The 56,154-nt window shown below is 66.1% G+C and carries 53 protein-coding genes and 5 pseudogenes (1 of these 58 cut by a window edge); 30 read left to right on the top strand and 28 right to left on the bottom strand.

All coding sequences use genetic code 11. From position 1 onward, the window contains the following. Positions 1 to 46: 46 nt before the first annotated feature. The 5 genes from ABZ552_RS22790 to ABZ552_RS22770 are packed head-to-tail and all read left to right on the top strand — an operon-like array spanning position 47 to position 3,243. Positions 47 to 487 (top strand): DUF4254 domain-containing protein, encoded by a 441-nt coding sequence (locus ABZ552_RS22790; RefSeq protein ID WP_357439566.1) that lies wholly within the window; start codon positions 47 to 49, stop codon positions 485 to 487. Position 488: 1 nt separating this feature from the next. Beyond that, entirely contained in the window at positions 489 to 812 is a 324-nt protein-coding gene (locus ABZ552_RS22785) for a hypothetical protein (RefSeq protein ID WP_281918456.1), read from the top strand. Between the two features lie 12 nt (positions 813 to 824). After that, a complete protein-coding gene (locus tag ABZ552_RS22780; protein WP_281918455.1) occupies positions 825 to 2,009 on the top strand; it encodes a radical SAM protein in 1,185 nt (394 codons plus the stop codon). Further along, positions 2,006 to 2,623: a 3'-5' exonuclease gene (locus ABZ552_RS22775; RefSeq protein ID WP_281918454.1), complete on the top strand. Its 618-nt coding sequence runs from the start codon at positions 2,006 to 2,008 to the stop codon at positions 2,621 to 2,623. The genes ABZ552_RS22780 and ABZ552_RS22775 overlap by 4 nt, the downstream gene beginning before the upstream one ends. Further along, positions 2,620 to 3,243 carry an AAA family ATPase gene (locus tag ABZ552_RS22770; protein ID WP_281918453.1) on the top strand — a complete coding sequence of 208 codons (624 nt, stop codon included), beginning with the start codon at positions 2,620 to 2,622 and terminating at the stop codon, positions 3,241 to 3,243. The genes ABZ552_RS22775 and ABZ552_RS22770 overlap by 4 nt, the downstream gene beginning before the upstream one ends. A 19-nt stretch (positions 3,244 to 3,262) precedes the next feature. Here the strand turns inward: ABZ552_RS22770 and ABZ552_RS22765 are convergent, their stop codons facing one another. Beyond that, the gene (locus ABZ552_RS22765; protein ID WP_281918452.1) at positions 3,263 to 3,391 is read right to left on the bottom strand and encodes a hypothetical protein; all 129 of its coding nucleotides are present in this window, start codon (positions 3,389 to 3,391) and stop codon (positions 3,263 to 3,265) included. 169 nt (positions 3,392 to 3,560) lie between these two features. Then, complete coding sequence (locus tag ABZ552_RS22760) at positions 3,561 to 4,274, bottom strand: hypothetical protein (RefSeq protein WP_281918451.1); 714 nt, start codon at positions 4,272 to 4,274, stop codon at positions 3,561 to 3,563. A gap of 52 nt (positions 4,275 to 4,326) precedes the next feature. On the opposite strand from ABZ552_RS22760, the gene ABZ552_RS22755 reads away from it, so the two are divergent. After that, the gene (locus ABZ552_RS22755; RefSeq protein ID WP_281918450.1) at positions 4,327 to 4,476 is read left to right on the top strand and encodes a hypothetical protein; all 150 of its coding nucleotides are present in this window, start codon (positions 4,327 to 4,329) and stop codon (positions 4,474 to 4,476) included. Between the two features lie 53 nt (positions 4,477 to 4,529). Next, a complete protein-coding gene (locus ABZ552_RS22750; protein WP_281918435.1) occupies positions 4,530 to 5,654 on the top strand; it encodes an IS630 family transposase in 1,125 nt (374 codons plus the stop codon). Between the two features lie 44 nt (positions 5,655 to 5,698). Here ABZ552_RS22750 and ABZ552_RS22745 read toward each other — a convergent pair whose 3' ends face one another. After that, complete coding sequence (locus ABZ552_RS22745) at positions 5,699 to 6,211, bottom strand: hypothetical protein (RefSeq protein ID WP_350356443.1); 513 nt, start codon at positions 6,209 to 6,211, stop codon at positions 5,699 to 5,701. A gap of 167 nt (positions 6,212 to 6,378) precedes the next feature. Here ABZ552_RS22745 and ABZ552_RS22740 point away from each other — a divergent pair, with 167 nt between their 5' ends. Further along, positions 6,379 to 6,579, top strand: coding sequence for a hypothetical protein (locus ABZ552_RS22740; RefSeq protein ID WP_281918434.1), 201 nt, complete (start codon positions 6,379 to 6,381; stop codon positions 6,577 to 6,579). 907 nt (positions 6,580 to 7,486) lie between these two features. Here ABZ552_RS22740 and ABZ552_RS22735 read toward each other — a convergent pair. Both ABZ552_RS22735 and ABZ552_RS22730 read right to left on the bottom strand, forming a co-directional pair. Beyond that, positions 7,487 to 8,239, bottom strand: a complete 753-nt coding sequence (locus ABZ552_RS22735; protein WP_281918433.1) for a helix-turn-helix domain-containing protein — start codon at positions 8,237 to 8,239, stop codon at positions 7,487 to 7,489. Positions 8,240 to 8,244: 5 nt separating this feature from the next. Continuing rightward, positions 8,245 to 8,574, bottom strand: a complete 330-nt coding sequence (locus ABZ552_RS22730; RefSeq protein WP_350356409.1) for a DUF4345 family protein — start codon at positions 8,572 to 8,574, stop codon at positions 8,245 to 8,247. A 1,042-nt stretch (positions 8,575 to 9,616) separates the two neighbouring features. Between ABZ552_RS22730 and ABZ552_RS22725 the strand changes: the two are divergent. The 3 genes and pseudogenes from ABZ552_RS22725 to ABZ552_RS22715 form a co-directional block, all read left to right on the top strand. Then, a pseudogene (locus tag ABZ552_RS22725) lies at positions 9,617 to 10,270 on the top strand (aldehyde dehydrogenase); the annotation flags it as partial. A gap of 114 nt (positions 10,271 to 10,384) precedes the next feature. Then, complete coding sequence (locus tag ABZ552_RS22720; protein ID WP_357439542.1) at positions 10,385 to 11,335, top strand: hypothetical protein; 951 nt, start codon at positions 10,385 to 10,387, stop codon at positions 11,333 to 11,335. A 383-nt stretch (positions 11,336 to 11,718) separates the two neighbouring features. Next, on the top strand, positions 11,719 to 12,096 hold the full coding sequence (locus ABZ552_RS22715) for a hypothetical protein (RefSeq protein ID WP_281880350.1): 378 nt from the start codon (positions 11,719 to 11,721) through the stop codon (positions 12,094 to 12,096). 186 nt (positions 12,097 to 12,282) lie between these two features. Here the strand turns inward: ABZ552_RS22715 and ABZ552_RS22710 are convergent, their stop codons facing one another. Together ABZ552_RS22710 and ABZ552_RS22705 are read right to left on the bottom strand one after the other, a co-directional pair. After that, the gene (locus ABZ552_RS22710) at positions 12,283 to 12,669 is read right to left on the bottom strand and encodes a hypothetical protein (RefSeq protein WP_281880348.1); all 387 of its coding nucleotides are present in this window, start codon (positions 12,667 to 12,669) and stop codon (positions 12,283 to 12,285) included. Positions 12,670 to 12,853: 184 nt separating this feature from the next. Beyond that, positions 12,854 to 13,108 carry a hypothetical protein gene (locus ABZ552_RS22705; protein WP_281880347.1) on the bottom strand — a complete coding sequence of 85 codons (255 nt, stop codon included), beginning with the start codon at positions 13,106 to 13,108 and terminating at the stop codon, positions 12,854 to 12,856. Positions 13,109 to 13,718: 610 nt separating this feature from the next. On the opposite strand from ABZ552_RS22705, the gene ABZ552_RS22700 reads away from it, so the two are divergent. Further along, entirely contained in the window at positions 13,719 to 14,135 is a 417-nt protein-coding gene (locus ABZ552_RS22700) for a hypothetical protein (protein WP_281918430.1), read from the top strand. 544 nt (positions 14,136 to 14,679) lie between these two features. Here ABZ552_RS22700 and ABZ552_RS22695 read toward each other — a convergent pair. Next, positions 14,680 to 14,781: pseudogene (locus ABZ552_RS22695) on the bottom strand (hypothetical protein); the annotation flags it as partial. A gap of 221 nt (positions 14,782 to 15,002) precedes the next feature. Here ABZ552_RS22695 and ABZ552_RS22690 point away from each other — a divergent pair. Next, positions 15,003 to 15,732 (top strand): annotated as a pseudogene (locus ABZ552_RS22690) (IS256 family transposase); the annotation flags it as partial. Positions 15,733 to 15,784: 52 nt separating this feature from the next. Further along, positions 15,785 to 16,204, top strand: coding sequence for an Imm10 family immunity protein (locus ABZ552_RS22685; RefSeq protein WP_281880344.1), 420 nt, complete (start codon positions 15,785 to 15,787; stop codon positions 16,202 to 16,204). 193 nt (positions 16,205 to 16,397) lie between these two features. Here the strand turns inward: ABZ552_RS22685 and ABZ552_RS22680 are convergent, their stop codons facing one another. The 4 genes from ABZ552_RS22680 to ABZ552_RS22665 form a co-directional block, all read right to left on the bottom strand. Beyond that, positions 16,398 to 16,739 (bottom strand): hypothetical protein, encoded by a 342-nt coding sequence (locus ABZ552_RS22680; protein ID WP_281918428.1) that lies wholly within the window; start codon positions 16,737 to 16,739, stop codon positions 16,398 to 16,400. A gap of 344 nt (positions 16,740 to 17,083) precedes the next feature. After that, entirely contained in the window at positions 17,084 to 17,569 is a 486-nt protein-coding gene (locus ABZ552_RS22675) for a nuclear transport factor 2 family protein (protein ID WP_281918427.1), read from the bottom strand. Positions 17,570 to 17,611: 42 nt separating this feature from the next. After that, entirely contained in the window at positions 17,612 to 18,406 is a 795-nt protein-coding gene (locus tag ABZ552_RS22670; RefSeq protein WP_281919585.1) for an SDR family NAD(P)-dependent oxidoreductase, read from the bottom strand. Between the two features lie 82 nt (positions 18,407 to 18,488). Continuing rightward, the gene (locus ABZ552_RS22665; RefSeq protein ID WP_357439537.1) at positions 18,489 to 19,058 is read right to left on the bottom strand and encodes a hypothetical protein; all 570 of its coding nucleotides are present in this window, start codon (positions 19,056 to 19,058) and stop codon (positions 18,489 to 18,491) included. A gap of 497 nt (positions 19,059 to 19,555) precedes the next feature. Between ABZ552_RS22665 and ABZ552_RS22660 the strand changes: the two genes are divergently transcribed. Next, complete coding sequence (locus tag ABZ552_RS22660; protein ID WP_281880338.1) at positions 19,556 to 20,065, top strand: nuclear transport factor 2 family protein; 510 nt, start codon at positions 19,556 to 19,558, stop codon at positions 20,063 to 20,065. Positions 20,066 to 20,266: 201 nt separating this feature from the next. Here the strand turns inward: ABZ552_RS22660 and ABZ552_RS22655 are convergent, their stop codons facing one another. The 4 genes from ABZ552_RS22655 to ABZ552_RS22640 all read right to left on the bottom strand — a co-directional run bounded on the left by ABZ552_RS22655 (position 20,267) and on the right by ABZ552_RS22640 (position 25,152). Continuing rightward, positions 20,267 to 20,803, bottom strand: coding sequence for a thioesterase family protein (locus ABZ552_RS22655; protein ID WP_281880336.1), 537 nt, complete (start codon positions 20,801 to 20,803; stop codon positions 20,267 to 20,269). A 128-nt stretch (positions 20,804 to 20,931) separates the two neighbouring features. Then, positions 20,932 to 22,377 carry an MFS transporter gene (locus ABZ552_RS22650; protein ID WP_357439532.1) on the bottom strand — a complete coding sequence of 482 codons (1,446 nt, stop codon included), beginning with the start codon at positions 22,375 to 22,377 and terminating at the stop codon, positions 20,932 to 20,934. Between the two features lie 615 nt (positions 22,378 to 22,992). Next, complete coding sequence (locus ABZ552_RS22645; RefSeq protein WP_281918425.1) at positions 22,993 to 23,424, bottom strand: hypothetical protein; 432 nt, start codon at positions 23,422 to 23,424, stop codon at positions 22,993 to 22,995. A gap of 246 nt (positions 23,425 to 23,670) precedes the next feature. Continuing rightward, positions 23,671 to 25,152 carry an MFS transporter gene (locus ABZ552_RS22640; protein ID WP_357439529.1) on the bottom strand — a complete coding sequence of 494 codons (1,482 nt, stop codon included), beginning with the start codon at positions 25,150 to 25,152 and terminating at the stop codon, positions 23,671 to 23,673. Positions 25,153 to 25,720: 568 nt separating this feature from the next. Here ABZ552_RS22640 and ABZ552_RS22635 point away from each other — a divergent pair. Beyond that, entirely contained in the window at positions 25,721 to 26,593 is an 873-nt protein-coding gene (locus tag ABZ552_RS22635) for an LLM class F420-dependent oxidoreductase (protein WP_281918423.1), read from the top strand. Positions 26,594 to 28,176: 1,583 nt separating this feature from the next. Beyond that, on the top strand, positions 28,177 to 28,650 hold the full coding sequence (locus ABZ552_RS22630) for a MaoC family dehydratase (RefSeq protein ID WP_281918421.1): 474 nt from the start codon (positions 28,177 to 28,179) through the stop codon (positions 28,648 to 28,650). A 101-nt stretch (positions 28,651 to 28,751) separates the two neighbouring features. On the opposite strand, the gene ABZ552_RS22625 is transcribed toward ABZ552_RS22630, so the two are convergent. Further along, positions 28,752 to 29,585, bottom strand: coding sequence for an IclR family transcriptional regulator (locus ABZ552_RS22625; protein ID WP_281918420.1), 834 nt, complete (start codon positions 29,583 to 29,585; stop codon positions 28,752 to 28,754). A gap of 385 nt (positions 29,586 to 29,970) precedes the next feature. Here ABZ552_RS22625 and ABZ552_RS22620 point away from each other — a divergent pair, with 385 nt between their 5' ends. From ABZ552_RS22620 to ABZ552_RS22600, 5 genes and pseudogenes are all read left to right on the top strand, one after another. Next, positions 29,971 to 31,194: a DegT/DnrJ/EryC1/StrS family aminotransferase gene (locus ABZ552_RS22620; RefSeq protein ID WP_281918419.1), complete on the top strand. Its 1,224-nt coding sequence runs from the start codon at positions 29,971 to 29,973 to the stop codon at positions 31,192 to 31,194. Positions 31,195 to 31,216: 22 nt separating this feature from the next. Next, positions 31,217 to 32,434, top strand: a complete 1,218-nt coding sequence (locus ABZ552_RS22615; RefSeq protein ID WP_281918418.1) for a cytochrome P450 — start codon at positions 31,217 to 31,219, stop codon at positions 32,432 to 32,434. Next, complete coding sequence (locus ABZ552_RS22610; protein ID WP_281918417.1) at positions 32,431 to 33,411, top strand: TIGR03621 family F420-dependent LLM class oxidoreductase; 981 nt, start codon at positions 32,431 to 32,433, stop codon at positions 33,409 to 33,411. Before ABZ552_RS22615 ends, ABZ552_RS22610 begins: the two co-directional genes overlap by 4 nt. Before the next feature lie 120 nt (positions 33,412 to 33,531). After that, positions 33,532 to 34,894: pseudogene (locus ABZ552_RS22605) on the top strand (MFS transporter). 253 nt (positions 34,895 to 35,147) lie between these two features. Continuing rightward, positions 35,148 to 35,768, top strand: a complete 621-nt coding sequence (locus tag ABZ552_RS22600) for a TetR/AcrR family transcriptional regulator (protein ID WP_281880321.1) — start codon at positions 35,148 to 35,150, stop codon at positions 35,766 to 35,768. A gap of 27 nt (positions 35,769 to 35,795) precedes the next feature. Here the strand turns inward: ABZ552_RS22600 and ABZ552_RS22595 are convergent, their stop codons facing one another. Together ABZ552_RS22595 and ABZ552_RS22590 are read right to left on the bottom strand one after the other, a co-directional pair. Next, the gene (locus ABZ552_RS22595; protein ID WP_281918416.1) at positions 35,796 to 36,299 is read right to left on the bottom strand and encodes a thioesterase family protein; all 504 of its coding nucleotides are present in this window, start codon (positions 36,297 to 36,299) and stop codon (positions 35,796 to 35,798) included. A gap of 144 nt (positions 36,300 to 36,443) precedes the next feature. Continuing rightward, entirely contained in the window at positions 36,444 to 37,193 is a 750-nt protein-coding gene (locus ABZ552_RS22590) for an SDR family NAD(P)-dependent oxidoreductase (protein ID WP_281880318.1), read from the bottom strand. A 228-nt stretch (positions 37,194 to 37,421) separates the two neighbouring features. On the opposite strand from ABZ552_RS22590, the gene ABZ552_RS22585 reads away from it, so the two are divergent. Beyond that, on the top strand, positions 37,422 to 38,591 hold the full coding sequence (locus ABZ552_RS22585; RefSeq protein WP_281880317.1) for a Rieske 2Fe-2S domain-containing protein: 1,170 nt from the start codon (positions 37,422 to 37,424) through the stop codon (positions 38,589 to 38,591). Next, positions 38,591 to 38,872 (top strand): ferredoxin, encoded by a 282-nt coding sequence (locus ABZ552_RS22580; protein WP_281918415.1) that lies wholly within the window; start codon positions 38,591 to 38,593, stop codon positions 38,870 to 38,872. The genes ABZ552_RS22585 and ABZ552_RS22580 overlap by 1 nt, the downstream gene beginning before the upstream one ends. A 170-nt stretch (positions 38,873 to 39,042) precedes the next feature. Here ABZ552_RS22580 and ABZ552_RS22575 read toward each other — a convergent pair whose 3' ends face one another. From ABZ552_RS22575 to ABZ552_RS22565, 3 genes and pseudogenes are all read right to left on the bottom strand, one after another. Next, positions 39,043 to 39,516: a VOC family protein gene (locus ABZ552_RS22575; protein WP_281880313.1), complete on the bottom strand. Its 474-nt coding sequence runs from the start codon at positions 39,514 to 39,516 to the stop codon at positions 39,043 to 39,045. A gap of 8 nt (positions 39,517 to 39,524) precedes the next feature. Then, entirely contained in the window at positions 39,525 to 40,688 is a 1,164-nt protein-coding gene (gene hsaA, locus ABZ552_RS22570; RefSeq protein ID WP_281918414.1) for a 3-hydroxy-9,10-secoandrosta-1,3,5(10)-triene-9,17-dione monooxygenase oxygenase subunit, read from the bottom strand. Between the two features lie 186 nt (positions 40,689 to 40,874). Then, positions 40,875 to 42,436: pseudogene (locus ABZ552_RS22565) on the bottom strand (FAD-binding protein). A 264-nt stretch (positions 42,437 to 42,700) separates the two neighbouring features. Between ABZ552_RS22565 and ABZ552_RS22560 the strand changes: the two are divergent. Beyond that, on the top strand, positions 42,701 to 43,507 hold the full coding sequence (locus ABZ552_RS22560; RefSeq protein ID WP_281880308.1) for an SDR family NAD(P)-dependent oxidoreductase: 807 nt from the start codon (positions 42,701 to 42,703) through the stop codon (positions 43,505 to 43,507). Between the two features lie 470 nt (positions 43,508 to 43,977). Here ABZ552_RS22560 and ABZ552_RS22555 read toward each other — a convergent pair whose 3' ends face one another. Beyond that, positions 43,978 to 45,675: a 3-ketosteroid-delta-1-dehydrogenase gene (locus ABZ552_RS22555; protein WP_281918413.1), complete on the bottom strand. Its 1,698-nt coding sequence runs from the start codon at positions 45,673 to 45,675 to the stop codon at positions 43,978 to 43,980. Between the two features lie 151 nt (positions 45,676 to 45,826). Between ABZ552_RS22555 and ABZ552_RS22550 the strand changes: the two genes are divergently transcribed. Continuing rightward, a complete protein-coding gene (locus tag ABZ552_RS22550) occupies positions 45,827 to 46,342 on the top strand; it encodes a nuclear transport factor 2 family protein (protein ID WP_281918412.1) in 516 nt (171 codons plus the stop codon). Positions 46,343 to 46,406: 64 nt separating this feature from the next. Here ABZ552_RS22550 and ABZ552_RS22545 read toward each other — a convergent pair whose 3' ends face one another. The 4 genes from ABZ552_RS22545 to ABZ552_RS22530 form a co-directional block, all read right to left on the bottom strand. Next, positions 46,407 to 47,138 (bottom strand): ABC transporter ATP-binding protein, encoded by a 732-nt coding sequence (locus ABZ552_RS22545; protein WP_281880305.1) that lies wholly within the window; start codon positions 47,136 to 47,138, stop codon positions 46,407 to 46,409. Then, complete coding sequence (locus tag ABZ552_RS22540) at positions 47,135 to 49,915, bottom strand: branched-chain amino acid ABC transporter permease/ATP-binding protein (protein ID WP_357439520.1); 2,781 nt, start codon at positions 49,913 to 49,915, stop codon at positions 47,135 to 47,137. The genes ABZ552_RS22545 and ABZ552_RS22540 overlap by 4 nt, the downstream gene beginning before the upstream one ends. A 37-nt stretch (positions 49,916 to 49,952) precedes the next feature. Continuing rightward, complete coding sequence (locus ABZ552_RS22535; protein WP_281880302.1) at positions 49,953 to 51,197, bottom strand: ABC transporter substrate-binding protein; 1,245 nt, start codon at positions 51,195 to 51,197, stop codon at positions 49,953 to 49,955. Between the two features lie 185 nt (positions 51,198 to 51,382). Beyond that, positions 51,383 to 52,234, bottom strand: coding sequence for an SDR family oxidoreductase (locus tag ABZ552_RS22530; protein WP_281918410.1), 852 nt, complete (start codon positions 52,232 to 52,234; stop codon positions 51,383 to 51,385). A gap of 88 nt (positions 52,235 to 52,322) precedes the next feature. Between ABZ552_RS22530 and ABZ552_RS22525 the strand changes: the two genes are divergently transcribed. From ABZ552_RS22525 to ABZ552_RS22515, 3 genes are all read left to right on the top strand, one after another. Further along, entirely contained in the window at positions 52,323 to 52,982 is a 660-nt protein-coding gene (locus ABZ552_RS22525; RefSeq protein ID WP_281918409.1) for a TetR/AcrR family transcriptional regulator, read from the top strand. Next, positions 52,979 to 54,214: an NADH:flavin oxidoreductase gene (locus tag ABZ552_RS22520; protein WP_281918408.1), complete on the top strand. Its 1,236-nt coding sequence runs from the start codon at positions 52,979 to 52,981 to the stop codon at positions 54,212 to 54,214. The genes ABZ552_RS22525 and ABZ552_RS22520 overlap by 4 nt, the downstream gene beginning before the upstream one ends. 91 nt (positions 54,215 to 54,305) lie before the next feature. After that, positions 54,306 to 55,082 (top strand): IclR family transcriptional regulator, encoded by a 777-nt coding sequence (locus ABZ552_RS22515; protein ID WP_281918407.1) that lies wholly within the window; start codon positions 54,306 to 54,308, stop codon positions 55,080 to 55,082. Positions 55,083 to 55,114: 32 nt separating this feature from the next. Here ABZ552_RS22515 and ABZ552_RS22510 read toward each other — a convergent pair whose 3' ends face one another. Further along, positions 55,115 to 55,720: a helix-turn-helix transcriptional regulator gene (locus ABZ552_RS22510; protein WP_281880976.1), complete on the bottom strand. Its 606-nt coding sequence runs from the start codon at positions 55,718 to 55,720 to the stop codon at positions 55,115 to 55,117. Between the two features lie 164 nt (positions 55,721 to 55,884). Between ABZ552_RS22510 and ABZ552_RS22505 the strand changes: the two genes are divergently transcribed. Beyond that, positions 55,885 to 56,154, top strand: partial view of a hypothetical protein gene (locus tag ABZ552_RS22505; protein WP_039798577.1) — the 5' portion only. 78 nt of this gene lie beyond the right edge of the window; only the first 270 of its 348 coding nucleotides appear in the window; the start codon lies at positions 55,885 to 55,887; its stop codon lies off the right edge, out of view.

Below are 56,154 nucleotides of genomic sequence, written 5' to 3'. Positions count from 1 at the left end.
CATGCGGACAGACAACACGGCAGACTAAACAACCACCAAGTGGCCGATCTTCAACGAGCGCCACCGGCCTACATTTCGAAGAGCGTCGACACGCGACAGACCGTCCGACACGTTCATCATCCGGCAGGCGCGCGCCCTCGGACAGCTTCACCTGAATCGGACGCTCTTTCCCGCACGAAGCGACAAAATTGACCGTCGCCGTGCAGAAGTGGCGTCGATGGTCGACAACTGGATTGCGATCGCCATAACCCCGCGGCCTGGCACCAGCACCCCGCGCGAATCGCTCGGCGCCCTGCTCGACGAGATGGCCGCAGCCGAAGTCGAAGCCGACCGGCTGCGGCTGACCACGGAACCGGTCGACGCCGACACCGTGCACCGAGCGTGGACCGTGCTCGGCGAGCTTGCCAACCGTTGGACCGACCTCGTCGAGCAGATCACCAAATCTCGGCCATGGCGCACCAGCGTGGATCTGCGGCACGAACACTGACATGTTCCCAATTGCCACGGCGATCTACGCGATGCTCACGGCCAGTTTCATAGGTATCGGCGCCTGGCTACTGGTGCGCTCATCCTCACGACGCACCAGCAAGCTCACCGTCGCCGCCATCAAGGACCGGCTCTCCCACGACGCACCACACCGACAGCTGTCGCTGTCGCAAGCCCGCGAACAACTGCCCTACCACCGCAGATGCGACCACCACCACTGCGCCCGACGTTGGGCAATCGACCAAGCCCTCAACGCCGCAACACGTCATCAACTGCGTGCCATTTCATCCGACATCACAAAACCACTGCCTCGAATCACCGATTGAAAGGCGCTAACCATGCGCGAAAACGACCAGACATCGAGCCCACCGCCCGCGGGCCGGCGACTGCCGCTTCTCACCAACGCACAGCAGGAACAGCTACGACCAGACCTGCGCGAAGTCATCGAGTACCGGAAATCCGGACTGAGCGTCAACCACATCATCGGCTGCCCGCTCGACTGCGGATACTGCATTCGGCACGTCTTCGACAACTTCGAGATGAAGACACCACGCGCACTCATGACCGACGCCGACGCCGCGGCCACGCTGCTCGCACACCCATACTTCCGGCCCCACATCACCCCGATTCAGCTGTTCAACCGGGCCACCGACCCCATGCTCCCGCCGGTCAAGCCGCACACGTTCGAGATGCTCAGACTGCTGGACCAGCAAGCGCTGACCAACCACGTCCTGGTCATCACCCGCTGGCGCATCGAACCCGCCGACTGCGAGGTCCTCAACTCGATCAGCAACCTTCGACTCACCGTCCTTGTCACACACTCCGGCATCGACGACGAACGCATCGAGCCCGTCGACTCGAACATCGCCGCCACATCCCTGCGCACCGCCTATCAGCACGCCGACAATTACCGGGTCGTGTTGTACTGGCGACCCATCGTCCCGGCGCTCAACGACACCGACGACCACCTCCAACACGCGTTCGAACTGAGCCACTACGCGCATGCGACCGTCTTCACCGGCCTGTTCTTCAAAGACGAAATCCGGGACTACTACCAGTCGCACGGACTGCCCGAACCGTACCTCGAAGGCGCACGCCGCAAAGTGTTCCCCGCAGACCTCGAACACCGCATCCTCAACGCGGCAACCGAATACGGCACCGGATCGCCGCTGTTCCGCAAGACTAGCTGCGCCGTTGCCTACGCCCATTGCGCCGCCGACTACAACGGCCACTACGGTATCCGCGAGCTGTGCGACATATGCCCCACCGCCCAGATCCAGCGCTGCGCCGATGACTGGCACCGCCCCGACAGCCAGCAAGCAGCCACATTCGCCGAGCAACTCGGCGGCAGTCTGGTGGAGGTCAACGACCGCGCCATCGTGGTCAGCGGCCTGTCCGAGCAGCCGCGCTACCTCATGCAACACAACCTGCGCTACCAGGTCCACGACGTCACCAAACCGCACCACCCCCACCGCCACGGCCGCGCCGACCTCGGGTGGCCCAAGAGCAAGGAGAAGCAGTGATCGCCATCCCGAACGCGCTGCGTGGCATTAACATCGCCGTTGTCGACGTCGAGGGCAACGGGCAGACACCCCCCGAAATCATCGAGATCGCCATCCTCCCCGTCTCCGGCGACACCGCCAGCCATACCGACATCCGGTCATGGCTGATCCGCCCAAAACACCCGATCACCCCAATCGTCACCCGCAAAATCCACGGCATCACCAACAACGACGTCGACAATTGCCCCCGATGGGCAGACGTCGCACCGGAGATCGATGCCGCACTGGCACAACGCACCCTCGTAGCCCACAACGCCGGCGTCGAACAACGTGTCCTCGCCGCACACCTGCCGTACTGGACCCCACCCATGGTGCTGGACACCCTCCGACTCGCGAAGAAAGTCTGGCCCGGCCTGCCCGGCTACAGCCTCGACAAACTCATCGACCACGCCCACCTCGACGTCTCCGCACTCGCCGAACACGGATACCACCGCGCAGGCTACGACACGTGGGCCGCATGGCTGCTGCTGTGCAAACTCATCGACGACACCCACTTGGACTGGATCGGTCTTGTCAACGCGGCAGCACCCAAGGAGTTCGTGCCGACACCCGAGCCTGAAGGAGGACTCTGGTGAGCCAACCACGACCCGAAGTGGTGCGACCAGTCACCGTCGCGATCACCGGAACACATTCCACCGGGAAAACGACCTTCCTGACTCGACTCGCCGACAGGCTCAGAAGCGACCGAGTCAGCGTCGCCGTGGTCAGCGACCTCGGCGCCCAAGCCCAGCAACTCGGTCTGCCAATCTTGTATAGCCACACCTGGGCATCGACGCTGTGGATCGTCACCCGCGGTATCAGCAACGAGATTCAATCATGGGCGACTGCCGATGTTGTGCTTATCGACCGCGCCGTACCCGATGCTCTCGGCTACTACGAGGCAGCCCTCGACTACCGCGACCACCGCGCCGATCCTCACCGCATCCACCATCTCGAAGATCTCATCGCCAACCACAGCCAGAACTACGATCTCGTCCTGCGCACAGTGCTGGACAACCGATTACCGCTGGGCCTGGCGAAACCGCGCGACACCGACATGGAATTCCGCGCTCTCGCCGACCAGCATGTCGAGAAGGTGCTTACCCGACTCGACATCGAGCACGACCTCTTGCCTGCCGAAGGGCACGACCGTGCCCTCGTAAAGGCTTTGACGTTCATCAGACAACGACTGGACGAATACGAGGCTTCCGTTTAGAGGCGACAGCGGCGCCCGGCTATTCGACACCGAGCGCCGCCTCGGTCGACTTGCCGGGGCGCGCCTTCGGTAGGGGCGAGTCTTCGACCGCGTCGCGGCTGATCGAGAAGATGATCACGTCACCGCGGGCGAGCCGGACATGACCCACGGCCCCGCCGCGAGCGATAGCCTCCGTCGCCGCGTACGTTGGTTTGGAACCTCGGTGGTTCAAGCAGATTCGCGATGCCGGACTGGTGGAACTGGAGCCTAGAGCCGTCATGACAGTTCCCAACCGACGGACATGATTCCGCGAGGCACGAGTTCATCGCTTGCCGGGGCTAAAGGCGTTCCACCTGTTCCTCCAGCCAAATGGCCAGGCTCCCAACCTCGAACAGAGTGTCGGACATCGTTTCACCATCGAACTTCGTATGGGGTCGACAAGTGCCACCGGTCTGTGCTGGCGGCCACGGGGAGCCGGTGAGGGCATGGGCGTAGTCGTTGCGACGATCACGAAGTATCTTCACTGCAGACTCGACGTCGGCCCGAATCTCTGGTGGCGGCCCAATTCGGTCGAGTAGCCGTGTCATCTTCTGATTGAGGCCGCCAGAGCTCTTCGCAAGCGGTGCCACGCCAGACAGTATGTCGTCGACGAGCGATTCGAGCGCCGCGACTGCCGTCATCGTCGCCGCACCACAGGCGATCGCGCGTGCCTCGTCCAGTGCATAGAGATTCTCGTCGACGTTGTCAACAGCCGCTCCCTCATCCCAAAAGACGCTGTCGTGACGCGCACCGACGATGCTCTTACGTCCCTGCGTCAACACCTCCTGGGTGCGCTGGGCCGTTGCCTCAGTTGACCGGGCCAGGAAGACTGCAGCACTCAAGCGCGATTGAAAGACCAGAAACTCGACTCGTGAGAAAACGTGGAAATCTACGTAAAGGTCGGCTAGCGCTTCGGGCCACTCTGTCCCACTCGCCCAGTAGTCAGCGACCATCTCATCATGGGAAAGGGGAACGAGCTCTTCCGAGCCGTCTGGGTCCTCCCTGTAGTACACCTATGGAGCTTATCGCTGACCGCCAGCCACCACGTAGGTAGTCGGACTCCGCTTGGACATCAACACTGGGGTAAGCGGCGACCTCGTCGCCGCATCGGTCGTGATCGCCGCGAACCTGGCATGGATTCGCAATCCTACAGCCGCGACCGTGGAAGGCCCGGCCATCGACACGGCCGCGATGTCCTCAACCTCATACAACTAGTGCCTCGTCCAAGTAGGTTGCCTCGGTAACCGGGTGTCGGGTTGATCGGGGGCATGTGGTCGGTGATGCTGTCGGTGGAGGTGGTGCCGGTGGCCCGGAAGCCGGAAGTGTTTGTGCGGGCGGTGACCCCGGAGGAGGGGCGCCGGTTGCAGAAGATCACCAAGACGAGCAGGCAGCCGATCAGGACGCGACGAGCGATCGTGGTGATGGCCTCGGCGCAGCGGCAGCCGGTGCCCGCGATCGCTCGGTTGATGCAGGTCAGCGAGGCGTATGTGCGGCAGGTGATCCACGAGTTCAACGAGCGGGGGTTCGAAGCGCTGGACCCAAAATGGAGCGCGGGCAGGCCGAGGAAGGTGGATCGGGCGACGCGTGAACGCATCGCCTGCATCGCCCGGTGCTGTCCGCGTGACCTGGGCTGGCCGTTCTCGGTGTGGAGTCTGTCGAAGCTGCGAGAAGTGTTGCTCACCAATAGGATCGCTGCGATCAGCCGCGAAACTCTGCGCAAGATCCTTAACGCCGAGGGGGTGTCGTGGCAGGCGGTCAAAACCTGGAAAGCGGGCACCGACCCCGAGTTCACCGCGAAGATGAACCGCGTCCTGGACCTCTACGACCATCCACCCACCGATGGACGGGTGGTCTGCGTGGACGAGTTCGGGCCGCTGAACTTGCAACCCCGCGCTGGTCGCGGCTGGTTCCCGCGACGAACCCCGAAACGGCTGCCAGCGACCTACCGGCGCACCCATGGCGTGCGGCATCTACTCGGCGCTCTGGACCTGGCGACCGGCAAGATCCACTACCGGATCCGGGATCGTAAACGGTGGCAGGAGTTCCTGTCATTGCTGAAGTCGCTGCGGGCGCGCTGGCGCGGACAGAAGCTCTACGTCATCGTCGACAACTTCTCCCCGCACAAACGAGCCGAGGTCCGTACCTGGGCTGGGGCCAACGACGTGGAACTGGTCTTCCTACCGACCTATTCATCGTGGTTGAACTGGATCGAGTCCGAATTCGCGGCTCTACGGTACTTCGCCTTGAACGGCACCGATCACCGCAGCCACGACGAGCAGGACGCCGCGATCGGCGCCTACATCCGCTGGTACAACCAGCACGCCCGACCCAAACGCGACTTCGCCGTCAACTCCAAGATCCGGCACCCTGATTACCTACCGAAGGTTGCTTGACGGGGCACTAGTTGAGCTAGTTGTCTCAACCATCCTTCGCCAGGTCAGGGACCCGTCGGCCTCTCACTACACCTTGTGCGTGAGCTGTCCAGTTCAGATCGACTGCCGATGTCCAGCGGCGTTGTGCTGGGGAAGGTCACCGGCAGTTGCTGCAGTGCGCGGTGGAATGGACCCGGTCGCCACGTCAACTGTTGTACGGACACGGCCAGTCGCACGTCGGCGAGAACGTCGAGGAGTTGGTTGATGGCGTGCTCGGCGACGACGTAGGCCACGTCCTTGGCTGGACAGAGGTGTGGTCCGGCGCCGAACGCCAGATGGGAGCGGTTGCCGGTGAGGTCACCGCCGGCGACCTCGGGGTCGCGATGGCAGGCGCTGATGCTGATGAGGACGAGGTGGTCGGCGGGTATCCAGGTTCGGTCGACCATGGTCGGCTGACGGGGGTAGGTGGCGCAGAAGTTCGCCATCGGCGGGTCGGTGAACAGCACTTCGTCTAGTGCGTCTCGGGTCATCAGGGCGCCGCTGAGCAGGCCGCCGCCGAACCGGTCGTCGGTGAGCATCAGGAGCAGGGTGTTGATGATGAGGTTGCGTATCGGTTCGATCCCCGCGCCCGCAAGGAGCTACTCGACACCTACGAGCCGCAGCATCCGGCAAAACCATCTCGATCAGCCACAGGAGGATCAAGAACGACCGCCTGGCGGCGGTCGGATGGGTCTGGGGCACCACCATGGTCGTGTTGCCCGGGCCCGGCCAACAGCACTACCGGCGTCGCCGCGAGCACGGCGACCGCCACGCACCCGCAATCCGGCACCTGTTCAACAAGATGCTCGGACAGCTCTACTACTGCCTGCAAACCCACCAGCCCTACGACGCGGTGAAGGCCTTCGGCGATCCAGTTCCTGACCCCCAAAATACTGCCGCTGCTTGACAGTTAGCAGAATCGGAGGTATCCCGGTAGCTCATCCGCCAAATACAGCGGCCAAGCGACCAGACACCCCGCATGCCACGCCGGTGGTCCCACAACTGGCAAAACCACTAGTCAGGCGGTCCCATCCGTGGCAAAAGGGGTGGTCCCATGCTCATGGCAAAACGGCTCCGAAGTGGTCCCTTCCTCCTGGCAGCCGACACCTGTGTTCAGGCGCTGCCAGCGTTTCACCCGCTTTGTCCACCTCGCGCCCACCGAGCTGATCGGCCTGCACCTTCACATCGACATCGTGCCTGACAAAACGAGCTGCGCCTCTGGGCATGTCCGCAACACCCTCAGCTCCCCTCCTTGTCATGCGTTTCAGATCTTCCACAATTCTGCCCAGGACCTTGGTCAGGCCGTGGCTCAATCAGGCCTCACTACTCCGATAGGTGAACGCTGAGACACCGGACAGCGGCGCTGCGCCGACCCGAGTGATGCTGCCGCCAAGCCGGCAACCGGGGAGAAGGACCCGCGACACGAGCATCACGCCGAATGGCAGCAAACAACTCCACCCGACACTCCATCCCGGACCCCTTCCACCAGCTCGGAAACGACCATGTCGAAATCGAGCCTGAGGTGGGGCCGGATCAAACCATCACAACCCGCCCGGCGCGTCGCAAGCGGGGCCGACTCAGACCGTCACACCGGGGGCCAAATCAGGCTGTCACAGCCAGGCGGTGCGAGATCCGGAATGGTCTGGTCTGCGACAGCTGTGCCAGCATGGCCGACGATCTACACGGCCCGCACCGTTGCGCCACTGAACCGACGGGGCCGGCGCCGAGTCGGATCCATGCCATTGGGGCGAGGTCCTTGCCGCAAAGCCTCCTGCGGGTCAACCCCCTGCGGTGAAACCATGCGGAGGGGATGTTTACTTGCGAATCACGACGATTTCGGTTCCCTGTTTCAACACGGTCGTCGCGGTGAGGCCGAACATGGCCCGGAATGTGTCACTGAAATGGCTGGCGGAAGCGAACCCAGCGTCGGCCGCCGCGTCCGTGAGGCAGGCATCCTCGGCCAAGGCAGCAGCCAGATGCAGCAGCCGCGCCCACAGGCGGAAACGTCGAAAACTGGTTCCCGCGTTGGTCGAAAACAAATGTAGGAACCGTGAAGTAGAGAGCCCGGCCGCAGCCGCGAGCGTCGCCGCGTCCAGATCTCGTGCTGGTTCGGCGAGAATCGACTCCATCGCCGTGCGAATCCTCGGATCGGGAAAGCCGCTGCGGCTGTCCCCTACGACGATCCGTCGCAGTTGGTCGGCCTCGATTGTGTCCGCGTGGTGAATGTAGTCGAGTAACGCAGGCTCGTCACGGTGAGTGGTGGTGATCGTACCCAAATCTTCGTTCATGCGAACCCGTACGTCGACAGCGTCGCGGGAGCGCGGGTCGAGGTAGTAGAACAGCATGCGACCGACGCCTGCCTCGACCTTGTGCACCGTACGCGCAGGTATCAGGGCGCTACGCCGCTGCCAGGAGCCTTCTGCGGTCGACACCGTGAACGGTGCGTCGACTCCGAGAGCCAGACAGTGAACCGGTGTTGCATGCCTGTCCAGGTGAAACGGCGGCCCTAGGTAAGCCGCCTGCGCAGGCCACAGGTACACGATGCGACGTTCGGCGCCGATGGTCACAACTGTCATTCTCGCACTCGCTCACACGACACCGAGTATGACCGCGGCACCGACAGCCTCGACCAGACAGTAGAACCAAATCGGATAGAACGCCGTTGGCGTGTGTCGGCCAGCCGTGAGATCACACGACCGGCGGCCATGCCCGCCAATGCAACACCCACCGTCAATGCCGCCCCGTTACGCGGTCTGTCGTCGCCGAATGCCGACCCGCACAGCACGCCTGCGACCGCCAGACCGAAGCCGCCATACACCGCGCGGATCTCGGAACGCGCTTGCGGTAGCGTCTCTGTCAGAGCGAACGGCCCAGCCAACGCTGCGAGCGCGTAGAGACCCATCCCTGCGAAGAAGACAGCCGCCAGCGCGAGCACTAGCTCTCTCATCGGCTGTACTCCTGACCCCATCCGGCCTTCGAAAACGCTGGACCCGCGGCATCCGAGCGATGACGTACAACAACCTCCGCGACCGGAACGCTGTTACACGCTCTCATCAGGACGAGCGGGCTTCGCCGACTCTGACGGATCCTCATATTCCTCCTGAGATCGATCTCTCTGTCGAGAGTTGACGATCCCTTCGCCCGCCGCTTCCGAAAACATGCTGCGCGTTTGCCGGTTATGGCTCTCCTGCTCACCGTCGTGGAGGACAACGCCAAACCGCGGCCGCGAGCAACTCCGCATCCGTCCATGCCCGCCGCCGCAATGACGCCCTATGACCCGCTAGTTCCTACAGCAGGTTCTCGGAAGCGCGGGGTGTCGGCCAGGGCGAGGATCGCAGGACACCGACCCGAGGAGAATCATGCGACGCAATGCCGGACGAGCCCTGTTGGTTTTCGCGGGCCTACTCCAAACCGCGCCTGCTCTTGGTGCGGTGGCACCGCGGGGAATGTACACCGCCTACGGGCTCGCTCCTGCGGGCCGCGATCTCGATGTCGTCTTGCGGCATCGGGCCGTCCTATTCGCCGTGCTCGGAGTCCTCCTGCTGCTGGCGGTGTTTCGTTCCGGGCGACGCCCGGTGGCCGTAGGCGCCAATGCGGTCAGTTTCGGATGCTTTCTCATTCTCGTGCTCGCCGGAGGACCCGTTGGCCCGGGATTGGCGCGCGTGGCGGCATTCGACGTAGCAGGTTTGGCAGCGCTGGGTGCTGGAGCAGTTCTTCTCCGGAAACAGCGCCCGACGGCGCAAGCCAGCGCGCCCGCGGCAAGGTGAAGGATGCGACTCCGAATCGGATATACCAGCACATAGCGTGTCCCGTCAAGTCGGTCAGGCCCTCCGCTCTCGGGACAACATCGCTGGCGGCGACGTGTGCCAAAGCCACCACCGACCCTGAACTCGTCGTCATCAACGCGGATCTCCGCTCGAATTCTCACCAGGGAGTGTGCCCACGTGCAGACAGAACATTCCGCCGCCGCAGACGCGGTCATCGATTCCGCCCTCGCAGCCCTCGCCGAGGGGGAGAAGAAATGGTCACGTCAGTCGTTGACCGGCAGAAGAGCCCTGCTCGACCGGGTGCGCGCGCTCACCGGACAGCACGCGCAGGACTGGGTCGACGCGGCGGTGGGTATCAAAGCACTGGATCCCTCCTCCCCGCTCGTCGGTGAGGAATGGATGTCCGGCCCCTACGTCTTCGCAGCGAGTCTGGCGGCGGTTTCATGCACTCTCGAGTCGCTCGAACAGGGGACCAGCCCACTCGCGAAGGCGAAGTTTCGGATTCGCCAGGGGCAGGGTGACCGTGCAGGCGCTGCCCTCGAACCTGTACGACGAACTTCTACTCAGAGGATTCCGCGCCGAGGTGTGGTTGCAGCCCCGCATCACCGAGGCTTCTGCGAAGGCGTCTGCGGGACTTGCCCAGCTCGGCCCCACACGCACCGGAGGGATAGCAGCGGTGCTCGGGGCGGGCATATCAGCTCGATCGCGCCTCTCGACACGATCTACGAGCTGATCGCGCACAACCGGGTGGTGGCGCTCAAATTGAACCCGGTCACCGACCCGCTGCTCCCGGTGTTCGAGAGGATCTTCGCGCCTCTGATCGAACTCGGCTGACTGGATGCTTGATGTGGCAAGTTCACCCCCTCGGCCGACGGTGATCGTCGGTTCGTCGACTGATTGGATCATATCGCGTTGACCGGTTGCGACCTTTGTCTGTATCGGTCGGTGACGCCGGGGCTGCCCGGGCCTGGTGTGAGTTTCGAGCAGCAGATGCTGGCGGGAATCGAGCGGCGCGAAGACAGCGACGGCTCGGACCATCGGATGCTGCGGCGCACGCTGCGCGCTACGGCCGCGGTCAGCCTCTCGGAGGTCGAATGGACACGCCGGATGCGGGCGACCGGATCCGTCCTGCAACCCCGGGTCAGTGTCGTCGACGGTTATGTCGCCGGCTACATCGTCCAATGGCGTGATCCCCGCAGCGCACGCCTCGGTCCTGCGATCACCGACCTCGAGGTCGGGGCAGGCCTTAGCCTGCCCGACCTGCGCGACGGGTGGGAACCCCACGCGCACGCGGTGGCCGACGCACAAACCGAATGGAAACATCCGCGTTCGGTGGCGCCGTCGGCCAGAGAAACGGTGGTGTCGGGCGACACCGAGTTCTGGACACACGCCCTCGCTGATGTTCGTAGTTTTACCGAAACGCTGGCACGTGTTCCGAGTACCGATCGCGCGGCATGGCGGTGGGCGGCAAGCCGGGTCTCCGGAGTGCTGGCGATCTGGTCATGGCGGGTCGAACCGGACGCGAGAGGACCATTTGCCGACGCCGCGCACGAAGTCGGGATGTCGGCACTCGCGGCCGGCAGCCGCATACGACCGCCCAGCTTCGGATCACACGTGCCGGATCTGGGACAAGCAGCGTTCGTCCTCGCGCAGCTGTGCAGGGAAGTGCACGATCCATCCACCGAATCGAATTTGGTCGGCGCACTGATCACCAGTATCGCCGCGATAATAAAAGCGCATCGCGAACGCGGGGAAATGGCGCGAGCGTCGAGCATCTACGCCACCGCCGTGGGTCCTCTGAAGTGGATAGAACACGACATCCGCACCACAGTTCCGACCTCGGTGATCGGCTGCCAACTCCGGCTCGGGCACGTCTCACCGTCCCCTCCGGGTTAGCGCCGCGCCAACCATCACGGGATTCGCCGATCAGGCCCAGGCACCAGGGTCCGGACCGGGCCGCGACGACATGGCGAACCCGCAGTTTACCGACATCGACACCCTGCCATGTTGTCGCGGAGTGAGCAGTCGAGCTGGCCTGCCGAACTGCTGCAAAATGGTGGCGCGTCGCGACTGCTGAAGAAATTCGCAACGATGACGGCCTTTCGGAGAAGCAGAAGAAGGCACTGATTGACGCTGTCGGAGGTAACGACAAGAACGCGTTTCTCAGGGCCACAGGCGTCTTCGAATTGCTAGTAGAGGAGGACAGGACCGCGATTATCCCTGTCACGGACGCCACCGACGTCCGGGGGAACGTCACCTTTCCCGTCCTCGGCATCGACATGCGGAAGGTGCACGAGGGCTTCGGGCTCGAAATAGTCGAGGTCCTCAACAGCGTCGTCTTCGACTTCGGCTCCATGCATCGATGGAGGGACGCGGTTGCCGACTACGTGGAAGCGTCATTCGACTCGATGCATCAGGGGATGCTCGCGCAATCCGGGGACCAGGACGCCGAAGTGATGGCCGGGCTGTCGATCAACTGGGCCGCTCGTGTCAGCGAATCACTGACCGAGCTGGCCAGCTATCTGGTCTTCCTCGAACAGATGCTCAACGACTTCATCGGCGCAGACCTGCGGAAAGTCGAGCTCGCAGGCGTGCCGCTCGAAGGGCTGCGGTGGTCGGAGCAGACCACCCAATGGCCCGACCGCTGGCGCGAATAGATCAAGGAGGACTCCGTACACATTGAAAACGATGTGTACGAGATCCACTACGGCACCCACACTCGAGGCCGAAACACGTTGGTGTGAGCCAAGGCCGGGTTCGCCCGGGAAGCGTCCGCCACCCTGAGCGGCGGACGCTTCCAAGGTCGAGGATCGTCGGCTTGAGCTTGGCGTGAAAGCTTGGGATCAGCGCGGGAGCCAGCCTAGTTTCTTGAGGTCTTCGCGCAGCCATCGCAGCGCGAAGTTCGTGGCGGGCCGCGGGTCGAGGATGCCGAAGCGACCGCCCTGCAAGGAGAAGGAGGGTTTGAACGGTTCCAGGGCCGGCTGGGCCTTGAAGTAGTCGACGTAGCCGCGATAGAGAGTGTCGCGGTCGTCGCGGATTTCGCTTACACGGTTGTCGTTATTGAGGGTGAGCGAGACGCTGTCGCTGCCGCGGCGGCGGCCATCTCTGGTGATCGTGCCAGTGGGTTTGAGCATCCAGCTGAGTCCGGGCTCGGGAGGGCCTGGGTAGTCGAAGGGGCCCTTCTTGCGGTCGGGGTGGTAGCCGATGTTGCCGTAGAACTGCACGGGCATGAGCGCACGATGACCGAGAGTGTCTCCGAACCGTGGGGCGAGGGTCTCGCACAGCTGCCGGTAGCAGCGCAACGCTGCTTCGATGACCTGTTGAACGCGTATCCCCGGAGCACTCGGTGACGCGCTACCCGCCGGTGGGCTACCACGCGGATCACTGATTGCGTGCACCGGACGCCTCGGCCCCCTACTCGGGTTGCTCGCCGCGGCCACCGCCGCCGGAGAATGGACCGCCGTCCTCGGATCCCCACGGCTCGGATTGCTCGCGGTCGCGGAAATGGGCGGAAATCTTGCCCGCCTGGCCCACATCGCCGACCCCGGTGACGACCCCCTCGACGTCGCCGCCGTCCTGCTCGACGGCCTGCCCGTCGTCGTGCTCGACCGTCCCATCACCCCGGCAGCCAGCCGCACGCGAGCTGTGCTCGCTCGGATCCGAAGTCACGAGGCCATCCTGGTGACAACGCAGACAGGCTGGGCCCGACCCGACCTGGAAATCCATACCGAACTGGTCGAGTACGAGGGTATCGGCCGCGGACGCGGCCGGCTGCGATCCATGACCTACACGATTCATGTCTCCGGCCGCGCGGCGTGTCGCCCCCGCAGCACAGCGCTGCGGCTGGGCCCCGCCGGAACGCAACGGTCATGCTGGACACGTCCACCAGCGGACTCACACACTTCCGTTACTGTGATCAGCCGGATCGGATGACCGATGAGTCGATCCGGATCATCTCGCCACGCCACCACCAGGCTGCTCACGCCTCCACGCAGGGGCCTCGTCGTTCTCTGAACTACGTGGCCTGACGATTCGATTACTTCGGCACCACGTGGGCACCTACCGATCCGATCAGCTGCGCATCGACGTCAGCATCGTCGATGGTCAACTCGAGGAGCGGATGACCTAGGACCGGCGTTTGATCGAAAAGAGGGACCCGAATCCGAGACCGGTCACCCGAAACGATGGGCGGACAGCCCGCAACATGTCGAGATCCGCACAGCTGACGGCAACGAAGTAGTGAATTCCGACTGGAGCGCGGGGAAAGGAGCGATTGGCCATGACGGTCGAGAATGGCCTGGAGGACAACCCATTATCCAACCGGTGGAGGTCGACGATCGACGTCCTCGCCGCCAGCCTCGCCACTCACCTCGGTGAGCAGGTGACCGTAGTCAACGCGAGCGAGGCCGAGGACGGGTTCTCCTGTCTCGTCCGAGGTCCTGAGCCGTCCGGTCCGTCCCTCCAGGTGTCGTGGGAGGGAGTACTCGGTATGCAGTACATCGATGGACAGCCGGACATCAGCGTGTCGGTGTTCCTGTACAGCCGAGGCCGCCGCCTGCGGCTCGACGACCAGCCTGGCAGCTACCTGGAGATCGTTTACGCGGGCCCTCTCGACGGCACGGGGACCTGGCGCGACCTGGGCTGGCTACAGGACGACTTCGGCGAGTTCGAGACACACGATCATTACGGCGACTGACCGCCCACCGCGATCGGAGCGATCGTTCAAGTCGCGGCAAAGATCCGGATGACCAAGGATCGCTTTGAGACGGCCGAGCAACCGGTAACTCTATACCATCCAGCCTGTCCATCGCGTTGCCGAGACCGAAAAATGCGGCGTATCGGATTCGGGTTCGGCGAGGACCTTGCCGACGCGACATAGCCCAGAACAGGCCTGCGCCGAGCTCGACGAGACCGCCTGAAGGACACGCCCGCCGTGTGGACGATCGCGACCCGGGTCCTGGGCGAAGGATCCACCCGCGCCACCAAGACCGAGTCCTGGCCGAACGGCAGGCCACCGAACCGCACACCGACGCAGGCAGCGACCGGACCCCGGTCACGGCCCAGGCGGTTCCCCGGTGCCGGCGGCTGCTGAAGCCACGAACCCGCTGAACGGCTCCCGACCTCGATCGTCGCGGGGAGCGGAAAGACTCCAGAGCCTTAGTCAGTCGCTTCGGGCGAGTTGCGCCGCCCGCGGTGGTGACGCTGACACCCACCGGACCGGCCGCCGCGCCCGCGGGCACGGTCACCGTCAACGTGCCGTCGTTGACCACCGTCGGGGTCGCGGAGTTGGCGCCGAACGCCACCGCGGTGGCCGTGGACAGGCCGGTCCCGGTGATGGTCACCGTGTCACCGCCCGCGGTGACACCGAAAACCGGAGACAAAGCGGCCTTGAACGGCGCCCCCACGTAGAAGAATGACAGCGGGTTGCTCGTCCCGCCCGGGGTGGTCACGGTCACCGGGACCGTGCCTGCCCGGACGGAGAGATCACGGTGACCGACGTGGCCGTGTTGGCGGTGATACCCGCCATGCGCGAAGCTTTTGCCGCGGTGGCGGGCGCGGAGGTGAAAAGCTGTGCCTGCTGGTGATGATCGGCGTGCGCGCGGACGGCCGCAAGGAACTCGTCGCGGTCACCGACGGCTACCGCGAGTCCACCGAATCCTGGGCCGATCTGCTGCGGGACTGCCGCCGCCGCGGCATGACCGCCCCGGTTCTGGCCGTCGGCGACGGCGCACTCGGATTCTGGAAAGCGTTGCGTGAGGTGTTCCCCGCCACCCGCGAGCAGCGTTGCTGGTTCCATAAACCAGCGAATGTGCTTGCCGCGCTACCGAAAACGGCACACCCGGGCGCGACCGCGGCCTTGAAGGACATCTACATGGCCGAAGACATCGACAAGGCCCAACTCGCGGTGAAAGCGTTCGACTTCGACTACGGCCAAAGTATCCCAAAGCCGTCGCGAAGATCGTCGACGATCTCGACGTGCTGCTCGAGTTCTTCAAATACCCGGCCGAGCACTGGATCCACCTGCGCACCACCAACCCGATCGAATCGACCTTCGCCACGGTCCGCCTTCGCACCAAGGTCACCAAAGGCCCTGGTGCGCGCACGGCGGGAATTGCCGTGGCCTACAAGCTGTCGAGGCTGCACAAGCCCGCTGGCGCAAGGTCAACGCCCCCGAACTCGTCGCCCTCGTCCGCGCCGGCGCTCTGTTCCATAAAGGCAAGCTGCTCGAACGTCCCGTCGACATCACCCCGCCGTCAGCCGAACCAAACAACACCGTCACCGACGTTGCCTGAGCCCGCCCGACATAATCGCTTCGAAACGGCCCACAGCCAATAGGAGAACCACATGGACCTGGTAGCCAGAGCAGCGGGCTGCGAGGACGACGAATACGACGATTACCTGGGCGCAGGGTTCGCCGAAGGCGCCGACGGCTCGGGGATCGCCGTGATGTTCCAACGCACCCGCTCGGACCCCGACCCGTGGCAGGGCGACCCGAACGAAACCGAACTGTTCGACAACACCTACTGCATCACCGTCGGGTCGGGCCAGACCGTCTACGGCGGGTTGAAAAAGGTCGAGTTCACCGACGACTCCACCGCAGTCATCGAGATCGATCCCGAGGACGCCCAGATCCTCGGTCTGGGCGCACACCTCCTTGTTCGATTCGAGGTACCCGACACCGATCTAGCGAAATTCAAGGCAATGCTGCCACGCATAGTCACCTGGGGAATACCTGCCCAAGTTCCCACACTCGCAGGAATCTGACCTCAGGCTCGGGCGAACTCACCGATCCACAGGTCTTGACATTATCTCGTGATCTATGTAGACGGGTCGGGATCACCGACTGGGTGCGCCCGCAGGCTCAGGGTGGGAGTGGGAGTGTCGTCGAGGATGACCACTCGATCTGTGCCCGGGCGAAGGTCGGCAGGGACGCCGGCGTCATTCACGGGCATGTCTGTCAGCGGCATGGCGAGTTGACCTTTGAGGTCGGTCTGGTCACTCGGATGGGGACCGCTTCGGGTGCGGGGCGCGTCTTCGCCGTGTGGATGGCCGGCAGATCAGCTCTGCTCAGTTGCCGCAGGTGAGTGCCGGGGTATTCTGCCCGGATTCTGGCCGACAGTGCCTTCGACTCGTCCATCGGGTAGATCGGATTCAAGGGGCTGTGGATTGCGAAATAGCGTTCGACATCCATCTTGTGCTCGCCCTCGCTGAAGACGACCTTCATGACATGGGCACCCTCGTCGGTCCGGTAGAGGGTGAAATCCCATGAGCTCATGGCGATCTGGTGTAGGTCCATCATCGTCCCCCGGGATGGTTCACCTCGTGACGTGGTGAGCGTCAGGATTCATTCAGCTGTGAATATACCGACGCAGCTGCGGCGGCTTGATCCACCGGGGAGGACACCGTCTCGGCGCGCCCCGCAGCCGCTTGGCCTCCGCCAGCGCCGACGGCACTATCCCGGCTAAGAAATCCCGCCACCGGCCGGCCAGCCGGTGAACCCCGCTCCGGCCACAAGGACACGTATTGAGTGTGGCGTTCAGCCCGGATAGCACGCACTTGGCGTCAGCCCGGCCGACGAGTGCGTGCGACCGCTGATCTCCGGTCAGCGCAGAAGATCGAGTTCCGGTCCGGTCCGACGGGTCCTCAATCGCCGGTGACGGCCCCGATGCGCAGTAATTCCCGTGCCCGCGCGTCACCGTTCAACTCCCGGGTGATCCGATGCCTGATCTTCCATTCTCCGTCGACTCGGACGAGGGTGATGTGGTGGCTTCCGGAGAGCAGGATGCGGTAGGAATCCTGGTCGCGGAGCACGAGGATCGATTCGCACACGGCCACCGCTCGGTCGCCGTCGAGTTCGATCTGCGCCGGACCGATGAAGTGCGCGCTGCCGCCCTCGATGAGCCGGCGGTGCGCGGGCGACTGCACCATCGATCGGACAGCCTCCCGTGAGCGCATGTGCAGTCCGGGAACGTCATATTCACCGTCCTCTGCCCACAGCGCCGCGGTCGCATCCGCGTCCCCGCTGTCGACGAGGGGGCCGTAGGAGGCGAGCAGACGGCCGATCGCCAACTGGTCTTCGACATGGCTCAGGCGGCGTTCGAGCGCGGCGAGACGATCACTGTCGTTCATGGGCATCCTTCGTAATCGGTGAGAGCAGCGGCCGCGCACGCGTCACTGCGACGGGGGCGGAAGCAGCTTCTTCGCAGCCTCCCGAGCTTCCAGCAGCAGCTCGGCGCGGTTGTGGCCGCTGTTCTTGACGACGGCTGCCTCGAACTCCTTCACTACTACGACGGGACCGTTGGTGATGTTCGCGAGGCCCTGTGTGGCGACGTCGGCGGGTTCGGAAATCAGCAGTCCGGGAGTGTCCATCTTCAAACCGGCCCGGGCCATCGCCGGGGTGCGGGTGAGTCCCAGCACCAGTTCGAGGACATCGACGTCGTAGTCGCGCATCTCGAGCCACAGCCCTTCGGCGAAGGTGCGGCAGAATGATTTGACGGCGGAGTAGATGCTGATCTGTGCCGAGCCCAAGAAGCCGCTGAGCGACCCCACCAGAATGATTCCGCCGCGGCGTCGCTCGCGCATGGGAGCGCCGAAATGCTGCAGCAGTTTCAGCTGTGCGGTGATGTTCAGATCGATGACGGCCTGGAAGCGCTCGAGGTCACCGGTGACGAACTCGTGACCGTACGTGTTGGCGCCCGCGTTGTAGATGAACAAACCGACGGTGAGGTCATCGGTCAGCTGCCGGATGCGCTCGAGCGCGTCCGCGGCGAGCAGATCCACCGACAGGATCCGCACCTCAACCCCATACCCGCGACACTTCTCGGCGGTCTCCAGCAGAGGTGCCTCCTTGCGGGCGAGCAGCACCAGGTTCATGCCTCGCTCCGCGAGTTGTTCGGCGAATGCGGCGCCGACGCCCTCGGATCCTCCGGCGATAACGGCCCAGGGACCATATTTTTCGATATCCATGTGTGTTTGCTCCTCGTTGTCGATCCGAATGATCTTGTAGGTGATAGCGGTCGTCGCAAGCTGCGTCACCCCGTGCTGTGGGTCACCAGTCCTGAAAGGGAATGATCGAACGCAGCGGCCCGTGGAACAGCGTCTCGCCCACCACCGGGCATCCGCTGCCGTTCGCTGCCAGCTCCCGCTCGGCATCGGCGACAGCACGGCCGGCTTCAGCCGGATCCGCGTCCAGGTAGAGAAGCCGGATGCGCAGCGAGCCGGGCCCGAATTCACGGCGATCGTCGTGAAGGCCGGGGAGGGTCGGATGTTTTTGCAGGGCCAACAGGGAGAAGGTCCACGCACCGGCCACCCCTGGGCATTCCAGCAAGTCCGGAATACCGACGCGGTCCTCCCAGCCGAACAACTCGTGGACATCGGCGGTATGCGAGTCGCCGAAATGGGTGACCGACATGTGCAGTCCGCGGTTCGGCCGGAAGACAAGCGCGTCCGGCGAGACTCGAATTCGCGGCGCCGCGTAACCTTTGACAGGCGTGAAGAATCCGAGCAGGCGACGCCGGACACCGGGAAGCAGCGGACCTCGCCCCCACTGAAAAGAGTCCTCGCCCAGCTTGGTCCACGCCGCGACGCTTTTCTCGTATGGCGGACGGAACCAGTACATAGCTGCGTAGTCGAAGTCACCCAACTCGCCCGACGGAGGTTCGCTCAGAGCGGCGTACTCGGCAGGACGAGCCCACCGGTCTCCCCACGCAACTCCAGGGAGCAACAGATTCTCCGGCCGATGGTCGAGCTGATGCCACTCGTTGTATGCCCGGTACATGGTGGAATCAGTGAGTTCGACAAAGGAGAAGAACGCTCGCTCCGAGAACATTCGGCCTTCCGATCGGTCGGTGGACGATGACAGCGGTCACAATGCCAAGGTTGTAGGGGGTCCTCGCCGACTGCTCCCGCTGAATGGTCACCCAAAACGGTGAGAGGGCAGCCAGCTCGGTGTTCCGGAGATCGGGACGCCGCCGCTCCGGTGGAAGCGCCAGGGTGCAGACTCGCCAGATCCGGAGCGGACTACGAACTCCGGTCCCGCGTCACGCCGACGCCCACCGACGTGCTGCTGCGCTGCGATCGTTCGAATGGCAGTGGGGCGCCGACCGAGGAGGACTCATGGAACACCGCCTGGCGGAACTCGAAGCTCGACTGCGCGTCCTCGAAGACGAACACGAGATCCGGCGGTTGATCGCTTCCTACGGCCCGCTCGTCGACGACGGTGCGGCGGACGAGGTGGCCGCGCTGTGGACAGAAGACGGTGTGTACGACGTCGACAGCGGATATCTGGCCGGGCACGACCAGATATCCGCGATGGTCAGGTCGGAAATGCACCAGGGTTTCATCGCCGGGGGATGCGCCCATTTTCTCGGCCCCGCCCACATCACTGTGACCGAGGAGCGCGCCACCGCGGTGTGCCACTCCCTGATGGTGATCCACGACAGCGGCGTGTTCCGCGTCCACCGGGCCACTGCCCACCACTGGTTACTGATCCGCACCGTCGACGGGTGGCGAGTGCAGCGACGGACGAGCCGGATACTCGATGGCAGGGAATTCGCCCACCGTCTGCTGTCGGAGGGCATCCGCGGTAAGGAGACGGTGGACCGGTCGGGTGCCGCCGAGAGATAGTGCGACACTTTCCCTGGACCGTCGCACCACGTCGTTACGTCGGCTGCCCCGCCAACCCCGAGCGAACTCCTGCGCTGACGAAGTCGGCCTCCGTACCCCGGTGGCAGACATGGTTCCCGGGTCGATCATCGCGGCTCGTCGGGAGGGGCTCCCGGCTCCCGACGGCGCTTCGATGACATCGTGCGGCCCTGTTCGCAGGTGTCAGTTCTTGCCATGCGCCTCGGGCGCGTGTCCCGGGCCGCGGATGATCCGGCCGATCCCCCCCGGCAGCCCGCCCGCGGTCTGAATACGGGAGAACTGGGTCAGATAATCCCGCTGTTCGGCAGGCATCGGGCAGCTGCGCCGGGACTCGAGGTCGAAATGCAGATCCAGTTGCTCCCCCACGGCAACCCGGCGCCCGTTCCCGACGCTGAACACCTCGTGCAATACGTGGAAGCGTTTGTCATCGACCCCCAATAGCCACGAACGGACCTCGAGTTCGTCGTCGCCGCGCACCTCGTGCTCGAACCCGAGTGTCGACTGGACGATGACCTTCCCCAGCCCAGTCCGGTCGGTGTAGTCCGCGCCCATGCCGATGAACTCGCTGAACTTCTCCTGCCCCTGGTAGACGACGATGCCGTAGTACATGGCGTTCATGTGATCGTTGAAATCGATCCAGGACTCTTCGACCCGGCACCGGTAGGACGTGACGGGCCCCTGCGACAGCTGATCGAGCGGTATCGCAAATGCCGAGATCATGAGAGCCTCTCCCATATCGTTCCAGGCGGCTGCGAGACAGCCGAAACCCCGCGGTACAGCGCCGGAATGTACACGCCCCGGACGCGTGTGGTTTCCTGATGCCCAGTGAGTGGGACCAGCACCACGGGTCACCGAGCAGTCGGTGGTGCGCTGACGCCACCGACGGTCAACCGGCCACCCACCACGAGCGCCAGCGCCAGGACCGCGGCAGTCAGCGTGGTGCCCGCCGAGATCCAGAACATGGCGGTGAACGCTGTGAGCGACGGGTAGGTGTGGCCGTCGATGGTGACATTCCAGGTAGTTGCGGTGGCTGCCATGGTCGCGCTGGCGGTCGAGGTTCCCACCGATTGCAGTAGCGCGCCGATGGTGGTCGCCGACGCCGATTCGGTGATCGGTGCCATCGTCATGATCGATGTGGGAATCGCGGCGATAGTGAAGGACAAGCCGGCGCCGACCACGACGGCGCCGGCGAGCAAGTGCCATGGTTCGCTGCTGAACGGCACCCGGACAGCGAACGCCAGGGCTAGTTCGGCCGCGGCCACCAGCAGGACCGACGATGCGCCGAAGCGTGCGATGGCGCGCCCGGCCAGCGGTGCGACGATGATGCCGACAAGCGCTATCGGCATCAGCGACCACCCGGCCTGCAGCGCGCTCATCCCCGCTCCGAAGCCGGTCGCGACGGGCAGCTGGAGCATCTGGGTGGTGAGCAGGATGTTGCTGAACAGGGCGAACCCGATCAACAGCGCACACGCGTTGACGAGCAGTACTGGCGGCCGCGCGGTGACGCGCAGGTTCACCAGCGGTTTCGTGCTTCGCAACTGCAGCGACACCCACAGCCCGAACAGGAGTACGCCGGTACCGGCGAACAGCAGGGTCCTGGCTGTGGTCCATCCCCATTGGCTGCCCTTGGACAGCGGCAGCAGCAACGCGGTGAGGGCGGCGGCGAGTAGCAGCGCACCGAGGTAGTCGAAGCCACCACGGGCGCGGTGCGCCGGTGCTGGCGTGGGGACCACTGTCACGACCGCGATCGCCAGCAACGCGCCACTGAGCACCATCACCCAGAAGATGCAATGCCAGTCCAGGAAGGTGACGATCAACCCGGACAGGGGCAGACCTGCGGCTGCGCCGATTGCCAGCGAAGCGCTCATGGTCGCCACCGCACCGGGAATGCGGTGCGTCGGCAGCACGTCGCGCATAGTCGCCACCGCCACCGGGATCAGCGCCAAGCCACAACCCTGCGCAGCACGCGCGATGACGAGGACGACCAGTGAGTCACTGAGGGCGCCAACGAGCGACGCGGCCACCACGACTGCCAAGGTCACCAGAATCAGGCGCTTCTTGCCGTACATGTCGGCGAGGCGTCCGATCAGCGGAGTGACCACGGCACCGCTCACCAGAGTGGCGGTCACCAGCCAGGACGCGGTTCCTGCCGTGGTGTGCAGCAGGGCGGGCAGCGCGGGCAGCAACGGCAGAATCATGGTTTGCTGCAACGACATCAAGATCCCGCAAGCGGCGAGGACGGCGACGATTCTGGCACCCGATCCGCTTGCCCCCTGCTGCGGGCCGATGCCCACAACCGACGCCTCGGCCGCTACCACCGCGTCCCGCCGACGGAAAAGGTCCGATGATCGGTCATGGTCACAGGATCAGGCCCGCACCGGCGGTGTGGACTACGGAATGCCATTGAGTGGACAAGCGTGGACCTCGCGATGAATCGCATCGACCGATGACAGTCTCGAAGAGTTCAGGCCAGGACCGACACAAGCGACAGCATCACCGACACCGCAATTCCGGCCGTTGAGCCTCCCGCGTGCCGTCGCTGTCTCACGTTCAGCGGGATCACCGACGGGACCTGCCAAGGCGTAGTGCCAATCTTGCCCCAGGTGACACGGATTGGTTCTCTTCACCAGCGGTCGAGGAATGGCCCCCAGCGTTTCGGGGCTGCTGCCGAGCAACGAGCTTCGAATCCTTGTACGTGCCTGAGCACATATACGTCCCGGTCAAACGGGAGACGGCTCATCCGGGTACCGGCGGCGCCTGCCTGCCGGACGATCGCTGTCTACGTTCACCGAAAGCTCAGCCTGGTCCATCCACCCTGGGGGCAGGGCACGACGACGCCCGGCTACGCCGGTCGATCTGCTGGCACGTAGGAGTCTCGCTGCCCGGCGGACGCATGTCCGATCCGGCGGTCAGCAGCGAACCGGTTGGTTCAGCACCGCCCAGAGAACGGTCGAGAGATTCGGTAGCCACCGTCTCGTAGGGCTCGGGGCGATCACCCAGTAGGATGATCCATCCCGACTCTGTACCGGCGGAAGCAGGATTGGAGTCGAGGTCGGCAACAATGCGGCCCCCCGCCGAGCGAATTCCGCAGGCGCGATGAAGCTGTCGGACTCGGCCAGAAGGACATAGCGAGGCAAGGGACGATGATGCCCGACGATGGGCCCGCAACTGTCGACGATCGCAAGTCTTTCCCGAACTCGTTCACCGAGAGGCTTGGGAACGCTGACGCCGCAGATGCCCTCGGTCGTCAGCAGCGCCTCCCGTCCGTCGATTTCGACGATCGGCCAACCGTAGCTGCGCAGGACCGCGTTGCCGCCGTCACCGATGTGCTGGGAGGTCATGAATCCGGTCCTTTCCGGAAGTCGTTCACGTCGCACGCCCACGGCCGCCGAGGCAGCACCCGCCGTTTGCCGGGTCGAGCTAGCGACCCATGATCGCCGTTCACCGGCCCAATGTTCGAGGACTGGGCGGAGCGGTCGAGCTCGTAGCGTAGGCGGCGGGGCCTCGCGCCGGGCGACCTATCCCGCTGAATGACAACGAAATCGCCGCAGCGTCGCCAGAGGCCGTCGCGCGGACGGCCCTGCCGGCTATCCGGCATACGCCGCCGTACCCTTCTCGTCGGTCACGGTGTCGTCGTTCGTCGCCAGCTGCGGCCTGCCGATGAACAGGCAGATGGCTGCCACGATCAGCGAGCATCCGATGAACCAACCCACCGCGAGGTCGAACGACGGCAACGCAGGTGCGGTCGCTTCCGGAACGGTCCACAGGGAGAGCATGACCGATACGATGGCGACGCCCACGGCTGAGAACGCCTGCCGGGCGGTGCTCAGAACGCCCGTCGTCACGCTGGTGACGCCGTCGGGGACGGATTCGATCACAATTTTCGGATAGCCGGTGTAAGCGAACGCCGTGGCGAGGGCCCCGACGGCGAAAACCCCCATCATGAGCGGCAGCGACTTATGGCCCACCAAGATCATGAGGTTGGCGACGGCGAACAGGGCCGCCCCGATGAGGAAGGCCGTTCGTCCGCCCCACCGGCCTGCCACCGACCCCGCGATCGGGGAAGCGACGAAACCGATCAGAGCTCCGATACCGGCCACCAGGCCCGTGACCGTCGCCGAGATCCCCAGGCCGACCGGTAACGAGGTCGGCGACTGCAGAATCATCGGGGTGATGATCTGTATCGCCCCGACGGGACCGAGGGCGAGTACCGACACCGCGATCAGGTTGAGGGACATTCGCCTGCTCGCCAGGACACGCAAGTCGACCAGGGGTTCGCGCCGGCCCAGCTCCCAGATGGTCCACACCGCCAGGATCCCGAATCCAGCGACGATCAGCCCGACCACCTCGAGACTTGTCCACCCCCACCGCGGACCTTGCGTGATGCCGTACAAGAGCGCGGTCAGTCCGGGCGTCATCAGGGCCGCGCCCACATAGTCGAAACGAGGCGGATCCGCCGACCTCGGCGAACCGGGAAGCGCGAGTGCGGCCACAGCGGAAGCCACGACAGCGAGCACCGCGGCGAAGACGAAGATCATGTGCCAGTCGGCGACATCGAGCAGCACACCGGCGATCAGGGAGCCACCCGAACCGGCCAGCAGAGCGGCACCGCCGATGAATCCGACTGCGATCGAGAGCTTCTGAGCGGGCAACGCCTCGCGAGCCAGGCCGTAGCACAGCGGCAGGATCGCGCCCGCGGCGCCCTGCACGCCCCGACCGGCGATGATCGCAGCCATCGAGTCACCGAGTACGCTGATGAGCGAGCCGAGCGTCGATACAAGCATGACGATGATGAGGATCTTCTTGCGGCCGTATATATCCCCGAGACGGCCTCCCACCAGGGCCGTCGTCGCCGCCACGAGCATGTAGGCCGTGACCGCCCACCCGGTGGTGGAAGCGGGGGCCGCGAAGATCTCACCGAGCCGCGGCAGCGCGATGAAGATCATGCCGGCTTCGAAGGCGCTGACGGATTCGGCGAGGACCAGTGCCGTGACGATCGCCGCCGTCGATTTGAAGGCTGTTTCGCCACCGGAAAGCCCGGAGGCTAACCGGGATGAGGGATCGGACACGACTGTCCTCCTGAGACGAGAGGGGTCCCGGAGCTTCGCCAGAGTTCCCGAGCCGCACATCCGGTTCTTGCTCGGTCGGGATTCGGCAGTCGAACCAGCGGACCCGCGGCACCGCGGAAATGACTGCACCAGCGCTCGCACCGGCATCAACGACGGACCGTGCGGGCCCTTCGTGATCTCGATCGCCAGCAGCTGGCACAACGGAAGATAAAGAGTGTCCTGAAGTGCCGGGTATCGCCTTCCCGTTCAGCGGGAGCAAGCGGACCACTCGAACAGCGCCTGCTATCGAAGCACCTGCCCGGGGTATGGAATGCCCAATCCCCTTGACGGCACGGCAGGGGTGGGAAGGTGGGTCGCACCTTCTCCTCCGCGAAATCTGCTCACCCGAACTCCACCGCCAATGGAAGTCGATGGTCAGCCCAGTGGGACGGTGGGACCAACTTCAGTCTCGAGTCACGCAAGATCGTCGGAGGCATATTCGAAGGACCGCGACGCCACCCGGACCACCACGCCGTAGACAGGCGGCGACCGCGGGGACACGCCGGTCGACAGGAGCGATGACGGATCGATGCGAATCGGAATCAACACCCCCGTGGTGACACGTTTCCCCGGATCCCACAGTCCGTGGGAGGCGAGCGCGGGAATCGAGGAAATCGCCCAGATAGCTGCCGCGGCGGATCGTCTCGAGTTCCATCACTTGACCTGCAGCGAACACGTCGCTGTGCCCGCTCCGCTGGCGGAGGCGCGCGGCGGAACCTACTGGGACCCGTTGTCGACGCTGGGGTATCTGGCAGCACGGACCGACCGAATCCGTCTGGCCACACAAGTTCTGGTTCTCGGCTATCACCATCCGCTGGAGATCGCCAAGCGTTATGGGACTCTCGATGCCATCAGTGCCGGTCGATTGATTCTCGGCCTGGGTGTCGGATCCCTTCGTGAGGAATTCGAACTGCTCGATGTGCCGTTCGACGACCGCGGTCTCCGCGCCGACGATGCGCTGCTGGCCCTACGCTCCGCTCTCTCCGGGCGGCAACCGTCCTACAGCGGACGGTATTACAGGTTCGCTGAGATGATCGTCGATCCGCACGCGGTCCAGCCCAAGGTTCCTCTGTGGATCGGTGGGCGCTCGGCACGATCGCTGCGCCGAGCCTGCGAGCTGGGCGACGGCTGGGTTCCTTTCGGCCTCGCGTTCGATGAACTGCGCGCCCTGTTGAGTCGACGACAACTGCCGGAAGGCTTCGAGGTGGTGCTGGCCACCGGGCATCTGGATCCGCTTCAGGACCCCGTCATGGCAAGGCAGCAACTCGAGCGGGCAGCGCGGGCTGGAGCCACCATCGTCAGCGTCGGACTGAACGCGACGTCAGCCGATCACTACTGTGAGCAACTGGCTGCGCTCGCCGATATCCGCATCCGCCATTTCCCCAGCCCCGAAAAGGGATGAAGTCGGTGACCATCTCGCAGCACTGACAGCGTGTGTGCGGCTATTGCACGGCGAACGAGAGATCAGCCCGGCTGAACGCTTTGTACGGGCCGCTGGTCGATGATGGCGAAGTGGTTGGCCGAGGACGGCGTGTATTTCTTTGACAGCAGACTGCTGTCCGGATGTGTCGAGGTGGCGCACATGGTCCGGTCCGCCTCACACCGGACTTCATCGCGGGCGCCTCCCTCATTTCCTCAGCCCCGCCTATCGCCGTCGACGGAGATAACCGCTACAACGGCATGTCACTCGTTGATGGTGATACCCGATTACACACGGGTCGGGTTTACGCTCGCGCGGCGTGCGTTGCGGACATGCGGGTTCGTCGCCCGGATCACGCTGCGTTCCGCAGCGCGCTGTTCTGACGGGTCGGTCGATAGTCGAACCGGTTCGAGATCGCCGACTTCGCTTCAAGGCTCAAACCGGGGTGAACAGTCGTTCACAGGGTTGACGCGGCAGCAGTCGGAGGTCTTCGGCGGTCGTGTGGATCAACTCCATCGCGCACCAGTCTTTCCGCCTCCTGTCATCGAACAGGCTGCGAGCCGCCGACGTCGTCGCCACGAAGTCGAAGACCTCCCCGGCCAGCCATATCCGCACGTGCACATCACCTTCGCTCGGATGGCACTTCCCCGCTGTCATGGCACGTCACCTCCTGTGAAGCCATAGCTGTGATGGTTCTGCGCGATAATCGGGTCCGCCAGATCGGCGCTGCCGTGGAGACCGTGACATCCGGCTCCGCAGCTGATCAGCCCGGACCACAACTCGAGCGCGATGCTAGCCAGGCTGGCTTCGACCGAACCGTCCCCTTCCGCTCAGCGAGACAGACGGGTCGCTCGCACACCCCGGGCTCCAGCGTCAGCAGCCCGGTCACCGACACCCACCCGAGGTTGCTCGTCGTCGCCGAACTTTCAGGGAGACAGAGAATTCACCGAAGCGACCGCGGCAATCGAAGTACGCGGCGTCCAAGTCGTCGTCTTGCCGTACACCAGTTTCCTCTCGCCGTCCACCGGTTTCCCAGCCGAGACGCTGCGAGCCGCAACGCTCCGGCTTGCTGCGGGGACGCGCCTACCGTCGGCGATGCCGCCAGTCGCCGCGACGCGGGATTGCCGTATCGACAGGCCGGATTATCCCGAGCGCCTGCCGCCGAGTCGTCCTCCTCATCCGCAAGACGACTCGGCGGCAGCCGAACGGGCGCTCGCCGGACCAGCCCACGCCGCGATTCCGTAAGCGCCGTCGCGTACAGTCACGCTGCCCCCACCTGCGAGGCGGTGACGGCACTGTCACCGCCGCCCCGGCTATGAGGCACGGTCCCGACCCCCGCGATCGACACGGCAATCGCGGGCGGAATAGACCGTCGCACAAGGTCGCACCGTGTCGCCGCTCCATCCCATTCAGCGGTACGAACCGCTTACTTCACCGAGCGATCGACAGGGCCGTTCAACTCACCGGGATGAGAACGGGGCAAGCGAACACCGTGTGTGAGACTGGCGAGCGGCTGCCGGGCGGATCGGTGACGCACCGCCGCCGGACGTGCGGAAGGGACGGACATGACCCCAGTGACCATCACCGTGGCACAACTGGCGACCGCGGGCGAGTTCGACCTCGGCGTCACCGATTGGGTCACCATCGATCAGACCCGCGTGGACCTGTTCGCCGACGCCACTGATGACCACCAGTGGATCCATGTGGACCAGGATCGGGCCGCGTCCGGCCCGTTCGGGACGACGATCGCCCACGGCTATCTCACCCTGTCACTCGTGCCCCGCCTGCTCAGCAAGCTGCTGACCATCGAGGACAAACAGCGCGGCACCAACTACGGTATCGACCGGCTCCGGTTCACCGGCCCGGTACCTATTGGCGCCGAGATCCGCTTGTCCGCCCGGGTGACCGGCACGGCACTCCGTGACGACGGCGGAGCACAGTACCGGGTCGCGATACGCGTCGACGTGCGCGGCCGCGAGAAGCCTGCGTTGATCGGCGAAACGATCTATCTCGCTTACGCGGTACAGCAGCACCGGTGACGATCTGCCCGCCGAGCATGGATCGGTCTCGACGCAGGCACGGCTTCGAACCGCATGGTCGGCGACACCCCAGTGCCCTGTGGGCCACCGCGGCGACTGGCTCAGCACTCTCGGAATGCGCCACCGGACGATAGTTCCCCGAGGGAAGATCGAGCCGCGACGGCGACCGGACCGAGGTGAGCAGTCCGATAGCTCGACCGATCGACCACAGCCTGACGGGGCCGCGGGGATGGCGCTCCGACCGCGGCTCGCCAGACGTTGGCGGCCGCACTGCGGACGTCGGCAACAGCGGATTCGACGCGCATGCTCCCGGTCGGGCCACACAGCGACAACGCGAATCGACCGCCCTCGCTCTCGAGTCCGATCGGGGCCGCGACCACGGTGACCCCGAGCGCGCACCCCTGCGCGTCGACCGCCACGCCCCCGCGGTCGTGCACCCGCTCGATCTCTCGGCCGAGCTGCACGGCGGAGCGCACGCTGTACACGGTGACCGGCTCGCCGAAGTCCAGTCGCGGCCAATCCTCTCGCGGCATCGCCGCCAGCAGGGCGCGCCCAGCGGCGGTGCGCACCACAGGCTGGCGGGCGCCGACGCTCCATTCCGCGAAGTTGCCGGGCCACAGCCCGACCCGCTCCAGGTGCAGTATCTCCGTGCCGGTCAGCATGCTGAGATGAGCGGTCATCCCGGTGCGGCGATGCAGTTCGGTCATCACCGGCAGGGCGGCGCGGTGCACGCTGCGCTGCCGGGTGAACTGGGCACCGAGTTCGAACATGCGGAAGCCGAGGGCGTATTTGAACTCGTTGCGTTCGACCCACCCCAGTTCGACGAGGCGTTGCAGGATGCGGTGGGCCGATGATCTGGGCAGGTGCGAGCGACGCGCTATCTCGGCAAGAGTCAGAGGCTGCTGGCCCACAAAGGATTCGAGCAGCGATGCCACCCGATCAATCATCGCTGTGGGTGCCTCGTCGATCTGCGCCATTGTCATAGAAACCTCCCGCCGACCAAGTCATATCCTGCCTAGTTGTCAGAATCTGACATGTGTGAGTGTAAGCACACTGTTCCTTTTCTGTAAAGCAGCTCACAAGCGGAACGCAGCGCGATCACAGCGGTGATTCCGGGGCTCGCCGCGACGTCCAGTCAGTGGAAGACGCCGACCCGATACTGATGCGAAGCCGCCAGACTGGCCGCGTCGATCCACTGCCCGCCACGGGGATCCCGCCTTCGGATAGCCGAAGCACCGGACCCGGCGACTCGGCCGCCGACCGAGAGGTGACAGACCGATCGACCGTCCGCTTCCCTTCCGCACCACTAGGAGAACCACCGTGACCAGGGTCATCTACGCGCGCAGCGTCCACGACGACGCCGAGATCAACGCCTGCCTGGAGGTGCTGCGCGGCGGCCCCTACGCGCTCAAGATCGGAAAGAACGTCGCCGAGATGGAACGGCGGACCGCCGAGCTCTACGGCAAGAAGCTCGGGCTGATGTGCAACTCGGGCTCCTCGGCGCTCTACCTGGCCCTCGAACTGCTCGACTTGCCGAAGGGGTCGGAGGTCATCACCTCACCGCTGACGTTTTCCACGGACGTCTCTCCCATCGTTCGCGGCGGGTGGATACCTGTTTTCGTCGATGTGGAGCCCGACACCTACAACGCAGACCCTGCCGCCATCGAAGAACTGATCACCGATAAGACCAAGGCCATCCTGCTGCCGAACCTGGCGGGCAATGCCCCGGACTGGGACGCCATCCGCGCTGTCGCCGACAAGCACGGGCTGAAGGTGATCGAGGACTCCTGCGACTGCATCGGAACGACCCTGCGGGGCACGAAAACCGGCAGCCGGTCCGACATCACGGTGACCAGTTTCGCCATGTCGCACATCATCACCTGCGCGGGCAACGGCGGCATGGTTTGCCTCGATGACGAGAAGCTGCGCGACAAAGGGCTGATGCTGCGCCGCTGGGGTCGCCGCTCGGAACCACATCTGTTCGGCTCCGGCGGAACCGGCCGGGTGTTCCGCGAGGACCTCGACGGCGTCGCCTACGACAACGACTTCATCTTCGACGTGCTGCCGTGGAACTTCGAGCCCTCGGAGCTGGGCGCGGCCTTCGGCCTGGTGCAACTGTCCAAGCTCGACAAGAACTACCAGCGCCGCGCGGAGATCTTCGACGCGTTCAACGGCGCGTTCGGCAGCTACCCCACTCTGTTCCGACTGCCGCGTCAGAACCCGGACTTCCATACCGCGTGGCTGTGCTACCCGGTCACCATCCGCGAGGACGCCGGTTTCGCCCGCGCCGATCTGCAGTCGCACCTCGAGGATGCGGGCATCGATACACGAACCGTATGGAGCGGCAACGTCACTCGACACCCGATGATGCGTGGAGTCGAGTATCGCGTCCCGGCCGGCGGTCTGCCCAACGCCGACGAAGTGTTCGAGCGCGGCATGTCGCTGGGCATGAGCCACGGCATGAGCACCGAGGAACTCGACCACGTGGTGGCCACCATCCACGACTTCGCCGGCCGCTACGCACCGGCCATCGCCGACTGGTGAACCGACAGCAGGAGACGACGCCGTGACCACCGCTCGAGCACCGCACAACCTCCCCTACCTCGACACCCACACACCCCAATTCCTCGACGACCCCAACCGTTTCGTCGGGGGTGACGCCGCCCGCTGGCGGGTCGCCGAGGGCCGCACCGGGGCGGAATTCTTCGCCTACGACACCGTCCGCGCGCTCTACCGCGACAACCGGATCGGCCCGCGAAACCCGCGGTTCTTCTTGGACAAGGGCCTGACCGGCGGCCCGATCATCGACTACCTCGTCGACGGCAACCTCAACCTGACCTGGACGGCGAACCACGATCGGCTGCGCCCGATCCTGCTGAAAGGTTTCCGTCCCACGCGCATCGCTCAGGCCAGGCAGTCCATGAGCGAGCTGGCCGAACGGCTGGTGGACCGGCTCGCCGGGCGCGACCACATCAACTTCGTCACCGACTACAGCCACCACCTGGCCATCGGCGTGGTAGCCGGGTTCATCGGGATTCCGTTCGACGAGGTGGACGCGTTCGCCGACGCCACCGTCAAATTGCGGTTGCTCGGCCAGGAACCGATCTGGCCCGGCGTGCCGGTGCTCGAAGAGGCGCTGCAGGCCGTGCACGACTACAGCGCCCACCTCGTCGAACAACGGCGACGCAACCCCCGTGAGGATTTCATCAGCGATCTCATCGAAGCAAAGGACGCGCAAGAGGCCGACATCTCCGACGTCGAGATCGTCTGGCATGTCGCGGGCGTCCTGCTCGCGGGTCACGACACGACGCGCTACCAGCTAGCCTCGGCGGTGCGGGCGATCGCGCAGGCCGGTCAGTGGGAAGCACTCGGGGCGAATCCCCGGCTGATCCCGGCGGCGATCAACGAATCGATGCGGTTGCATCCAGCCACCCCGCGCCAGGTCAAGGTGGTCGAACAGCCACTGACTCTGGAGGGCATCGACTTCGAACCCGGACAGACGGTCACGCTGAACATCAGCGGCGCCGGTCGCGACCCGGTGGCTTTCCCTGATCCCGACCGGTTCGATCCGACGCGGCCCGCCCCGCTGTTCGACATCGGCTTCGGCTACGGCGGCCACTATTGCCTCGGCCACGCCGTCGCCAAGGCGGAGATGGAAGAAGGTCTCAAGGTCCTGACCAAGCGATGGCGCAACGTCAGCATCGACGGCGAGGTCGAACTGGCCGCCGGAGGAGTCATCGCCGGCCCCGAAGTGGTTCCGGTCCGTTACGAGCTCGTGCAATGAGCCTGCCTGTCGTCCGCCCGTTCAAGACAGCTGTCTATGCGCCGCCGGTCGAGCCCGACCTCCCCAAGTGGCAGCGGCGGCTGCACAGGATGGACAACAGCGGCTTGACCGCCATCACCGCGTCGGATCACTTCCTGACGGGCCGCCAAGATCCGATTCCGGCGCTGGCGGCCATCGCCTCGGCCACCCGACGCATTCGAATCATGGCCCTGGTATTGGCCAACGACTACCGGCACCCGGTGATCACCCACAAGTCCGCGGCGACGCTCGACCTGATCTCAGGGGGCCGGTTCGACCTCGGCCTCGGTGCGGGCTACCTGGCGGAGGAATACCACGCCGCGGGAATACCTTTCGATCCGGCGCCGCAGCGGGTGGATCGGCTGGAGGAGGCCGTCGAGGTGATCACCGCCCTGTTCGGCGGCGAACCCGTAGAACACCGCGGTCTGCATTACACCGTGAACGGACTGGTGGGCACACCACAGACGATCCAGCGGCCCCATCCCCCGCTGGTGATCGGCGGCGGTGGCCGGCGCATGCTCACCCTGGCCGGACGATGTGCCGACATCGTCGGTGTGCACTCGAATCTCAAGCGCGGCACCGCTTACGACGCGGCGGTGATAGAGGACATGCTGCCCCGAGCCATGGCGCGCAAGATCGCGTGGGCGAGGGCCGGGGCCGAGCGCGCCGGACGCGATCCCGGGACCCTGGACTACCTGTCGATCACCTGGACCTGTCAGGTGGTGGACCGTCCTGCCGACACCGACGCGGCGCTGCGACGGGTATGCGAACGCTACAACGTCGATCCGGCGATCGGACGCCGTTCGACCGGGCTGCTGGTCGGCACAGTCGATCAGTGTCTGGAGCAGCTGAACACCAGGCGCGATGAATTGGGTTTGAACTACGTCGATTTCGGCGCCACCGACTTCGACACGATCACACCGCTCATCGAGGCGCTGCATCCGGTGGCCGCGGCCTGAGCCAACCGCCGGATGCGGCGATGGGGCGACGGAATCCCGCTGAACAGAAAACGGCATATCCGGCACCGCGTCCCGCGGTCACGATGAGCCATCGTCCTCTCCGAGGGAACGGAGGCTCCTATGAGTTCGGCAGCCACGCCGGAATCCGATCCGCGACCCGACCCCACACTGCTGCGCAGGATCGCCGTTTCGAGCTTGCTCGGCACCGCGATCGAGTATTACGACTTCCTGCTCTAGCACCATGACCGCCCTGGTATTCAACAAAATCTTCTTCCCGTCCTCGAATCCGGCGCTGGGAACCATCGCGGCGTTCGGCACGCTCGCCGCAGGGTACGTGGCCAGACCGATCGGCGGCGTCCTCTTCGGCCACTTCGGTGACCGGATCGGCCGCAAATCCATGCTCGTCTTGACAATGGGGCTGATGGGAGCGTCGAGTTTCCTGATCGGCGCGCTGCCGACCTACCACACCGCCGGCATCGTGGCGCCCCTGTTGCTGGTGCTGCTGCGTGTTGTGCAAGGGGCGGCCCTCGGCGGCGAATGGGGCGGCGCGACGCTGATGGTCACCGAGCACGCCGAACCGCATCGGCGCGGCTTCTGGAACGGGATCATGCAGATGGGGTCACCGATCGGGTCGCTGCTGTCCACCGGTGTCGTCGCCACGGTGGCGCTGCTGCCTGCGGAGGACTTGCTCTCGTGGGGCTGGCGCATACCCTTCCTTGCCAGCATCGCACTGCTCGCGGCGGGACTGTATCTGCGAATAGGCGTCACCGAGAGCCCGGTGTTTCGCGCACAGACCGGCAGCCAGACGCCCGCACCCTCGATCCCCTTCGTGGCCGCGCTCCGCCAGCCGGTGACCCTCCTGCTGGCGTGCGGGATCGGGATCGGCCCCTTCGCACTCACCGCCCTGCTCAGCACCTACATGCTCAGCTACGCCACCTCCATCGGCTACGCCCGCTCCAGCGCCGTGACCGGCCTGCTGTTCGTCTCGAGCACCGCGCTCGTCGCGATTCCCCTGTTCTCGGCGTTGTCCGACCGCGTCGGGCGCAGGCCGGTCGTCCTCGGCGGCGGCATCGGCATCGTGCTGCTCGCTTGGCCGGTATACGCACTGGTGGATTCCGGGTCGGTGCCGCTGCTGTTCACCGCCATGGTGCTGGGGCAGCTTCTCCAGTCCGCCATGTTCGCGCCGTTGGGCGCCCTGCTCTCGGAGATGTTCGGCACTTCGATCCGCTACACCGGCGCGACGATGGGCTATCAATTCGCGGCGTTGCTCGGTGGTGGCTTCACTCCCCTCGTCGCCAGTGCCCTGCTCGCTTCCCGAACGACCAGCACGCCCCTGGTCTTGCTGGCCATGGGCTGCGGCGTCGTGACCATTCTGTGTATCTGGCGAGTTCGTGAGACCAAAGGCGAGGACCTTCGCCATACTGTCACCGCCTCCGCCGGGCTCCCCGCCTCCCCAGTGGCGGCCGACGGTTCCGGTCAATGAAATAGCAAGCCTTGCAGCATTTCTGCGCTTGATACAACGGAGAGGGCACAGCGCCGGTTGCCATTCTGTCACCGGCCGTTGATTCCCTCGATCCGATCGGCGCGGCCTACCCTTCTCGACCGGAAGCGAGCCCGCAACCCGCCGATGCGGCACTGAGTGACAGAACGTCATATTCTGACGCTATTACTCGGAGACGCGTCGGTTTCGTCGGCGAACACGGCGCCGAAGGTCGGCGCGGCGGAAAGGAGGCCCGGTGGAAAAGTCAGCTCGTCCCACCCTCACCGAACGCCGGGCGGAGGAATTGCGTCTGGCCATCGCCCTCACTGCGCGAGACCTGTTCATCTCCGAGGGCAGCACCTCACCTACGGTGGAGACCATCTGCGCGATCGTCGGTATTTCGCCGCGGACCTTCCACCGCCATTTCCCGGTGAAGGAGGACGTGCTCTCACCGTTGTTCCGACAGAGCGAACAGCTCATCATCGAACTCTTACGTACGGCTCCCGACGACGCCGATCCCGTGCAGGTGCTCACCCACGCTTTCACGACCGAGGTCCATCAGCGGCAGGTGCTCGAGTTCGACCGCAAGTTCATGGACCTGATGATCAACACGCCGCCCTACCGGTTGCGCTGGCTGGAGTGGGGAGAAGGGTTGTGCGGAGAGATCACCGATTTCCTCGCGCGCCATTTCGACCTCGGCAACGATCCCTTCCTACGAGCGTTGCCCGCCCAACTGGTGATGCAGACCATGCGCCAGGCCTACATCCACTGGGTGGACACCAGCCACTCCGGCGATTTCGAGGAGGTGGAACGGCTTCTCTCGCGCGGTATGCGGATACTGTTGACCGGAATCGACGCCGTCACTCCCTCGCGCTGACCCGCCCTCTCGGCCGACTGTCCGCCGTCAGCGACGGATGCGCATCGCGCCACAGGTCGGCGCGTCCCAGCCGAGTGCGGCCGACTGCGCGAGGAAACCGTCGAGGGCGGTGGCGATGTCGCGCGGCAACGGCGTCGCACGTCGCTGCTCGAAGTCGACATGGACGAGCAGGATCTCGAGGGTGTTGGACAAGCGGTCCCGCTCCCGGTCGAGGAGGAAGGTCATCATGTGCACGGCCTTGTCACTGCGATCCAGCACCCGCACGTGTACCGAGAAGGAGTCGCCCTCGCGCAGTTCACTGTAGTAGGCCAAGTGGTGTTCGGCCGTGAACAGCCCGAGGCGCCGATCCTGCCGATAGCTCTCGTCTACACCCGCTTCACGCACCAGAACGTCAGCCGCCTGGGAGTTTCTGTTCAGATAATGCAGCACGTTCATGTGGCCGTTGCCGTCGGTCTCCGCCTCGGTGACCGTGGCGGTCAGCGCAGCCGGGATTGCGCGGATCTGCGGGGCGGTGGGTAGTTCGATCACCATGGGCCAGATCCTGCGGTACTCGATCGGCAAGGTACGGCAGTGTGTCCGCTCACCGAGACATCCTCGCAAAGAACTGGCGGTCCGGGTCCGGGGGCGTTGTCCCACCGTGTGGTCAGCACGCACGCGAATCGCCGCAGCGCCGCCTCACGCCAACTGCCCGCCGTCGACCACGAAGTCCTGACCGGTGCAGTAGCTGCTCGCGTCCGACGCCAGGAAGGCGACCAGCGCCGACACCTCGTCGGGGCGGCCGACCCGAGCGATGGGCAGGTTTGCCACCGCGCCGCCTCCCGCTCGCGTCGCGTCCGACACCATCGCCGTGTCGATAGCGCCTGGGCAGATGGCGTTGACCCGAATCCCCAACGCGCCCAATTCCTTCGCAGCCGACCGCGTGGCACCACGCAGTCCCCACTTGGCCGCCGCGTAGGCCAGACCGCCCTCGTAGCCGGTCATCCCAGCCGTCGAGGCGATGTTGATGATCGACCCGCCACGCTGGCGCATCAGGGGAAGGACAGCCTGCATGCCGAGGACCGCGCCGATCAGATCGACATCGAGGACGAACCGCAGTTCGGCCTCGGTGAGTTCGCGCAACGGTGCCCGTGGCGCCACGCCCGCGTTGTTGACCAAGACATCGAGCCGTCCGAACTCCTCCCACGTTTCTGCTACGACCGTGCGCCAGGCGTCGGCGCGCCGGACGTCGAGTTCGACGGCCAGCGTCGAGCCCGGCAGCCCCGCGGCGACCGCGCCGACCTCGGCGCGGTCGAGGTCGCCGAGGACCAGCCGCGCCCCCAGCGCGGAGAGTCGGCGCGCGTGTTCCGCGCCTTGCCCACGTGCCGCTCCGGTGACGAGCACGACCTTGTCGCTCAGGTCCAGCGATATCGGTGCGATCTCGTTCATTCTGTCCTTCCTTCGCCGACGGTCCACGGCGATTCTGGGCCGCAGTGCGCCGACTCCGGCGCCGGTCGTCCGCCCAGTGGACGACCGGCCGCGCCGCGCCCGTCCCAGTGAGTGAAATCACTTGCCGAGAGGCCACACCGCGACTGCTAGAACGAGTTCGCAGCGCAAGCAGCCGTGCATTGCGGCCCAACAAGCTCGCTTGCGTTCTCTCATCCCAGGAGGGTGGACATGAATCCGGTTCAGCAGGAATCGCAGGAAGTCCGCAGTATCGAAGCAGCAGCGGCTCCGACGCGTTTCGCGCGCGGCTGGCACTGCCTCGGACTGATCCGCGATTTCGCCGACGGCAAACCGCACGCCATCGAGGCTTTCGGCACCAAACTCGTGGTGTTCCGCGGCGAGAACGGCACGCTCAACGTTCTCGACGCCTACTGCAGGCACATGGGCGGCGACCTCAGCCAGGGCACCGTCAAAGGCGACGCCGTCGCCTGCCCCTTCCACGACTGGCGCTGGGGTGGTGACGGTCGCTGCAAGGAGATCCCCTACGGCCGCCGGGTGCCGCCGCTGGCCCGGACGCGCACCTGGCATGCGCTCGAGCAAGACGGAATGCTGTTCGTGTGGAACGACCCGGAGGGCAAGAAGCCCGACCCGGACGTCGCCATTCCCCGGATCGACGGCGCGACCAGCGACGAGTGGACCGACTGGCACTGGTACCGCACCGTCGTGAACACCAACTGCCGCGAGATCATCGACAACGTCGTGGACATGGCGCACTTCTTCTACATCCACGGTTCGCTGCCGACCTACTTCAAAAACGTGTTCGAAGGCCATATCGCCACGCAGTACTTCAAGAGCGGGGCGCGCGAGGACCTGCCCGGCCCCGAAGGCGCTCCCAAACTGCTGGGAACTTCGTCGGTCGCGTCGTACTACGGGCCGTCCTTCATGATCGACGACCTGACATACCACTATGAGCAGGGCGATCATCACACGGTGCTGCTCAACTGCCACTACCCGATCGATGCGAACTCGTTCGTGCTGCAGTACGGCATCATCGTCAAGAAGTCGCAGAACCTGCCCGAGGAGCAGGCGATGGCGACGGCGATCGCCCTGGGCGACTGGGTGAAGGTCGGGTTCGAGCAGGACGTGGTGATCTGGAAGAACAAGGCCCGCATCGACAATCCACTGCTGTGCGAGGAGGACGGCCCGGTCTACCAGCTGCGCCGCTGGTATGAGCAGTTCTACGTCGACGTCGCCGATGTGACCCCGGAAATGGTGGACCGCTTCGAGTTCGAACTGGACACCACCCGCCCGGTAGAGGCATGGCAGGCCGAGATCCGCGCCAATCTCGCCGCGCGCGCCGATCTGGCCGCCCAGACCGGCTCCGCCGAGGCTTCTGCCTGATGACGCCGCGCATCGACGAACGGCTGAACGAGGTGCCGATGGCGCCGGTGCGGTGCGAGCACTGCGGCGCAGACGTGCTCGTCCGCAAGGCCAGCTGGCAGCAGACCAGCGTGCAGTGGAACGCCGACGCGGCCGCCCGCTGCCCCGAGCTCCGGGACGCGGTGGGCAATGGCCCGTCGCTACCGGGCTGCGGTCGGCTGCGCGATGCCATCGCAGCGGCGGCGACCTGCGGAGAACTCCGGATTCCCGCGGAGGCGGAAACACGGGCCGCCAATAGCTGATCCGGTAGCCGACAGGTCGCCTGCACCGCACACACCGGAGCCGGAACCCGCGTGGCGCGGGTTCCGGCTCCGTGCTGTTCTTGGCGACCGCAGCAGCGTCGGGAACGGCCTCGGGTGGCCCGGAAAGAACTCCCAAATGAGTTCGGCCGCTTGAATGTTGCGGCCGTGACTCACTCGTGAGCAGGACAGCGCCAGCCGAAGCCACCGCGGCGAGCGGCCAGCCGCGAGGCCGTCGCCCGATCGAGCAACTCGATGATCTGGCCCAGCGGATCGCGGTGATAGCAGGCCCCCGGTGCGGTGCTGCCATCACCGCCGATCATCCATACCGGCGCACCCCGGCGAGCCAGCTCCGCCGAGGCTGTCGCGACGTCCTCGACGACGAACCCCAAGTGGTGAATCCCGGTGGTGGGCTGCCAGATCGGCGAGCCCGGGATCGTGCGCAGCAATTCCACGTGGGGAGGCCCGGCCGACAGCCCCATCCGCTGCACGGTCTGCTGCGCGACCCCCTCGATCCGGCAGGTGAACACCGACTCGTCGAACACCGTGACATCCACCCCGTAGAGCCGGTGCAGCGCCGCCGCACCGGCCTCGACGTCGTCGACCACGATTCCGACGTGATGCAGTTCGGCCAGGTCGTAGAACATCACGAACCTCAGTACATTCCCTCGTTGATCGGCACCCCGAACTCGCCACGGCCGAACATCGCCAGCGCCCGCTCGACATCGTTGATGACATGCACGCTGCCGGCGTGCACGTCGCGCCAGTGCCGCTCGATCGGGTTACCGCGCGCGATGGAATGCCCGCCGGAGTTCTCGAACAGCATCTCGACGGCGTGTACGGCTCGCTCGGTGCCCAGCACCTGATCACGACGGGCCCGCAGTCGCAACCGCTCGGGAATTACCTCGCCCGCGTCGGCGTAACGCATCTGCTCGGCGACGTTGTGGTCCAAGGTCAGGATCGCCGCGTCGATCTCACCGGCAGCGCGCGCGACGCGCACGTGCGCGAACGCGTCTTCGGCGACCTTCTGACCGCCGTAGGACAACCGCACGCGTTCCTTCATCCGCTCGACATGCGCGGTGTAGGCGCCCTGGGCCGCACCGACGATCGCGTGCGTGATCGTGTAGGAGAACACCATGCCGAACGGCAGCTTGTACATCGGAGCGGTGTTGACAGCATGCCCGGGCCCGCGCAGTTGGTCCTGCTCCAACGAACTGTAGGCACGGTGGGCCGGGACGAAGGCGTCCTCGATGACGATGTCGTTGCTGCCGGTGCCGGACAACCCGACCACGTTCCAGACGTCGTCGACGGTGTAGTCGCTGCGCGGGACGAGCGCGGTCAGATACTCCGGCGCCTGACCATCGCGCGAGCACAACGTGCCCAGCAGCACCCACTGGCAGTGGTCGCTGCCGGAGGAGAAGCTCCACCGACCCGACAGCCGGTAACCGCCCTCTACCTCGGTGAGCTTGCCGGTGGGGGCATAGGACGAGGACACCAGGGCATCAGGGGCGTCCTTCCAGACCTCATCCTGGGCGCGCTCGTCGAACAGCGAGATCTGCCACGGATGCACACCCACCACGGCGGTCACCCAGCCGGTGGACGGGCAGGCGCCGGCGAGGGCGCGTACCACCTCGTAGAGTTCCCTGGGATCGGACTCATAGCCGCCGTATCGCTTCGGCTGCAGCAGCCGGAAGGCGCCGGCTTCCTTCAGTTCGGCGATGGTCTCGGCCGGGACCCGGCGCTGCCGGTCGGCCTCGACGGCGCGGTCGGCGATAGCCGGAAGCAGGGGGCGCACCCGGTCCAGTACTTCGTTGCTCACGTTGTTGTTCTCCTGATCTGTCGGGCGCTCCGGACCGGAGCGAGAGCCCGTCGTCACTGCGCGGGCCGGTCGACATCGCCGCATACTTCCGGGCACCGCCGACGACCGTAGAGCGCGGCGCCCTGTTGCGGACTACGGAATTTCAGCCAGCGGAACGGCGCGGGACGGATCCGGTTGCCGGGAGGTTCACGTCTTCGGCCGCGCCGATTTCGCGATGTGGCAGGCCGCGCGATGGGCGAACACCATCGAGGCTCCGACCGGGTTGCCGCCTCCGGGGTAGGTGGTACCGCTGACCGCGGCCATGGAGTTCCCCGCCGCGTAGAGCGCGGGGATAGGAAGACCCTCGGAGTCGAGCACCCGGCCGTCGATGTCGGTGCGCAGACCGCCCTTGGTACCGAGATCGGAGAGACCGAAGGCCGCTGCCCGGAACGGCCCTGCTTCGATGGGCACCAACGGGTTCGAGCATCCCGGCACCGAGCGATCGTAGGGCTCGCGGCCTCGTCCGAAGTCCGGATCGTCACCGGCCGCCGCGAGTTCGTTGAAACGGGTGACCGTCTCCACCAAAGCGTCGGGCGGCACCCCGATGCGGTTCGCGAGTTCCGGTAGGGTGTCGGCGGCGTGCCAGAGTCCCGCCCGCTCGTAAGCTTCGGGGTCGGCAAGCGGAATCCCGGTGAACAGCACGGGCGGCTGCGGCACCTCCCCACTGTGGATCATCCAGTAGGGCAGCGTCATTCGGCCGTCGGCCGTGCGGGCCAGCACGTCGCGCGCCACCCGGTCGTAGGGGGCCGATTCGTTGGTGAACCGCTTGCCCGCACCGTCGACAAAGATGCCGCCGGTGAACCAGAGCGAGAAGGTGGAGGAGCCGTCGGGATGAGTTAGTCCCGGCGCCCACCAGGCTTGGTCCATCAAATCGGTATCTGCGCCGATCGCCATCGCGGCCTCGATCGCGGCACCGTGGTTCGCGGGGGCGACATCGAGTCGCGACTGCTACCCGGCACGCCGAAATGGCGCCGCATGCGATCGCTGCGCTCGAAACCCCCGGCGGTGATCAGCACGCCGCGTTCGGCGCGGATGCGGCGGCGTCCTTGCCGCGTGGCGACGACGGCCCCCGCCACCGCACCGTCGAGACGGATCAGCTCGCGGCAGGCGGTATCCCGGCGCAAATCCGCCTTCGGGAGCTTGCTCAGCGCCAGCAACATACGTCCGATGAGCGCCTGCCCGCCGATCAGCTCCGCGGGTGGGGGCTCGTTGCCGCGGTCGGTGCCGAGCGGCGGACGCAGCGTCCCGGCGTGCGGGCCCAGAGCGTCGGCGGGCAGCGGCGCAGGAACGATGTGACGCCCGCCAGCCCGTGCGTGCGGAGCCGCACCGAAGTAGTCCGGCCACGGCAGCACCTGGAATTCGAAGGCGGGATCGTTTTCCAGATATTCGATCAGCGGAGCGCCGCCGGTCACGAACGCCTCCTGCAGTTCGGCCGGGGTACGATCGCCCACCACAGCGCGGAAGTAAGCCAGTGCCTCTTCGATCGTGTCGTCGTCCCCGGCGCGGCGCAGGACGGGATTGCACGGAAACCACATGCCGCCACCGGAATAGGCGGTCGTCCCGCCGAAGCGGTCCGTGGCTTCGATCACCGTGACGCGCAAACCTTCGCGGGCGGCGGTGTAGGCGCCGGTCAGCGCGCCGCCGCCCGAGCCGATCACCAGGACGTCGCATCGTTCGTCCCACTGCACCGCGGAATCGACCCAGCTCATCGGTCACGCCTCCCGTCGTCCCAAGTGACAGCGGCGTCACCAGGTGCGCCGATGCTAGGCAGCCGCACTACTGCCCGGACCGGCCCGTTCCGCTCATCGAGACACCAGGTGAGGGCCCGCAGAATGCTGTGGCGTAGCCGGCTGCGCGGAAGCTGTCCACTCAGCGGGACGCGTCGGCCGATGGACCCGTGCGGCGCACCACTCTCAACGGTCGGGCCGTCCGGTCCGGTCGGCACCGCCGCTCACCGAAACAGGAGAAACCGCATGTCCCAGCTTCAGCGCTACACCGGCCGCCGTGTCCTCGTCACCGGCGGTGGTTCCGGCATCGGCCAGGCCAGTGTGCTGCGCATTCTCGCCGAGGGAGGTCGAGTGGTGGCCGCGGACATCAGTGCGGCCGGTCTGCGGGATACCGTCGCCAAGGCCGGGGACGCCGGCGAACGCCTGCACACCGTGGTCGTGGACATCAGTGAGGAGGAGTCCGTGCGCGCAGGCGTCACCGATGCGATCCGGTGGCTCGGCGGGCTGGACACGCTGGTCAACGCGGCAGGGGTATTGCGCTCGGCGCACTTCGAGCAGACCACTCTGGCCGAGTTCGAGCAAGTGTTGCGGATCAACCTGGTCGGCACTTTCCTGGTGACCCGGGAGTCGATTCCCGCGCTGCGCGCGGGCACCGGCCCGGCGGTGGTCAACTTCAGCTCCACCTCGGCGGTATTCGCGCATCCCTACATGTCCGCCTACGCCGCGTCGAAGGCCGGTATCCAGGCGATGACGCATGCGTTGGCGCTGGAGTTCAGTGCCGAGGGCATCCGGTTCAACAGTGTGCAGCCGGGGTCGATCTCCTCCGGAATGACCGACGGCACCGGCGAGGCCAAACAGAGCATCGGGCCCGGCCTGCCCGCCGACGCCGACTTCAAGCTGTTCACCAAGATCACGCCGACGCTGCCGCTTCCCGGCGGCGCCGTCTTCGCCGGACCCGACTCCGTCGCCGCGGTCGTGGCGATGCTCGGCTCCCCCGATGCCTACTTCATCACCGGAACCGAGGTGCGCATCGACGGCGGCACGCACGTGTGACCCTGGTAGCTGTTTCAACACCATTCGCTGGCTTCCGGGTCGGCTTCGCAGGCGCTGTTCAGCGAGACGCTGCGCGTGCGGAGCCGACACGAAGGCGACATTCCCATCACGCGAGTGACGTGGTCGATCATCCGTCCTCGCCCCTCAAAGGTTCACCCCCGGGCTGAGGTTACGCGGCTGAGTCATTCCTCGCGGCTGCGAAGACAGCCGGACTATGGCTCAGCACTGCGGCGTGGAACTGGAACTCGGCAGTTGCGGCACCAAGAAACGCCGGATCCTCTCAACGGGACCAGCAACGCATCTCGATACGGCTCCACGTCGCCCAGCCGAAACCTGCTGGTGCCGAGGAAGATATCGCGCGCATGATCACCGGTGACACCCACCGACCATCAGGGCCGCCCGCTGGCGCCTCCGCAACGGGTCTCCCGCCGAGCGCCGTCGTTCGGTGTGCCGAGCGACGGCGCGGGTCGTCAACCCATCTGTTCCGCCGCGTGCCGCGCAGCGATATAGCCATAGACGAGGCCTTGGCCGATGGTGGCGCCTGCGCCGGGATAGGTTGCGCCGAAAGCGTTCGCGGCGGTGTTGCCGATGGCGTACAGGCCCTCGATGACACTGCCGTCCTCGCGCAGCACCCGCGCATTCCGGTCGGCCACTACGCCACCGCAGGTACCGAGGTCGCTGAGGACCATCTTCACCGCGTAGAACGGCGCGGTGTCCAGTGGCGCCAGATTCGGGTTCGGGGAAACCGTCGGGTCGCCGTAGTAGCGGTCGTAGGCGCTCTCGCCGCGCGCGAAATCCGGATCGGTGCCGCTCTCGGCGTACCGGTTGATCTCGCGGAAGGTCTCGGTGAGGGCGGCCTCGGGCACACCGATCGCTCGGGCCAGTGCGGCGGGATCGTCGGCCCGGTAGGCGATTCCGGCCTCGTACCAGGACTCCGGCAACGGCTGCTTCGGGAATGCGCGGCCGGCCATGATGTAGCTGTTGCGGTACCGCTGGTCGAACACCAGCCACATCTGCTCGACCGGGTCGCCGCGCCGCTCCCGCTCCAGCAGCGCCTGACCGAAGGACATGTAGTCGGTCGCCTCGTTGATGAATCGGCGGCCTGTCTGATCGATGACGAACGAGCCCGGCAAGGAGCGTTCGGCGAGCATGACCTGCGGAGCGGCGCCGGGCAATGCCGCGAAGGCGGGGAACCACCACGCCTGGTCCATCAGCGCGATGGCGGCGCCGAGCTCCTGCGCGGCGACGATGGCATCACCGGTGTTACCTTCGGAGCCGAGGCTGGCGTCTTCCTCGAGCTTCGGCGACTGGAACTTGTGCCGGGCCACCATGTCATGGTCGAACCCACCGGCGGCGAGAACCACGCCGCTCCGCGCGGTCACGGTGATCTCCCTACCGCCTTGACTCAGCACCGCACCAGTCACTCGATCGCCGTCCTGGATCAGGCGTACCAGGCTCGTCTCGGTCCACACCGGGATACCCGCTCGCAGTACGCCCGCGAAAAGGCCGGCCGCGAGCGCCTGCCCTCCAGCCACGTACTCACGACCGATCAGCATGCCGCCGATACCCAGCGACGCCCGACGCAGGATGCGGGAAAACGCCTCGAGCGGTTTGCGCGCGACCAGGTTCATCCATTTGTAGTCCGCGCCGGTCACCGGCATCGGGAACGACGCCTTCATCACGCCTGCCCGTAGCCGCGGCCGCTCCGCGCCCAGCACCGAGGCGTCGAACGGGCGGCACTCGCAGGTGCGGCCCTCAGCCCGGCCGCCGGGCTCCTCCGGGTGGTAATCGGAGTAGCCCCGCGCCCAGAAGAAACGCATCGGCGTCGTGCGCTCCAGCATCGCGACCGTCGACGGTCCGGACTCGAGAAACGCCTCGCCACGCTCGGCAGGGGCGGAATCCCCCACTACCGCTTGGATGTACGTCCGCGCCTCGGCCAGCGCGGCAGGCCCGTTGTCGGGCAGGATCGAGCTTCCGGGGATCCAGAAGGCACCGCCGGAGCGCGCGGTGGAGCCACCGACGTAGGCGGTCTTCTCCACGATGAGAGCGGACAGTCCGGATTCGTGCGCGGCGAGCGCGGCAGCCATGCCGGTACCAGACCCCACGACGAGAAGATCGACAGTCGTATCGCGGGCGATGGTGAGCGGGGGCATCGGCTTCTTCGCCATGATCGAGAACTCCACTCTCAGAGATCGGCTGGAACGCCTCACGGTAAGTTCCATGCCCGCAGAGACCGGCTCGACTTTCCATTCAGCGGGAGATCCCGCTCAATGGACACTGCCGCTGCCCTGCGGATCAGCAGCTAGCTAGCGTCCGGGCATGAGCAACACCTGGAGCAGAGAAGAACTGGAAAAGGCTTACCAAACGTGGCATTCGACCGTTGCCCGCGCGGCCGCGGGCGAAGGCAGCTGGCGTGATTTCGTCGACCTGTTCACCGCCGACGCCGAGTACCACGAGCAGATGGTCGGCGTGCTGAAGGGCCGCGATGCCATCTGGGCGTGGGTCGAGCCGACGCTGGCGACGTTCCCCGGCGCGGCGATGACATCGTTCCCCGACTACTGGCACCTGATCGATGAGGTCAACGGGGTGATTGTGGTGAAGCTGAACAACCTGATGCGTGATCCGGGCGACGGCTCGCGGATGGGCGCGGACAACATCAGCATCCTGACCTACGCCGGTGAGGGGAAATTCTCCAAGGAGGAGGACATCTACAACCCGGCCGAGTTCGTCGATCTGGTCCCGAAGTGGATCCAGCGCGCCATGGAACTGGGCACCTTGAGCGAGGACGAACTCGACTGGTGCAAGCAGCAGGCCGCCGCGGCTGCCACCTCCTGACCTGTTCCTGCCACAACCACAGCGAGCCACCGCGTTACGCGGTGGCTCGCCCGTCGTTCCAGCGTCAGTGCGCGCTCACCGCCGCATCGGCGCCGAGGTAAGCGCGTTCGACCCGGCCGGGGTCATCGCGGAGCTCCGCCGCGCTGCCCTGGTCGGCGATCTGTCCGTGCACCAGGACGACAGCCTTGTCGGCGACGCCGAGCGCCAAGTGCACGTGCTGTTCCACCAGCAGGACGCTGGTGCCCTCGGTGTCGGCGAGTTGCTTCAGCACATCCAGGATTTCGCTGACGATGACCGGGGCCAAGCCCATGCTCAGCTCATCGATGAGCAGCACCGCGGGCCGTTGCAGGATGGCTCGGGCGATGGCCAGCATCTGCTGCTCGCCGCCGGAGAGGCGCCCGGCGGCCACCGGCAGCCGCTTCTCCAGGGCGGGGAAGTACTCCAGCACTTGGCGCAGCCCGGTGCGTCGCCGCGACCGCTCGGTGATCGCCAGCAGAAGGTTCTGCCGGGCACTCAGCTGGCGGAACAAGGCGCGATCGTCGGGCACCAGCACCATTCCCGCCCGTACCGCGTCGCGCGGGCGGCCGCTGTGCACATTCCGGCCCCTGACCCTGACCTCGCCGCCGGTATACGGGAGCAGCCCGGCCAGCGTCTCCAGCAGAGTTGTCTTACCGGCACCGTTCGGGCCGAGCAGGCAGGTGATCTCGCCCTGCTCGAGAGTCAGATGGACATCGCGCACACACGGGCGTTCCTTCAGGTAGCCCGCGGTCACACCGCGGCATTCCAGCGTGGTCACAGCGGGGCCTCCTGCGTGGTGAGCGGACGGGCGTGCAACGCCGGGACCGCTTCGTGGTCGAGGTCGACGGTGTCGGCCGGCACGCCGAGGTAGGCCCGCAGCACCTCGGGATGGGAGCGGATCTCCTCGGGCGTCCCGGTGGCGATGACGGCGCCCAGGTCCAGCACGATGACTCGGTCACACACCGTGAGCACCAGCTCCATGTCGTGATCGACCAGCAGGATTCCGGGGCCGTCGGCGGCGACGGCGCGCAATTTCTCGCCCAGCCACCGGCTCTCGGCGTTGTCCAGGCCGGCCGCGGGCTCGTCCAGCAGCGCGACCGCGGGTTCGGCGGCGAGAACCCGTGCCATCGACACCAGCTGACGCTGCCCCTGCGACAACAGCCCGGCCTCCCGTCCGGCGAGCTCGCCGATGCCGAGCACTGCCAGCGTGCGGGAGACCCGCTGCTCGACCGATTGTTCGGATCGCGACCGCGCCGCACCTACCCGGACGTTCTCGGCGACCGTCAGATCGTCGTACAACTCGACGTCCTGGAAAGTGCGGCCCAGTCCGGCCCGGCTGCGCGCGTGTGGTGGGCGCCCGGCCAGTGGTACGCCTGCCAGGGACACCGTCCCGGTCGCAGCGGCGAAACCGGTGACCGCGTCGATGACCGTCGTCTTGCCCGCACCGTTGGGGCCGATGAGCCCGACGATCTCACCCGGGCGCACGTCGAAAGTGACGGCGGTGGCCGCCTGCACCGCGCCGTAGGTGACGCCGACGTCGCGCACCGACAGGATCGGCTCGTCCCGATCGGGGACCGCCCGTGCCGTGGCAGGCAGGTCCGGGCCGAGTCCGCCGGTCACGGTGCGGCGGCGCAGCGCGGGCCACGGAATCGAAGGAAGCTTGCTCGCGATGCCGTCCGGATTGCTCATGACGGTCACGACGAGCAGGACGCCGCTGATCACCGCGTAGTAGTCGCCGATGTGCAGGAACCGATCGATCAGCAGGTAAAGGATCCCACCGGGGGCCATGACGCCGGCCAGGATGCCGCCGGTTATCGAGGTGATCCCCGCGACGTAGACGACCGCGAACAGGGAGATCCCCAGGAACACCGTGAACGGCTCAGGAGTGGCCAGGGTCTGCTGGTATCCGAGCAACGCGCCGCCGAGCCCGGCGACGAAGGCCCCGAGGGCAAAGGTGATCAGCTTGGTGCGGGAGACGTCGATGCCCGCCGCTGCCGCGGAGCGTTCGTTGGCGCGCACCGCGAGCATGTCGGTGCCGAGACTGCTGCGGCGCAGCCACGCCACCCCGAGTCCGACGACGGTCAGCACGACCAGACACAGCAGCCCGAAGGCCGGACGCGGGTAGGCCTCGCCCGCGCCGATGCCCAGATCGATCCCGAACAGTCGCGGGGTGTCGATAGGCGCGCCCTGCACGCCGCCGTTGAGCGAGGGGTTGCGGAACCAGAACGCCTCCACGAACACCGCGAGCGCGAGGGTTACCACGATCAGCGGCAGGCCACGCACCCGCAGTGCCGGGAGGCCGACCACGACGCCTACTGCGGTGGCCAGCAACGCGGCCACGACAGGCGCGAACGGGAACGGGATGCCGACATGCTGGTTGAGCACACTCAGCGCGTAGGCCGACACACCGGCGAGGGTGAGCTGGGCGAGCGACACTTGGCCGGCGTAGCCGGTGACAACCACCTGGGAGAGCCCGAGCACCGCGAAGATGATGCTGCTCACGATCGCGGCGCGCCAACTACCCGAGGTCGCCAGCAGCGCGACAACCGCGACGGCCACCGCCACCAGCACCGGGAGCAGGACGTTGTCCGGCCGCGGCGCCCGGCCCAGGGTTCGCCGGATCACCGAGCCACGGTCCGGCAGCGGCCTGCCTTTCACCACCAGGAAGCCCAGGATCAGCAGCAGCGAGATCGCCTCGGCGGTGCCCGCTCTCGGCCACCAGTCGTAGAGCCCCTGCAAGTTGGTGGCCTCGGCCTGCAGCGCGCCGATGGCGATGCCGGCCGCCACGGTCGCCCAGATCGAGCTGAAGTTGCCGACCAGGGTGGCCGCCAGCGCGGGCACGATGAACAGCGAGTACGCCACCGGGTTCAGCGCCACCAACGGCGCGATGAGGATGCCGCCCATGCCTGCGACCACCGACGACAGCGCCCAGTTGGCGAACGCGATCCGGTCGGGCGACAGCCCGGTCAGGTACGCGCCTTTCTCCGACTCCGCCGCGGCCTCGGCCGCCGCGCCGAACCGGGTGTAGCGGAAGACCACGGTGGCCACCAGGGCAAGGCCGGCGATGGCCCCGGCCAGAAGGACCCGGTCGGTGGGCACCGTCCGGTCACCCAGCGAGAAGGTGTCGAGCGCGAAGATCGGCTTCACCGCGACCAGGTGCGTGCCCACCCGCTGGGCGATCAGCGCCTGGATCACGACCATCAGCCCGATCGAGGCGACGGCCTTGGCGATCACCGAGGCGCTGCGCATGGGCCGGAACACCAACGCGTAACACAGCACCCCGAGGACCGCAGCCGCGACCAGGGAGATCGCCATGGCGGGAACGACACCGAGCGGCCCGCCGAGATCGATCGTCTCGGGCAGTCCCGGTATCGGGACCATCAGCTCGCCCTTGCGCAACAGGGCATAGGTGTAGGCGGCATACAGCGCGACCGCGCCGGTCGCGAAGTTCACCACCCCGGAACTCTTGAACGTCATCACGAGCGCGAGCCCGAGCGCGGCGTACACCGCCCCGTTGCCGAGGCCGAGCACAAGATACGAAAGATGGTCAGTCATGGCTGATCTCCCTGGCCGTACACCGGTGCCGGGCGGGCTAGCCGGTCACCTCGAGGTTCACCGGAACGCCCTGATCGTTGAGTTCGCCGATCAGCATCTGGCGCGAACAGATGGACGGCATCATGGGCACGGCGGTGCCGTCACAGGCAAATGTGACGCCGCCGCCGGCGGGCATCTCCACGCTCTTCGCCGACCGCAGCGCCTCCTTGATGCTCGCCGCGTTCACCTCGCCCTGAATGCCGCCGATGGCCTGGGCCACCGCCATGACGACCTGGTAGCCGGTCGACGCCGCGCCGGTCACCGTTTCCTTGGGCGCGTAGGTCTGCAGCACCGAGCGGTAGAGCACCGAATCCGGCCGATCCGACAGATAGTCCGTCGCGGTGATACCGATGCTGCCCGCCACCGCGTTCATTCCGATGATTTCGGTGACCATCGGGTCCAGGCAGACCGGGATGTAGACCTTCTGCACGCTCGCGTCGGTGGTCTGGATCGCCTTGTACACCGAAGCGCATGTGCCCGCGTCGGCGACAACGCTGACTCCGTCCGGCTTCCCGGACAACCCCGAGGTGACCAGCGGCGTCGGATCCGGGACGCCGAGCGGGATCGGCACCACCTTCAGTCCCACCTGGACGGCCTGGAAGATCGGACCGCCCATCGCCTCGATCAGGGCGGCGGTGCCGCCACCGTCGCTCACGAACAAGGTGAAGGTCTTCATCCCCTTGCTCTTGGCCGCGGTGGCCATCGCCGTCACGGTGCCGGGCAGGCCGGCGGACAGCGCCGCGGAATCGGGCGAGGTCAGCTCCTGCGGGGAGACACCGTTGAGGGTGATGTAGGGAATTCCCGCACCGGCGACGATCGGCAGGATTGTGACGCCCTGTGAGGTGCCAGGAGACAGCACGGCGGCCACCTTCTGTTCGACGAACTGGTTCGCGCATTTCGTCGCCGAAGTCGGCTCTTCCTGCTGCTTGCACACCACGAGGTCGATCGGGTGGCCCGCGATGCCGCCCGCGTTCTTGTTCAGGTAAGCCACGGCGGCCTCGGCGCCCGCACGCATCTGCGGCAGCGACACCACGGCGCCGCCCTCGGTCGATACGAAGCCGATACGCACCGGCGTGCCCGTCGCCGGCTTGTCCGGGAGTGCCGTGGTCGACGCACCGGCCACCGCGCTGTTGTTCGACTCGTCATCGCCGGCGCAGCCCGTCGCCGCGAGCGCGGTGAACAGGACTGCCGCGCCGATGCCGGCGATGGCGCGCCGGTGACGACTCAGACCACCAAGTCTCATGATCTGGTTCTCCTTCTCCGAAGGCGAGGCCGCACCGGGTCGTCCCGACGAAAAGGTCCTCGCGTGAGCCACATCACTGCCGATGTGGGCGGAGAATTATGTGCGCACTCCGCCGCCGTCCCCGAAGGGCACTTCCCGGTGACCGGGACAATCGGTGGCGGAAGCGCCGGAAAAGAGGATCCGGGTCAGCGAGTTCCGGAACCGCCGAAGCGCCGCAGGTAACCGGGGAGCCTGCGCAGCGGGACGGCGCGCGGCCAGTCGTCGGCCCGGAAGTACGCGTCGCTACCCCCGTCGACGAACACCACGCTTCCGCAGAGGAAGCGCGCGGAGCCGGACAGCATGAACACAGCCCACTCGGCGAGATCGCCCGCGTCGCCGAATCCGCCGATCGGTACCGGGAACCGGCGGATCGCCTCGGCTTCGGCGGGCGTGGCGAGTTGCTGCTCCAGTAGCGGGGTCAGCACGGCGCCCGGAGCCAGCACATTGAGCCGGATTCCCGCACCCGCCCACCCGGCTGTCACAGCGTGGCGCCGCACCCAGCGAGTCACCGCGATCTTGGAGGCCGCGTAGGCGAGGGCGGGCGCGTTCTTGCCGAAGATGCGGATCGCTCGTAATGCTGTGTCGACGTCGCCGGCCAACAGCGAGCGGATCGCCCGGCTGGGCACCGCGGGCGTCGTGGTGGTCGCGTTGCTGCCGAAAACGACCACCTTGGCCTCGGTCGCCGCGGCCAGCGCCGACCGCCAGCCCTCGAGCAACTCCACCACCCCGCGATAGTTCACCTCGTAGATGAGCCGCGGCCGTTCTGCGCCGGGAACTGGGCCGACTCCCGCCGCGAGAACGGCGCCGTCCAACCGCCCGTCCACCACGGCGAGTACACCATCGACGGCCGCGCGCCGCCCCTGCACGGTGGACAGGTCGGCGACGATCTCGGCGTCCCGGAGATCGACTCCGACCACGGTGTGCCCACTGCCGCGCAACTTGTCCACCACGGCTCGTCCCATCCCGGAGGCCGACCCGGTAACGACATAAACACCCACCAGAGCACCTGCTTTCCGCTGTTCCAGCATCGACGATCGACTGCGGCGCAATATTGACACACTTCGCCAAAAATGGTGGGCTGTCGCAGTGACCGATCAGATCTCCGTTTCTCGTGGACGCGGCCGACCCTCGGTACTGGACAGCTCGGCCGTCGCCGAAAGCGCGCTGCGCCTGTGGTCCGAACGCGGCTACGCTTCGACGAGCTGGAGCGATCTCGCGCGCGCCACGGGAATCAGCACACGGACCTTGTTGCGTCACTTCTCGTCGCGGTCGGAAATCGCCTGGCTCGGCGTGGAACCGGCGACGGCGCGGCTACAAGACGCCCTCGACAACGCCCCCCGCGCCGGTGAGCTCTCGCTCGTCATCCGCTCCGCCATCGTCGAGTCGGTCTCGCATGAACCTCGGGTCCGGCGCGTCGCGCCCGACTGGCTGCGCCTGATCTCCTCCGAGCCCGAACTCGCCGCCACCGCACCGCTGGCCTACCGCCCCTGGATCGAGACGCTGGCGCGCTATATCGCGAGTCGGCTCCCTGATGCCCCCGCAGCCATCTGCCGAGCGCTGGCCACCGCGTATCAGGCGGCGGCTTTCGCCGCCTTGATCGAGTGGGCCGACGCCGGCGCCCACGGCGACTGCGCCGACGCGGTCGAGGAGATGCTGCGGTGGATGGACATCCACGCGCCCGTGACGATCCCGCACGACCGACTTGCGCCCCAGAAATCCCAACCCACACAGGGAGTTTCCCCATGACCGCCTCCTCCGCCACCCCATCCGCCCGGCCGGATCCTCTCGCACCCGCCTCGCTCGGTCCGGTGCGGTTGCGCAACCGGATCATCAAGTCCGCGACTTTCGAGGGAGTAACGACCGACGCTTTGGTCACCGACGCGCTGATCGACTTCCACGTCGCGGTCGGCGAGGGCGGGGTCGGCATGACGACGGTCGCCTACCTTGCCGTGTCACCCGAAGGGCGCACCGAAAGAGACCAGATCTATTGGCGGCCCGAGGCACTGCCAGGTCTGCGCAAGCTCACCGACGCCGTACACGCCACCGGTGCCGCGATCTCGGCACAGATCGGACACGCAGGGCCGGTTGCCAACTCGCGTTCCACCGGCCTGCCGTCCCTCGCCCCGTCGACTCGGCCCAACCCGTTGTCGATGAGCCTCGACCGGGCCGCCACCGAGGACGACATCCACCGGATCATCGACGCCCACGCCCAGGCCACCCGGCACGCGATCGAAACGGGATTCGACGCGGTGGAGGTCCACCTCGGGCACAACTACCTGGCCAGCTCGTTCCTCAGCCCGAACATCAACCGCCGCAAGGACGAATGGGGCGGCTCGCTCGCCAATAGAGCGCGGTTCGCCCGACACATCCTGCGGGCGGTCGGCGAGGCCGCCGACGGGCGAATCGCGGTACTGGCGAAGATGAACATGGCCGACGGCGTCCCCGGCGGCCTGTGGCTCGACGAATCCCTTGCCGTCGCGCAGATGATCGAGCGCGACGGTTATGTCGACGCGCTGGAACTCACCGGCGGCTCCTCACTGCTGAATCCGATGTACCTGTTCCGGGGTGACGTGCCGGTGCGTGAGATGGCCGAGACCCAGCGCGGCCTGGTCAAGCTGGGCATGAAGCTATTCGGGAAGATGGTATTCCGGAACTATCCCTACGAACCGCTCTACTTCCACGACTACGCACGCCAGTTCCGCGACGAACTCGATATGCCACTCGTGCTACTCGGCGGCATCACCGATCTCGCGGGAATGAACGCCGCGATGGACGACGGGTTCGAGTTCGTGGCCATGGCCCGCGCCCTGCTCCGCGAGCCGGATCTGATCAACCGTATCCAGTCGGAGTCGTCGAAGAAATCGCTGTGCATCCACTGCAACCTGTGTGCGGCCAGCATCTTCACCGGCACGCGGTGCCCACTGGCAACCGATCGACGGGGAGCCGGTACCAGGGCGCCACTTGACCTTCCTTCGTGATCCGCTTCACATATCAAGGGCGGTGTGGCAGGATTTCCTAATAGAAATAGCCACGTCAGAGCACTGGTGATAGTGACAAAGGAGTCAGCGCATGACGATCGCGCAGGACATGCGGCCCAGTGAGGCGACTACCCCCAGCGCCCTTCTCGACCGGCTGTCGCTCGTCCTCGACGCGTTCGACGGACGCGACAGCCTCGGCCTGACGGAGGTCGTCTCCCGTACCGGCCTGCCGCGCTCCTCCGCCCACCGGATGCTGGACCGGTTGGTCCAGCTGCGGTGGCTTCGGCGGGAGGGTCGCAACTACAGCCTCGGTATACGTCTCGTCGAGCTCGGGTCGCTCGCCGTCCATCAAGACCGGGTGCACGCGGCCTCCGGCGAGCACCTGCAGCACCTCTATCGAGCCACCGGCATGGTCGTGCATCTGGCGGTGCTCGATGGGGACGACGTCGTGTACCTGGACAAGATCGGCGGACGCCTTGCCGCCCACGTGCCGACCCGTGTCGGAGGCAGGTTGCCTGCCTCGAAGTCGGCGCTCGGCAAGGTCCTGCTCGCCTACGCCGGCCGAGACGAGCCCGGCAGCGCGCTCACCCGGGAACTCGGATACGCCGTCGAACGCAACGGCGCGCTGCACGGATTCGGCTGTATCGCCGCACCGATCGGGCCGGTCGGTGAGGCGACGACCGCCGTGTCGATCTGCGGACCGCTCAGCCGGATGAGCTTCGACAGCCGGATGACCGCCCCGGTCCAGCTTGCCGCACATGCCATCTGGCGCAGTATGACCGCCGGCGGCAGAGTCACCCCCACGCTGCAGCGCCGCAACATCCTGCGGTCACTGCCGACCGCCCCCAGCGTGCTCGCCGAAGGCTGAGCACCAGGAGCTCAGCCACCGCGAACCGGAATTCAGCTTTTCGCGGAATCCTCCCCTACCGTGCGCCAGACCCCAGGATGACGGGGAACCGGAAGATCGTTCTCGTCGCGGACGGCCAGCTCACGATAACGCGCGGCCGCCTCGTCGATATCGGCCAGCAACTGTTCGGCCAGCGCGATCTCTGCCTCGAAATGACGCTGCGCCCACCGCAGACTCATCTCGGTGAACGCCCACCCCGGCTCCGGCTCCGACCGGTCGGCGTGCACGGCGGCCCGGTTCGCCTGCTCGCGCAAGTTGTCGATGTGCGTCCGCACGATCCGCTTCAGGTGCTCGGGGTCGTGCAGGTGACCCATCCACAGGCGCAGCATCACACCGTGTTTGAGCACCGGCATGTCCACCCCGGCGTTCCGAGACCAGTTCCGCAGCGCGCGCAACCCCGTATCGGTGATGCCGTACAACCGCCGCCCGCGCACCCCTTCGTCGGTCACCAGGCGGGACCGCACCAACTCGAGCTCCTCGAGCTTCTTCAGCTCGGCGTAGACCTGACTGACCGACGGGCTCCAATAGAAGAAGCCGATGCTCCAGTCCGCCCACTTCTTCAGATCGTTGCCGGTCAGTTCCTCACCGAAGGACAACATGCCCAGAACGGCCCAGCTGGTCGCGGGCAGGTTGGGGTAGGAATCGACGTCGGCTGGCACGATTGTGCAGCTTACAAGCCGTTGAACAGTATTCGGAGCCAGCGGCTCCCGGCCACCGGGATGACGAGCCGCCGGGTTCCGGGGCAGCGCCTACGTTCGGTTCCATGGACGACCCAGCCCTTTACATCATCGACCGAGTCGTGCTCCGACCCGGCAGCGCACGGGCGTTCATCGACGCCTATCTCGACGAGTACGCCCCCGCGGCACGAGAACGCGGATTGACGCTGGAGCGAATCCTGGTGAGCCCGCCGGCCTGGATCGAGGACGAGACGAACACGGTCACCGCGACTTGGACCGTGTCGGGCACGGCGGCCTGGTGGGCGGCCGCGGTCCGGGCGCGCCACGATCCCGCCCCGGCGCAGTGGTGGGAATCG

Source organism: Nocardia sp. NPDC019219 (assembly GCF_040632645.1).
Taxonomy (GTDB): domain Bacteria; phylum Actinomycetota; class Actinomycetes; order Mycobacteriales; family Mycobacteriaceae; genus Nocardia; species Nocardia sputorum.
The sequence above is the reverse complement of the archived record's forward strand: the minus strand, read 5'-3'. Positions and strand labels throughout refer to the sequence as shown.

What these genes read in the sequence shown, in the direction of transcription:
- ABZ552_RS22785 (WP_281918456.1), top strand. Translation starts at nt 489, where the DNA reads ATGTTCCCAATTGCCACGGCGATCTACGCGATGCTCACGGCCAGTTTC.
- ABZ552_RS22780 (WP_281918455.1), top strand. Translation starts at nt 825, where the DNA reads ATGCGCGAAAACGACCAGACATCGAGCCCACCGCCCGCGGGCCGGCGA.
- ABZ552_RS22750 (WP_281918435.1), top strand. Translation starts at nt 4,530, where the DNA reads ATGTGGTCGGTGATGCTGTCGGTGGAGGTGGTGCCGGTGGCCCGGAAG.
- ABZ552_RS22745 (WP_350356443.1), bottom strand. Translation starts at nt 6,211, where the DNA reads ATGCTCACCGACGACCGGTTCGGCGGCGGCCTGCTCAGCGGCGCCCTG.
- ABZ552_RS22740 (WP_281918434.1), top strand. Translation starts at nt 6,379, where the DNA reads ATGGTCGTGTTGCCCGGGCCCGGCCAACAGCACTACCGGCGTCGCCGC.
- ABZ552_RS22730 (WP_350356409.1), bottom strand. Translation starts at nt 8,574, where the DNA reads ATGGGTCTCTACGCGCTCGCAGCGTTGGCTGGGCCGTTCGCTCTGACA.
- ABZ552_RS22715 (WP_281880350.1), top strand. Translation starts at nt 11,719, where the DNA reads ATGCGGAAGGTGCACGAGGGCTTCGGGCTCGAAATAGTCGAGGTCCTC.
- ABZ552_RS22710 (WP_281880348.1), bottom strand. Translation starts at nt 12,669, where the DNA reads ATGCCCGTGCAGTTCTACGGCAACATCGGCTACCACCCCGACCGCAAG.
- ABZ552_RS22700 (WP_281918430.1), top strand. Translation starts at nt 13,719, where the DNA reads ATGACGGTCGAGAATGGCCTGGAGGACAACCCATTATCCAACCGGTGG.
- ABZ552_RS22685 (WP_281880344.1), top strand. Translation starts at nt 15,785, where the DNA reads ATGGACCTGGTAGCCAGAGCAGCGGGCTGCGAGGACGACGAATACGAC.
- ABZ552_RS22680 (WP_281918428.1), bottom strand. Translation starts at nt 16,739, where the DNA reads ATGATGGACCTACACCAGATCGCCATGAGCTCATGGGATTTCACCCTC.
- ABZ552_RS22675 (WP_281918427.1), bottom strand. Translation starts at nt 17,569, where the DNA reads ATGAACGACAGTGATCGTCTCGCCGCGCTCGAACGCCGCCTGAGCCAT.
- ABZ552_RS22670 (WP_281919585.1), bottom strand. Translation starts at nt 18,406, where the DNA reads ATGGATATCGAAAAATATGGTCCCTGGGCCGTTATCGCCGGAGGATCC.
- ABZ552_RS22665 (WP_357439537.1), bottom strand. Translation starts at nt 19,058, where the DNA reads ATGTACTGGTTCCGTCCGCCATACGAGAAAAGCGTCGCGGCGTGGACC.
- ABZ552_RS22660 (WP_281880338.1), top strand. Translation starts at nt 19,556, where the DNA reads ATGGAACACCGCCTGGCGGAACTCGAAGCTCGACTGCGCGTCCTCGAA.
- ABZ552_RS22655 (WP_281880336.1), bottom strand. Translation starts at nt 20,803, where the DNA reads ATGATCTCGGCATTTGCGATACCGCTCGATCAGCTGTCGCAGGGGCCC.
- ABZ552_RS22645 (WP_281918425.1), bottom strand. Translation starts at nt 23,424, where the DNA reads ATGACCTCCCAGCACATCGGTGACGGCGGCAACGCGGTCCTGCGCAGC.
- ABZ552_RS22635 (WP_281918423.1), top strand. Translation starts at nt 25,721, where the DNA reads ATGCGAATCGGAATCAACACCCCCGTGGTGACACGTTTCCCCGGATCC.
- ABZ552_RS22630 (WP_281918421.1), top strand. Translation starts at nt 28,177, where the DNA reads ATGACCCCAGTGACCATCACCGTGGCACAACTGGCGACCGCGGGCGAG.
- ABZ552_RS22610 (WP_281918417.1), top strand. Translation starts at nt 32,431, where the DNA reads ATGAGCCTGCCTGTCGTCCGCCCGTTCAAGACAGCTGTCTATGCGCCG.
- ABZ552_RS22595 (WP_281918416.1), bottom strand. Translation starts at nt 36,299, where the DNA reads ATGGTGATCGAACTACCCACCGCCCCGCAGATCCGCGCAATCCCGGCT.
- ABZ552_RS22590 (WP_281880318.1), bottom strand. Translation starts at nt 37,193, where the DNA reads ATGAACGAGATCGCACCGATATCGCTGGACCTGAGCGACAAGGTCGTG.
- ABZ552_RS22585 (WP_281880317.1), top strand. Translation starts at nt 37,422, where the DNA reads ATGAATCCGGTTCAGCAGGAATCGCAGGAAGTCCGCAGTATCGAAGCA.
- ABZ552_RS22580 (WP_281918415.1), top strand. Translation starts at nt 38,591, where the DNA reads ATGACGCCGCGCATCGACGAACGGCTGAACGAGGTGCCGATGGCGCCG.
- ABZ552_RS22575 (WP_281880313.1), bottom strand. Translation starts at nt 39,516, where the DNA reads ATGTTCTACGACCTGGCCGAACTGCATCACGTCGGAATCGTGGTCGAC.
- ABZ552_RS22560 (WP_281880308.1), top strand. Translation starts at nt 42,701, where the DNA reads ATGTCCCAGCTTCAGCGCTACACCGGCCGCCGTGTCCTCGTCACCGGC.
- ABZ552_RS22555 (WP_281918413.1), bottom strand. Translation starts at nt 45,675, where the DNA reads ATGGCGAAGAAGCCGATGCCCCCGCTCACCATCGCCCGCGATACGACT.
- ABZ552_RS22550 (WP_281918412.1), top strand. Translation starts at nt 45,827, where the DNA reads ATGAGCAACACCTGGAGCAGAGAAGAACTGGAAAAGGCTTACCAAACG.
- ABZ552_RS22540 (WP_357439520.1), bottom strand. Translation starts at nt 49,915, where the DNA reads ATGACTGACCATCTTTCGTATCTTGTGCTCGGCCTCGGCAACGGGGCG.
- ABZ552_RS22535 (WP_281880302.1), bottom strand. Translation starts at nt 51,197, where the DNA reads ATGAGACTTGGTGGTCTGAGTCGTCACCGGCGCGCCATCGCCGGCATC.
- ABZ552_RS22520 (WP_281918408.1), top strand. Translation starts at nt 52,979, where the DNA reads ATGACCGCCTCCTCCGCCACCCCATCCGCCCGGCCGGATCCTCTCGCA.
- ABZ552_RS22515 (WP_281918407.1), top strand. Translation starts at nt 54,306, where the DNA reads ATGACGATCGCGCAGGACATGCGGCCCAGTGAGGCGACTACCCCCAGC.
- ABZ552_RS22510 (WP_281880976.1), bottom strand. Translation starts at nt 55,720, where the DNA reads ATGTTGTCCTTCGGTGAGGAACTGACCGGCAACGATCTGAAGAAGTGG.